At 63.4% G+C, this 49,068-nt stretch carries 41 protein-coding genes; 16 read left to right on the forward strand and 25 right to left on the reverse strand.

The genetic code is table 11. The annotated features are described in order from the left end of the window. Positions 1–191: 191 nt before the first annotated feature. The 3 genes from ACX80Q_RS13895 to ACX80Q_RS13905 all read right to left on the reverse strand — a co-directional run bounded on the left by ACX80Q_RS13895 (position 192) and on the right by ACX80Q_RS13905 (position 2,654). Positions 192–575, reverse strand: coding sequence for an META domain-containing protein (locus ACX80Q_RS13895; protein ID WP_459331123.1), 384 nt, complete (start codon positions 573–575; stop codon positions 192–194). A gap of 90 nt (positions 576–665) precedes the next feature. Next, positions 666–1,370, reverse strand: a complete 705-nt coding sequence (locus tag ACX80Q_RS13900) for an ABC transporter ATP-binding protein (protein WP_459331124.1) — start codon at positions 1,368–1,370, stop codon at positions 666–668. Between the two features lie 153 nt (positions 1,371–1,523). Then, a complete protein-coding gene (locus ACX80Q_RS13905) occupies positions 1,524–2,654 on the reverse strand; it encodes an ABC transporter permease (RefSeq protein WP_459331125.1) in 1,131 nt (376 codons plus the stop codon). Between the two features lie 190 nt (positions 2,655–2,844). On the opposite strand from ACX80Q_RS13905, the gene ACX80Q_RS13910 reads away from it, so the two are divergent. From ACX80Q_RS13910 to ACX80Q_RS13925, 4 genes are all read left to right on the forward strand, one after another. After that, the gene (locus ACX80Q_RS13910) at positions 2,845–4,128 is read left to right on the forward strand and encodes a sensor histidine kinase (RefSeq protein WP_459331126.1); all 1,284 of its coding nucleotides are present in this window, start codon (positions 2,845–2,847) and stop codon (positions 4,126–4,128) included. Continuing rightward, positions 4,125–4,778, forward strand: coding sequence for a response regulator (locus tag ACX80Q_RS13915; protein ID WP_459331127.1), 654 nt, complete (start codon positions 4,125–4,127; stop codon positions 4,776–4,778). Before ACX80Q_RS13910 ends, ACX80Q_RS13915 begins: the two co-directional genes overlap by 4 nt. A gap of 228 nt (positions 4,779–5,006) precedes the next feature. After that, the gene (locus tag ACX80Q_RS13920; protein ID WP_459331128.1) at positions 5,007–6,203 is read left to right on the forward strand and encodes a C40 family peptidase; all 1,197 of its coding nucleotides are present in this window, start codon (positions 5,007–5,009) and stop codon (positions 6,201–6,203) included. A 240-nt stretch (positions 6,204–6,443) separates the two neighbouring features. Then, positions 6,444–11,387: an NPCBM/NEW2 domain-containing protein gene (locus ACX80Q_RS13925; protein ID WP_459331129.1), complete on the forward strand. Its 4,944-nt coding sequence runs from the start codon at positions 6,444–6,446 to the stop codon at positions 11,385–11,387. A gap of 90 nt (positions 11,388–11,477) precedes the next feature. Here the strand turns inward: ACX80Q_RS13925 and ACX80Q_RS13930 are convergent, their stop codons facing one another. Together ACX80Q_RS13930 and ACX80Q_RS13935 are read right to left on the reverse strand one after the other, a co-directional pair. After that, on the reverse strand, positions 11,478–12,134 hold the full coding sequence (locus tag ACX80Q_RS13930) for a response regulator transcription factor (RefSeq protein WP_459331130.1): 657 nt from the start codon (positions 12,132–12,134) through the stop codon (positions 11,478–11,480). Positions 12,135–12,163: 29 nt separating this feature from the next. Continuing rightward, positions 12,164–13,474, reverse strand: a complete 1,311-nt coding sequence (locus tag ACX80Q_RS13935; protein ID WP_459331131.1) for a sensor histidine kinase — start codon at positions 13,472–13,474, stop codon at positions 12,164–12,166. A 255-nt stretch (positions 13,475–13,729) separates the two neighbouring features. Between ACX80Q_RS13935 and ACX80Q_RS13940 the strand changes: the two genes are divergently transcribed. Further along, positions 13,730–15,412 carry an ABC-F family ATP-binding cassette domain-containing protein gene (locus ACX80Q_RS13940; RefSeq protein WP_459331132.1) on the forward strand — a complete coding sequence of 561 codons (1,683 nt, stop codon included), beginning with the start codon at positions 13,730–13,732 and terminating at the stop codon, positions 15,410–15,412. 95 nt (positions 15,413–15,507) lie between these two features. Here the strand turns inward: ACX80Q_RS13940 and ACX80Q_RS13945 are convergent, their stop codons facing one another. Next, complete coding sequence (locus ACX80Q_RS13945; RefSeq protein ID WP_459331133.1) at positions 15,508–16,695, reverse strand: TIGR03364 family FAD-dependent oxidoreductase; 1,188 nt, start codon at positions 16,693–16,695, stop codon at positions 15,508–15,510. Between the two features lie 165 nt (positions 16,696–16,860). Between ACX80Q_RS13945 and ACX80Q_RS13950 the strand changes: the two genes are divergently transcribed. The 3 genes from ACX80Q_RS13950 (at position 16,861) to ACX80Q_RS13960 (ending at position 19,604) form a co-directional block, all read left to right on the forward strand. Continuing rightward, positions 16,861–17,619 carry a GntR family transcriptional regulator gene (locus ACX80Q_RS13950; protein WP_459331134.1) on the forward strand — a complete coding sequence of 253 codons (759 nt, stop codon included), beginning with the start codon at positions 16,861–16,863 and terminating at the stop codon, positions 17,617–17,619. Then, entirely contained in the window at positions 17,616–18,317 is a 702-nt protein-coding gene (locus tag ACX80Q_RS13955) for a phosphonatase-like hydrolase (protein ID WP_459331135.1), read from the forward strand. The genes ACX80Q_RS13950 and ACX80Q_RS13955 overlap by 4 nt, the downstream gene beginning before the upstream one ends. A gap of 75 nt (positions 18,318–18,392) precedes the next feature. Continuing rightward, complete coding sequence (locus ACX80Q_RS13960; protein WP_459331136.1) at positions 18,393–19,604, forward strand: MFS transporter; 1,212 nt, start codon at positions 18,393–18,395, stop codon at positions 19,602–19,604. Here ACX80Q_RS13960 and ACX80Q_RS13965 read toward each other — a convergent pair. Next, on the reverse strand, positions 19,601–20,260 hold the full coding sequence (locus tag ACX80Q_RS13965; RefSeq protein WP_459331137.1) for a phosphatase PAP2 family protein: 660 nt from the start codon (positions 20,258–20,260) through the stop codon (positions 19,601–19,603). The two genes, ACX80Q_RS13960 and ACX80Q_RS13965, sit on opposite strands and share 4 nt — an antisense overlap. Positions 20,261–20,445: 185 nt before the next feature. Here ACX80Q_RS13965 and ACX80Q_RS13970 point away from each other — a divergent pair, with 185 nt between their 5' ends. The 5 genes from ACX80Q_RS13970 to ACX80Q_RS13990 are packed head-to-tail and all read left to right on the forward strand — an operon-like array spanning position 20,446 to position 25,634. Further along, positions 20,446–21,393, forward strand: a complete 948-nt coding sequence (locus ACX80Q_RS13970; protein ID WP_459331138.1) for an ABC transporter ATP-binding protein — start codon at positions 20,446–20,448, stop codon at positions 21,391–21,393. 2 nt (positions 21,394–21,395) lie between these two features. Continuing rightward, a complete protein-coding gene (locus ACX80Q_RS13975) occupies positions 21,396–22,298 on the forward strand; it encodes an ABC transporter permease (RefSeq protein ID WP_459331139.1) in 903 nt (300 codons plus the stop codon). A gap of 47 nt (positions 22,299–22,345) precedes the next feature. Continuing rightward, a complete protein-coding gene (locus ACX80Q_RS13980; RefSeq protein WP_459331140.1) occupies positions 22,346–23,629 on the forward strand; it encodes a sensor histidine kinase in 1,284 nt (427 codons plus the stop codon). Beyond that, positions 23,626–24,330: a response regulator gene (locus ACX80Q_RS13985; RefSeq protein WP_459331141.1), complete on the forward strand. Its 705-nt coding sequence runs from the start codon at positions 23,626–23,628 to the stop codon at positions 24,328–24,330. The genes ACX80Q_RS13980 and ACX80Q_RS13985 overlap by 4 nt, the downstream gene beginning before the upstream one ends. A gap of 23 nt (positions 24,331–24,353) precedes the next feature. Then, on the forward strand, positions 24,354–25,634 hold the full coding sequence (locus ACX80Q_RS13990) for a M18 family aminopeptidase (RefSeq protein ID WP_459331142.1): 1,281 nt from the start codon (positions 24,354–24,356) through the stop codon (positions 25,632–25,634). A 5-nt stretch (positions 25,635–25,639) separates the two neighbouring features. Here the strand turns inward: ACX80Q_RS13990 and ACX80Q_RS13995 are convergent, their stop codons facing one another. Beyond that, entirely contained in the window at positions 25,640–26,290 is a 651-nt protein-coding gene (locus tag ACX80Q_RS13995; RefSeq protein WP_459331143.1) for a DUF1345 domain-containing protein, read from the reverse strand. An 8-nt stretch (positions 26,291–26,298) separates the two neighbouring features. Further along, the gene (locus ACX80Q_RS14000; RefSeq protein ID WP_459331162.1) at positions 26,299–29,979 is read right to left on the reverse strand and encodes a TM0106 family RecB-like putative nuclease; all 3,681 of its coding nucleotides are present in this window, start codon (positions 29,977–29,979) and stop codon (positions 26,299–26,301) included. A 122-nt stretch (positions 29,980–30,101) separates the two neighbouring features. On the opposite strand from ACX80Q_RS14000, the gene ACX80Q_RS14005 reads away from it, so the two are divergent. Beyond that, positions 30,102–31,574, forward strand: a complete 1,473-nt coding sequence (locus tag ACX80Q_RS14005; protein WP_459331144.1) for a TIGR01777 family oxidoreductase — start codon at positions 30,102–30,104, stop codon at positions 31,572–31,574. An 82-nt stretch (positions 31,575–31,656) separates the two neighbouring features. On the opposite strand, the gene ACX80Q_RS14010 is transcribed toward ACX80Q_RS14005, so the two are convergent. Together ACX80Q_RS14010 and ACX80Q_RS14015 are read right to left on the reverse strand one after the other, a co-directional pair. Beyond that, positions 31,657–32,883 carry an MFS transporter gene (locus tag ACX80Q_RS14010; protein WP_459331145.1) on the reverse strand — a complete coding sequence of 409 codons (1,227 nt, stop codon included), beginning with the start codon at positions 32,881–32,883 and terminating at the stop codon, positions 31,657–31,659. Positions 32,884–32,978: 95 nt separating this feature from the next. Continuing rightward, a complete protein-coding gene (locus ACX80Q_RS14015) occupies positions 32,979–33,887 on the reverse strand; it encodes a LysR family transcriptional regulator ArgP (RefSeq protein ID WP_459331146.1) in 909 nt (302 codons plus the stop codon). A gap of 70 nt (positions 33,888–33,957) precedes the next feature. Here ACX80Q_RS14015 and ACX80Q_RS14020 point away from each other — a divergent pair, with 70 nt between their 5' ends. Continuing rightward, entirely contained in the window at positions 33,958–34,578 is a 621-nt protein-coding gene (locus ACX80Q_RS14020) for a LysE/ArgO family amino acid transporter (protein WP_459331147.1), read from the forward strand. Here the strand turns inward: ACX80Q_RS14020 and ACX80Q_RS14025 are convergent. From ACX80Q_RS14025 to ACX80Q_RS14090, 14 genes are all read right to left on the reverse strand, one after another. After that, a complete protein-coding gene (locus tag ACX80Q_RS14025; protein WP_459331148.1) occupies positions 34,575–34,982 on the reverse strand; it encodes a hypothetical protein in 408 nt (135 codons plus the stop codon). The genes ACX80Q_RS14020 and ACX80Q_RS14025 overlap by 4 nt on opposite strands. A gap of 83 nt (positions 34,983–35,065) precedes the next feature. Then, positions 35,066–36,154, reverse strand: coding sequence for a GmrSD restriction endonuclease domain-containing protein (locus ACX80Q_RS14030; protein WP_459331149.1), 1,089 nt, complete (start codon positions 36,152–36,154; stop codon positions 35,066–35,068). A gap of 204 nt (positions 36,155–36,358) precedes the next feature. Then, positions 36,359–37,174: an HAD family hydrolase gene (locus ACX80Q_RS14035; protein ID WP_459331150.1), complete on the reverse strand. Its 816-nt coding sequence runs from the start codon at positions 37,172–37,174 to the stop codon at positions 36,359–36,361. Next, positions 37,171–38,340 carry a cysteine protease StiP family protein gene (locus ACX80Q_RS14040; protein WP_459331151.1) on the reverse strand — a complete coding sequence of 390 codons (1,170 nt, stop codon included), beginning with the start codon at positions 38,338–38,340 and terminating at the stop codon, positions 37,171–37,173. The genes ACX80Q_RS14035 and ACX80Q_RS14040 overlap by 4 nt, the downstream gene beginning before the upstream one ends. After that, positions 38,337–39,830 (reverse strand): phosphoribosyltransferase domain-containing protein, encoded by a 1,494-nt coding sequence (locus tag ACX80Q_RS14045; protein ID WP_459331152.1) that lies wholly within the window; start codon positions 39,828–39,830, stop codon positions 38,337–38,339. The genes ACX80Q_RS14040 and ACX80Q_RS14045 overlap by 4 nt, the downstream gene beginning before the upstream one ends. Then, positions 39,827–41,020 (reverse strand): HpcH/HpaI aldolase/citrate lyase family protein, encoded by a 1,194-nt coding sequence (locus ACX80Q_RS14050; protein ID WP_459331153.1) that lies wholly within the window; start codon positions 41,018–41,020, stop codon positions 39,827–39,829. The genes ACX80Q_RS14045 and ACX80Q_RS14050 overlap by 4 nt, the downstream gene beginning before the upstream one ends. Before the next feature lie 48 nt (positions 41,021–41,068). Then, positions 41,069–41,947, reverse strand: a complete 879-nt coding sequence (locus ACX80Q_RS14055; protein ID WP_459331154.1) for a hypothetical protein — start codon at positions 41,945–41,947, stop codon at positions 41,069–41,071. Positions 41,948–41,956: 9 nt separating this feature from the next. Beyond that, positions 41,957–42,508, reverse strand: coding sequence for a TerD family protein (locus ACX80Q_RS14060; RefSeq protein WP_459331155.1), 552 nt, complete (start codon positions 42,506–42,508; stop codon positions 41,957–41,959). Then, positions 42,496–43,053 (reverse strand): hypothetical protein, encoded by a 558-nt coding sequence (locus ACX80Q_RS14065; RefSeq protein WP_459331156.1) that lies wholly within the window; start codon positions 43,051–43,053, stop codon positions 42,496–42,498. The genes ACX80Q_RS14060 and ACX80Q_RS14065 overlap by 13 nt, the downstream gene beginning before the upstream one ends. Positions 43,054–43,089: 36 nt before the next feature. Then, a complete protein-coding gene (locus tag ACX80Q_RS14070; protein ID WP_459331157.1) occupies positions 43,090–44,283 on the reverse strand; it encodes a toxic anion resistance protein in 1,194 nt (397 codons plus the stop codon). 240 nt (positions 44,284–44,523) lie between these two features. Beyond that, complete coding sequence (locus ACX80Q_RS14075; RefSeq protein WP_459331158.1) at positions 44,524–45,105, reverse strand: TerD family protein; 582 nt, start codon at positions 45,103–45,105, stop codon at positions 44,524–44,526. A 95-nt stretch (positions 45,106–45,200) separates the two neighbouring features. Continuing rightward, a complete protein-coding gene (locus ACX80Q_RS14080; protein WP_459331159.1) occupies positions 45,201–45,782 on the reverse strand; it encodes a TerD family protein in 582 nt (193 codons plus the stop codon). Between the two features lie 58 nt (positions 45,783–45,840). Then, positions 45,841–46,431 carry a TerD family protein gene (locus ACX80Q_RS14085; protein WP_459331160.1) on the reverse strand — a complete coding sequence of 197 codons (591 nt, stop codon included), beginning with the start codon at positions 46,429–46,431 and terminating at the stop codon, positions 45,841–45,843. Between the two features lie 47 nt (positions 46,432–46,478). After that, positions 46,479–47,576: a DUF475 domain-containing protein gene (locus ACX80Q_RS14090; protein ID WP_459331163.1), complete on the reverse strand. Its 1,098-nt coding sequence runs from the start codon at positions 47,574–47,576 to the stop codon at positions 46,479–46,481. A gap of 345 nt (positions 47,577–47,921) precedes the next feature. Here ACX80Q_RS14090 and ACX80Q_RS14095 point away from each other — a divergent pair, with 345 nt between their 5' ends. Further along, the gene (locus tag ACX80Q_RS14095) at positions 47,922–48,956 is read left to right on the forward strand and encodes an adenosine deaminase (RefSeq protein ID WP_459331161.1); all 1,035 of its coding nucleotides are present in this window, start codon (positions 47,922–47,924) and stop codon (positions 48,954–48,956) included. Positions 48,957–49,068: the final 112 nt, after the last annotated feature.

Genomic DNA, 49,068 nt, shown 5'->3' on the forward strand with positions numbered 1-49,068 from the left:
TTCGCCGCTGCATCAAACGCTACCTCGCCCGCACCGTCTACAAAATCCTCAACTCAAAAATCGAGACCCCGGCCTCGGCTTGACAAATATAGAAGGGTCCCGCAGAAAACGCCGAAAAAACAGGGAAAATCGTGTTTTTTCGGCGATTTCTGCGGGTCAGATGGTGGGCGGCGTTGCCGCGCCGGTGGGGACTAGTTGCGTCGCTTCAGCGTGCCCAAGGTTGCGCCGTTGGCATCAGTAACCGTCAGGACGTCGCCGGAGATGGTGCCCCCTGCAGCCTTGGACAGCCAGGTGTCCATGCCTTCGCACGCCATCTGGGTGCCGCCGATTTGCGGGAAGGTGAGTTCGCCGTCGAGCATGAGCCACTGCCCGGAGAGGCGGTTGCAACCGTCGCTGCCGGTCAGGAAGCCAGCCTTGTTTGCGTCCTGTTCTTGGCCCAAGGCCAGCTCCAAGTACGGCTTTTTGTCCGTGTTGTAGCCCTCGCCCCACGTGCCGACGGGGCCCGTTGCGGCGCCGCAGGAGGAGATGGTCAAAGCAAGGAGGAGGCTGCCGGTGAGGGCTGCAAGGCGTTTCATGATGAAGGTGGCTCCGATCGCGCTGGTCTAACAGAAGAGTTTCCTTCATGTTATTGCATTGGTGCGTATTAGTGGCTTTGCGCCGTGCCACTACAGGGCTGCCGCGGGCTCCACGGCGGGGACGGGCGCGGTCAGGGCGCCGTCGCGCATGGTGGCAACGGCATCCGTCATGGGAACAAACTCAGTGTCGTGGGTGACCATGACGGTTGCCACGTTGAACTCGTCGCACACCTCACGCAACAGCCCCACAATGGAGGCGCTGCGTTCATGGTCCAAGGCTGCCGTGGGCTCGTCCACCAACAAGACCTTTGGCTGTGCCATGAGGGCACGGGCAATGTTGACCCGCTGCCGCTGTCCGCCCGAGAGCTGGTGCGGGCGCTTCTTGGCGCAGTCGGCAAGGCCCACCATGTCCAGCAGCTCGTTGGCCCGCACTGCAGCCGTGCGCAAGGATTTGCCCCGCAGGTGGTCCGTTATGGTCAGCTGTTCCGCTGCCGTGAGCGAGGCCAGAAGATTGGGCTGCTGGAAGATGATGCCGACCTTGTCCCGGCGCACCGCCGCCAGTTCCTTCTCCCCCAGGGCCGTGGCATCGATGCCGTCGATCAAGACCAGGCCCGATGTGGGCTTGATCAAGGTGGCGGCAACGGCCAGCAGGCTTGACTTGCCGGAGCCCGAGGGGCCCACCAAGGAGATGAACTGGCCGGGATGGACCGTGAGGTTCACCGAATCCAGGGCCGTCATGATTCCCTCGCCATCGGGGTATTGCAGTGTCACGTTGATCAGATTCAGTGCAGTCATGGGAGTTTCCTTTAGCAAGTCAAGAGGAGAAGAAGGGAGATGGCGGGCTGGGGAGGGCCCACAATTCCGGATGGAGGGTGTGTCTGGGCCCACGCCTGCGAGGGGCCCCATTTGTGGGTCGCTTGCGACCCACAAATGGGGCGCAGGTGGGGCCTAGTTCCCGCCGAGGGCGATCATGGCGTCAACCCGGGTGACCTTGCGGACGGCCAATGCCGCACCAGCCAGGCCCAGCGCCACTATGCCAAGAACGGGCAGCAGCGTGGTTGCCGGGGTCAGCAGGAACGGCGCTGCCTGGGCGGCGAAGATGCCGCCCACCACACCCACCAGTCCGCCGATGCCCGCACCGGCCAGCAGTACCAGGGCGGCCTGGGTCAGCGCGTCGCGGAGAAGGTAGCTGCCGGAGGCACCCATCGCCTTCAGCACGGCGATGTCACGGGTGCGCTGGACCGTCCAAACTGTCAGGAATGCCACGATGACCAGGGCTGAAATGCCGTACAGGAACGCCTGCATCATCATCAGAGACCCGTTCTCGCTCTTGTACCCGCCCAGGCCGGCAAACGATCCGCTGCGCGTGGTGCTGATGGTGCCTGCTGCCGCGTTGGCGGCGTCCGTATCCACAGTGGCGCCCGGCTCAAAGGTCACGGCGAGCACTGTTGCCAGCTGGTCCGGGTCGCTGAGGTGTGCCACCTGCTTCCAGGTGGGCAGCGTGGTCCAGACAACCGAGCTGTGGGAGTACCACTGATCGGGCACGATCCCTGCGACAGTAAGGGAAGTTCCGGCAATGGTGACGGCGTCGCCGGTTGAAAGGGAGAGTTCCTTGGCCACGCTTTCGCCAATGACCACCGTTGTGTCGCTGATGTCCGACGGCGCGATCCCGGCTCCGGCGCCAGGCCCGCCTAGTGCTGGCTCACCAACACCAAACACGGCAACGTTGGCAATGCCCTTGCTGTCACCCGCGCCCTGGAATCGGCTTTGGCTGATGCCCAAAGGAACAACCGAGTTGACGCCCGGGGCCGCAGCCCACTCGTTGAGCTGATCTGCCGTGACCTGGCTTTCGGTGAAGGAAACCTTGGGATCATTCTTGGCCGGGGCGCCGAATACCAGCTGGCTGACGGGGGTGGCGGACCCTTCACCGAGTTGCGCGACGGCGGAGGTGGACTGGTTGCCCAGGCCTGCCGTGAGGCCGGAGAGCAAAACCAGCAGCAGGCTGATCAACGCCACCACGGAGCCCATGAGAGCAAACCGTCCTTTGGCAAAACGGATATCTCTGATGGCGAGGAACATGTGCGACTTCTTTCATATGCCCACACGATGCGGGCTCTTGTGAAGGAGAATTTGCTGGTACCTCCACTGTCCTGCGGATGGGGGGCAAATCCATCGCGGTGTTGGTTGATCCTGCCGCTGCCAAGGGGATGAACCCGGACTCAACCATTTGGTTGACCTGGTGGCGGTTTCCAGCGCCTAAGCTGGTGACATGTCTGCCGTGGAAGTCCCGCCCGTGACAAGTGGAACCATTCTGCGTTTCCTGCGCGTCACCTTGCATGTTGGCTTTGCCGTGCTGCTGGGAGTTGCCGTCATCCGGCTGCTGACCATGGAGTCCGGGCACCACTTGCGGTATTTGTTCCTGGCCCTGGCCCTGCTGCTGGCAGTCGTCTACCTGCTGGGTACGGTGGCCGAGAAGAGATTTTCCGCCGGTGCCACGGCCCGCAATCCAGGACGTTTTGCCGTCCTGTGGCTGGCGGTGATCACTGCCCTGTGGGCCGTGCTCATGATTGGTTCGGTGGAATTTTCCTGGCTGGTTTTCCCCCTGTTCTTTCTGCACCTGCACCTGTTGCCCCGCTGGGCCGGTATCTGCGCAGTTGTGGTCATGACGGCCGGAGTCATCGTGGCCCAGTGGATTTCCACGGGATCCAGCACGCCGCCCCTGCCGGTCATTCTGGGGCCGGTTTTCGGGGCCACCTTTGCCGTGGTGACCTCCAAGGCTTACCGGCTCCTCTATCAGGAGGGTGAAAACCAGCGCCTGGCCGCCGAGGAATTGCGCCGCACCAGGGCCGAGCTATCCGCCACTCAGCACGAGGCCGGCGTCCTGGCCGAGCGGGCCAGGCTTGCCCGGGAGATCCACGACACCTTGGCTCAGGGTTTTTCCTCCATTATTTTGGTGTCCCGTGCGGCGTTGCGCAGTTTGGAATCAGGGGACACTGAATCCACCAAGGAAAGTTTGGCCATGGTGGAGGCAACCGCGGCGGAAAATCTGGCGGAGGCCCGGAACTTTGTGCGCGGACTGTCTTCGCCCGCCCTTGCCGAATCCTCCCTGGTGGAGAGCCTGTCCAGGCTGTGCGAAAAGACCCAGCGCGAGGCGGCCGTGCGTGGGGGGTCGTTGCAGTGCAGCTTCCGCCTGGACGGCGAACCCGTGGACCTGCCGCAACCCTTCAAGGTGACCTTGCTGCGCGCAGCCCAGGCGAGCCTGGCGAATGTCTGGCTGCACGCCCACGCCACGTCCGCCGTCGTCAGTTTGGCATTCTTGGGCACCGAGGTGACTCTTGACGTGTTCGACGACGGCCGCGGCTTTGAGCCCGCGAAGCTTGCGGACACTGTGGGAGCCCGGGCGGACGGGAGCGGCTTTGGTTTGAGATCGTTGCGTGAGCGGGTGGAGGCGCAACGCGGAACCCTGACGGTCGAGTCGGCGCCGGGTGAAGGAACTGTGGTGGCCATCCGGCTGCCACTGGAAGTCAGCGGCACGGAGGGGGAGAGCGCATGAGCGAGATCCGTATTTTATTGGTGGATGACCATCCCGTGGTTCGAGCCGGATTGCGCGCCATGCTCACAGAATTCGAGGGTTTCACGGTGGTGGCGGAGGCGCCGGAGGGAGCCGCCGCCGTCAAGGAAGTGGAACGCCTGCACACTTTGGGTGAGCCCGTGGACGTGGTGCTCATGGACCTGCAGATGGGCAGTGGCATGGATGGGGTCAGTGCCACCAAGGCCATCAAGGCGTTGCCGGATGCGCCTCCTGTCCTGATTTTGACCACTTACGACACGGACTCCGACATTCTGGCTGCCGTGGAGGCCGGGGCCAGCGGGTACATGCTAAAGGATGCCCCGCCGGAACAAATTCGTGGAGCCGTGCAGTCGGCGGCCGCGGGACAAACGGCATTGGCACCCGAGGTTGCCGCAAGGCTCATGGGAAGAATTCGCAACCCGGCCCCCGCCCTGTCCGCCAGGGAAGTGGAACTGGTGGAGCTGCTGGCCACAGGAATGAGCAACAAGGCCATTGCCAAGGCCCTCTTCATCTCCGAGGCAACCGTGAAAACTCATCTGGTGCACATCTACGACAAATTGGGTGTGGACAACCGCACGGCTGCCATCGCCGTTGCCGTGGCGCGGCGGATTATCCGCAGCGCCGGATCCTAGCCTGAGATTGACGGGCGAGGCTTTCGTCTTAAAAGTCCCATTTCGGCTTCATGGATGCAGCGAAGCCAAAGATGACTTACAGTGTGATATGCATAACATTTGTGCGGAATAGTTAGAAGTAACGTTCGGTTATGAAATCTTGTGTTTTTTTGTAAAAACGCTGTTTGCTTTTGAGGATGCGGCGTATGCTCATCACTATCTTGTGCAAGGAAGCAGGGGGACTCCCGAGTGAAATTTTCACCAGGCAAATCACGGCCCTATCAGTTGAGCATGGCGGTTGTCTGCACTCTCTTGGCATCGGGCGGATTTGTAGGGGCGGGCTATGTTGGCACGTCCACGGCTGACGCCGAGGCTGCCCTGAGCGGCCAAAATCTGGTCCGGACGGCCAAGACCTTCGAAGAGACCACGCCCGTCGGGTTTGATTCCTTTGCGGCCCAGGGACTCGGGGTGAAAATCTCCTTCGCCAACACCTTGATTCTGGCCAAGAAGCCTGCCGCCAAAAAGGTTTTTGACTTGACGGACCCCAATGGCAATACGCCGCACCTGGGGCGAACCGTCAATGCCATGCGAGGGGACATTCCGGAAGTCTCCGCTGAGCTGATGTCCAAGGTTCGCAAGGATATCCTTGCTGCGGCTTACCAGGGCCTGGGCCACAGCTATGTCTGGGGCGGCACCAGCTTTGAAAATGGCTGGGACTGTTCCGGTTTTGTGCAGTGGGCCTATGGCCAGGCTGGCGTGGGATTGCCACGGACTGAGCAGTGGCTGCCCATGGTGGAAACCAACAATCCCCAACCAGGTGACATAGTGGTCCAAAATCCCGATGGCCCCAATCACTGGTCGCACATTGGGATTTACATTGGTGGCGGCAAGATGATCAGTGCGCTGAATCCCTCGGTGGGAACCATTTTGCACACGCCTGCATCCACCAGCAGTTCCTCGACGTACTTCACCATGGCCGTGTTTGCCGCTGCCGATGAAAAGGCCAAGGCCCAGGCCGCCAAGGACAAGGCCACCTCAACCTCTAGTGCCAGCGCGAGCCCCACTGCCAAACCCAGCTCCGCCAAGCCCACCGCTAAGCCCACCCCTAGCGCACCCGGCACCACCCCACCGGCGACGACAGCCCCGGGAACCACGCCGGCAACAACCCCGCCAACCACGCCCCCGGCGACGACAGCCCCGGGAACCGCGCCGGCAACAACCCCGCCGGCGACCATACCGGCGACAACGGATCCGGCGACCGCGCCTCCTGTCACGCTTGATCCCACACCGGAAGCAACGAGTGCTGCGGCGGCACCCCCGCCCACCACGACTGGTGCGCCCGCCTCCGAGCCCGTGGCAGAGGTCCCCTCGCCGGCTGTGACTGAACACCTGAGCACCCCGGCGATCGAACCGCGGGCCACGGAAAGCTCCTTGCCCACCCCGTAGCGTTTCCGTCGGAGGTCTTGGGCGCGGCGCCTGCCACCAGCATTTGGCTGGGGCTGGCGCCGCACCCTTTTAATCGCAACAAGTGTGTTCTCAATGCGTCTTCGTTACGTCACAAAAACTTATGTTATGGATCACAATGGGCATTGCACTTGACCTACGTCACATTTCTAATGATTGTTAATGAGTGTTTGGCTAATTAATTAGTCATAAATCATCGCTCAGCGCCGAAAGAGAGTTCATATGACATTGCTCCATGAGTCGAGTCCCGCGCCATCGCCGGTGAAACCGCCCGGGCGTAAGGGCATGGGCCGCCGGGCCGCGGCCGTTGCGCTGGCCGGGCTTCTAGCTGCAGGAACACTTCCCGCCCTGGCCCTGTCCCCAGCGGCCGTCGCTGCCCCCGGGACTCCCATTGCGGCGTCGAATATCAAGGCCGAAGTTGCTGTGGACAGCAGCGGAACCACCCTGGGTGCCATCGCCTCCTTTGCCCAGGCCAACAACGTTGTCACGCTGACCCCCGCCAAGGGCGCCATCCGAGTGACGTTCCTTGACGATGGCAACTTCCGCCTGGAAGCCACCCCCACAGGAACATTCTCCGATCCGGCTAACACGCCTGAATCCCCGGCCGATCCCACGCGCACAGCGGACATTGTGATTGGTGCAGACCAGTTCACCAAGGGCGCCGTGACGGTCACCGATGCGGCGGGCGTGATCACCATGGCCACGGCCAAGGTCAAGCTGGAGGCCAACAAGGCAACGGGCGCCTTCACGCTCAAGCGCGCCGACGGCACCATCGTGTGGCAGGAATCCTCGGCACTCTCCTTTGGTGCGGACACCACCACGCAGTCGCTGACACCCCGTACTGGGGAGCAGTTCCTCGGTGGCGGCATGCAGAACGGCCGTGTAGTCCACACCGGATCCACCATCAACATCTCCAACAACTTCAACTGGGCAGACGGCGGCCACCCCAACGCTGTTCCGTACTACATGACAAGTGCCGGCTACGGCGTCCTGCGGAACACCTTCGCCCCGGGTTCTTACACCTTCACCGCGAAGGAAACCACAACCCACAGGGAAAAGCGCTTTGACGCGTACTACTTTGTTGGTGACTACAAGCAGAGCCTTGATGGTTACACCAAGCTGACCGGCCGCCCCAACCTGCCGCCCGTCTACGGTCTGGAGTACGGCGACGCCGACTGCTACAACCGTTCGAGCCCCACATACAGCTCCTCCGGTTACAACAGCGGCCCCACACCCAAGCAGGTCACCTTTGACGCGCTGGTGACGGCCAAGGAATTCAAGACCAAGGACATGCCTGCCGGCTGGATGATTGTCAACGACGGCTACGGCTGTGAATACACGCCCGACCCCGCTGGCTATGACAAGAACGCCCCCTACAACCCGGTCAACCCGGACAAGGGCCTGGGTGGCACAGTGAAGGCCATCAAGGCCGAGGCCGACTTGAAGACGGGCCTGTGGACGCAGCGCTCACTGACCGCCCAGCCCGCCGAGGTTGGCAACGACGGCATCGCCATGCGCAAGCTGGATGTTGCCTGGGTGGGTGCAGGCTACCGCCTGGCCCTGACCGGCTGTGAGTCGGCAAAGTCCGGCATCGAGACGTACTCCGCAGGGCGCGCCAACACCCTCATGGTTGAGGGCTGGGCCGGTTCCCAACGCTGCGGCGTGCAGTGGACGGGTGACCACTCGGGAAACCTTGACCAAGGCCGCTGGGGCGTTTCGGCGCTGGCTGGCGCCACCAACTCCGGCCAGGCATTCACCACCTCGGACGTTGACGGCATCTTCGGCGGCAGCGCCGAAAGCTACGTCCGCGACCTGCAGTGGAAGGCCTTTGCTCCCGAGCTGTACTCCATGAGCGGTTGGGCGCCCACCGACAAGCGCCCGTGGCTCTATGGCGACACCGCCACCGAGATCAACCGCAAGTACCTGCAGATGCGCCAGGAACTCATGCCGTACATCTACTCGCTGGCAGTGGATTCCAGCAATGACGGTGTGGGCATGATGCGCACCATGCCGCTGGAATTCCCCAACGATCCGCTCTCCTACACCAAGGAAGCCGAGACCCAGTTCTTCCTGGGCCGCGACTACCTGATCGCCCCCATTTCCACCAGCACCCCTGTCCGCAACGGCATTGTCCTGCCCAGCGGTTCACAGTGGGTTGACTACTGGTCCGGCACCATCTACGAAGGCGGCCAGGTCCTCAACGGCTACAACGCCCCCCTCGAGAAGCTGCCCATGTTCGTCCGCGCCGGCGCCGTGGTGCCGCAGGGCGAAATTGCCCGCAACGCATCGCTGGTCCCGGAAAACTCGGCCATCACGGTTGACGTCTACCCCTCGGGCAGCTCCTCGTTCACCATGAATGAGGATGACAAGGTCACCCGCGAATACAAGAACGGCAAGTCCAGCAAACAGGAATTCAAAGTCACCGCACCCGCCAAGAATGGCGGCGACGTTGTTGTCACCATTGGCAAGCGCGACGGCGACTACGCCGGCAAGGCTGCCACCCGCCCCTACAAGCTGGATGTCCACAGCGGTTCACAGCCCTCGGCCGTGACCGTTGGGGCCACCACTCTCACCAAGCTTGCAGACGCTGCCGCCTTCAAGAGCGCCACCACCGGCTGGTACTTTAACGCTGCCGAGGCTGGCGGAACGGTGCACGTCAAGGCTGGCGACGTTGCAGCAACCGCAACCGCCACGGTGACCCTGAAGGCCACCTCGGCCGTGGGCGGCACTGATTCGGATGCAAAGGCTGCCCAGGTGGTTGTGAACTTGGACGAGAAGGTCTTCCAGGGTCAGAAAACAACTGCTTCCATGGTCTTCACCAACACTGGCAGCAACGCCAAGACTAATGTTGTCATCTCGCCGGTACTGCCCGCGGGCTGGACCATGAGCAACGCCCAGGGCGCAACCGCGGCCTCTGTTGCACCGGGCGCCAGCGTCCAGGCGACCTTTGACCTGGTGCCGGGGGCTGCCTCGGCAGCCGGGCAGCAGAGCATCGGTGCCAAGGCCAGCTACAAGGACTCCAAGACAGTGGCCCAGGAAGTCACCGGCGCCAACCAAATGTACATTGCCTACGGTTCACTGGCAGGTGCCTTCAACAACATCTCCGTCACCACGGCCAACGGTGCATTCGCCAATAAGTTGGGCAACTTCGACGGCGGCGGAGCATCCTTTAGCTCCGATCAGCTCAAGACAGCAGCGGTCCCCGTTGGCGGAGTCACCCCCGGATCCACTGTCACAGTTGACGGGGGCCTGGCCACAGAGATCAACTACACCTGGCCGGCCGCAGGAGCCGACAAGAACAACGCTGTTGCCTTGAACGGACAGACAGTTGCCTTGACCGGCAAGGGCACCGACCTGGCCATTCTTGGCTCGGCCGCCGCCGGATCGGGTGTCAGCCCCGAGCTGACCATCAGCTACAAGGATGGCACCGTACAAAAGCAGAGCCCGTACTTCCCCAACTGGCTCCCGCAGGGTGACACCAAGGGTGCCAAGGTGGCCATCAAGGCCATGGGCCGCAACAGCCAGACCCAGGCAACCAACCCGGAGTACACCAACACCGGCTACCAGATCTACTCAGCCACAGTGCGCCTGCTCCCCAACAAGGAACTGGCCTCAGTGCAGCTCCCGGTTGCGGAGAACGTCAAGTTCTTCGACTGGAAGGTTGCGAACTTCCCGCTGCCCACAGCGCCGAACAAGGACACCTTTGCCTCCGATCTGACGGCCGTCAGCAGCACCAACGGTTACGGCGTCATTGGCAAGGATGTTGTCAACAAGGACGCGGCCAACTCGCCGGATGTTCCCCTGACAATCATTGACAAGACAGACGCTGCCAACCCGAAGACCAGCACCTACGCGAAGGGCCTGGGCGTCCACGCGGCGTCGAACCTGAACTACTACGTAGGTGGCCAGTGCAGCCGCTTCACCAGCTTTGTGGGCCTGGAGGGCAACTTCCAGGGCAAGATCATCTTCACAGTTATTGGCGACGGCAAGCAGCTCTACCAGAGCCGCACATTTACCAGCGGTTTCGCCCCCGAGAAACTTGACCTTGACCTGACGGGCGTCTCCTACGTGGAACTGAAGGTTGATCCGACCTCCGCAGGTGCCATCAACGGCGCCCACGGTGTGTGGGGCGATGCCAAGTTCACCTGTGCGGAGCCCGCACCGGCTGACACGGTTGCCCCCGCAACCACTGCCACGGCCACCCCGGCCACCCCGGCTGCCACCGGCTGGTACACGACGGCGCCGAAGGTCACCCTGGGTGCAACTGACAACGTCGGTGTTGCCAAGACCGAATACCAGATCGGTTCAGGTCCCTGGACCACGTACACGGCGGCAGTGACCCTCCCCGAAGGTGTCAGCAGCTTCAAGTACCGTTCCAGCGATGCGGCGGGCAACGTTGAAACAGTCAAGGCCACAGCCGATTTCAAGGTGGACACCCAGGTGCCCGTGGTGTCGGCAGCTGTGGACGCCAAGGTCCGCACCGTCACCCTGACGGCCACTGATTCCGGTTCGGGTATTGCCGCCGTGGAATACTCCACTGACGGTGGCACCACGTGGAAGGCCTACACGGCCGCCATCAAGGCAGCCGACAGCGGAGTATCCGTTGGCTACCGTGCCACTGACAAGGCGGGCCTGCGTGCCTCCTCAACAGTTGATGCTGTTGTGGCACCCGTGGAGACGCCGGAACCGGCCGCTCCGAGCCTGTCGGCACCCGCCAAGGCAGTTGCCGGAGGGTCCATCAGTGTCAGCGCCAAGAACCTTGCGGCTGGCGAATCCTACGAACTGTGGATTCACTCCGAGCCGATCAAACTGGCAACGGGCAAGGCTGGTGCCAACGGCACGCTTACGCTGACTGCAACCATCCCGGCAGCCCTGGCTGCCGGAGCACATGAGCTGACCCTGGAGCAGGGCGGCACCGTCCTGGCCCGCACAGCCGTTGTGGTCACCGCTGCAGCTATTGGTCCCAAGCCCACCGCTCCGGCAACGTCCAAGCCCACTACACCGGCAACGACAGCCCCGGCCGGCAACGGCAGCAACACCGGAAGCAACAACTCCGGAGACTTGGCCAACACCGGCGCCAAGGTCCTGCTTCCGGCAGCCCTGGCCCTGCTCCTGGTGCTGGGAGGTGCCGGCGCGCTGGTGGTCACCCGCCGCCGTCGGACATAAACCGCCCTGCATGACTAGGTGGAAGTAAGGATGGGCCCGTTCGCATGGCGCGGACGGGCCCATCCCTTGTCTATGCACGCAGTCTGTTGCCTAGTTGCCGCGTTGCAGAAAGCTGAGTACGGCCAGCACGCGGCGGTGATCGTCGGTGCTTTGGTGCAGGCCCAGCTTGGCGAAGATGGCGCTGATGTGTTTTTCCACGGCGCCGGCGCTGACCACCAGGGACTTGGCGATCCCGGCATTCGTAAGGCCCTGGGCCATCAGCTCCAGCACCTGGGACTCCCGGGGGCTGAGGGAGTTAATCGGATCGGCCACGCCGCGATTGGCCAGCAGCGCGCTGATGACCTCGGGGTCAATCACCGTTGCCCCCGCCGCCACCCGCCCAATGGCGTCCGTGAAGTCAGCAAAACGGGCCACCCGGTCCTTGAGCAGGTAGCCCAGGCCGGCGCCGTCGGGGGCTCCCGCCAGCAGCTCGCGGGCATAGCTTAGCTCCACGTACTGGGAGAGGACCAGGACGGCAACCGAGGGAAAGCTCCGGCGCACCTCGATGGCCGCCCGGAGCCCCTCGTCCCGGTGCGAGGGAGGCATCCGCACATCCGTAATCAGCAGATCGGGAACGTGCTCGGCAACGGCGCGCAGCAGCGCCTCGCCGTCGCCCACTGCTGCGCACACCTGCGCGCCGGTCTCTTCGAGCAAACGGACAAGGCCCTCACGGAGCAGTACGGAATCTTCAGCTAGGACAACACGCATGGTTTTAGGGTAGCTGGTGGCAGCAGGGTTCAATCGCCCAGCGGGATGCTGGCCCGCAGCGTGGTGGGGCCGCCCTCGGGACTGACGATCTCCAGGGAACCGTCCACGCCGGACAGCCTGTCCACCAGGCCGGCCAAGCCGTGTCCCTTGCCCACGTGTGCGCCGCCTATTCCGTTGTCCTGGACCTCGATCAGCAATTCTGCCGGGTCCGCTGTGACCGAGACTGTGGCCGTGGTGGCCCCAGAATGCTTGGACACGTTGGCCAATGCTTCGGAGACCACAAAGTACGCGGCATTCTCGGCACTTTCAGCCAACCGGGTGCCATGCTCAAGGTTGCCCCGGACGGCCACGGGGACGGCTGACTTGGCGGCCAGCGACTCCATGGCAGCCCGCAAGCCCCTGTCCGCCAGCAGTGGCGGGGCAATGCCACGGGACAACGACCGGAGTTCGGCCAGTGCTTCCCGGCTTTGTTCGAGGGCGCCGTCCATGAGATCGCGGGCAGCGGCAGGATCCGTATCCATGCGCCGCTGGGCGGCCTCAACATCCATCTGCAACCGGATGAGGCGCTGCTGGGGACCGTCGTGCAGGTCCCGCTCTATCTTGCGCAAAGTGTTGGCTTCTTCCGAAACTACTTGCGCGCGGCTGGCAGCCAATTCCTCGCTGCGGGCGCGCAATGCGGCATTCTCATTGGTGAGCAGCCCGCGGGCCAAGGCGGCATCGGTCGCGGCCAGCAGGTGGGTCACGAATGGCAGGGTCACAAGAAAAGTGACACCGTAGGCCAAACCCAGCCAGTCCTCGGCTGCTGCGGGGCTGATCCCCAGCAGGTGGTCCAGCCCGATCAATTCCGCCAGTGGAATGTTATCTGCCGGCAGGAAGCGCCCCCAGAACCATTGGGTCAGTCCGCCAAGTGCTGCGGCGAGCCAGGTGATGGCAACGCTGAAGGCGGCGGTGCGGAAGCCAAACGACACTACTGTTCCGTGGATCGTATCTTTCCACAGCTGCGGATCCGCCAGGCTCCTAAACATGCCGCCAATGGTACGTTTTGTTTGCTCTTTGTAGTGCACTGGTGGCACATCGCCAGCCCAGCGTGCCAGCATGGCTCGGTTGATGATGGCGAACCAGCGGGCAACGGCCAGGCACAGCAGCAGGATGGGCAAGCCAATCCAGATGATGAGCGTGGAGACCCCCAAAGAAAACAAGGTCACCAGAACTATGAAGGAGACCAAGGAAACGAAGAAGCCGGGCAGGATGTAGAGAAGGTCATTTACGATCTGGCGCCAGGTGGCAGGGCGCAGGATCAGCCACGATTTACGGGCAAGGGGGCTAGCTGAGTTGTTCATCATTCCATCCTTGCCGCGGTGTTGTCCGGAAACCATCATGCCACCGGGCCAATGCAGGGTGGGGATATCCCCACCTGCCCCCAGCATCGTGCCGCATGCGCCTCATGCGCCTAATGCGCCTAATGCGCCTGCCGAACGGGCAGTTGATGTTGATGTTTGTGCCCAACATCAACATCAACTGCCCGTTCGCGGGGCAAGGGAGGGCGCCGCCGTCGACCGTTCGGCGGAGAGCAGCGGGGATGGGAGAATTGCTGGGTGGGACATATAGACGTTGCAAACATTGACTACTTCCTCTCCGACGGCCGGCAGCTGCTCAACGGGGTGAACTTTCGCGTCGCCGACGGCACCAAGACGGCCCTGATTGGCCCCAACGGCACCGGCAAGACCACCCTGCTGCGCATCATCTGTCAGGACATCAAACCGGATGAGGGGGCTGTTTCACGCTCGGGCACCATGGGTGTCATGCGCCAGTTTGTGGGGCAGGTGCGCGACGACAGCACCGTGCGGGACCTGCTGCTCTCCGTGGCCTCGGCCAACATTGCCGCCGCTGGCAAGGCTGTTGACGATGCCGAACTGGCCATGATGGAGCGCGACGACGAACCAAGCCAGATGGCGTACGCCCAGGCGATCGCCGACTGGGGCGACGTTGGCGGCTACGAAATGGAAACCACTTGGGACGAAGTGACCATGGCCGCCATGGGTGTGGACTTTTACACGGCCCAGTACCGCAAGGCCTCCTCGCTCAGCGGCGGTGAGCAGAAGCGCCTAGTGCTGGAAGCGTTGTTCTCCGGACCCGACGAGGTCCTGCTGCTGGATGAGCCGGACAACTACCTGGACGTGCCCGGCAAGCGCTGGCTGGAAGCGAAAATGGCTGCCTCCGACAAATCGGTGCTGTTTGTCAGCCACGACCGTGAGCTGCTGGCCAACGCCGCGGACAGGATTGTCACGCTGGAACCGGGCATCAATGGCGCCTCAAGCTGGACCCACGGCGGCGGCTTTGAGTCCTATGTGAAGGCCCGCGAGGACCGCAACGCCCGCTTTGAGGAGCTGCGCAAGCGCTGGGACGAGGAGCACATCAAGCTCAAGGAACTCGTCAACATGTACAAGACCAAGGCCGCGTTCCGCTCCGACATGGCCAACAGGTACCAGGCCGCGCAGAGCCGTCTGGCGCAGTTCCTGGATAAGGGCCCGCCGGAGGCCCTGCCCATTGAGCAGAACGTGAAGATGCGGCTCAAGGGCGGGCGCACAGCCAAGCGCGCCATTGTGGCCACCAAGCTTGAACTCACGGGGCTGATGAAGCCGTTCACCACCGAGATCTGGTTCGGTGACAGGGTGGGTGTCCTGGGCTCCAACGGTTCAGGAAAATCACACTTCCTGCGGCTTCTGGCGGCCGGCGGCTCGGATCCGGACAAGGAACACGAGCCCGTGTCCGACGTCGACATTGCCCACGTGCCGCACGAGGGCAAGGTGAAGCTGGGTGCCCGTATCCGGCCCGGCTTCTTTGCCCAGACACATGCCCGGCCGGACCTGTTGGGCAGGACCCTGCTGGATATTTTGCACCGCGGGGACGAGCACCGCTCGGGGCTAGGCCGCGAAGCCGCCGCTGGTGCACTGGACCGCTACGGCCTGGCGTCCAGTTCCGAGCAGAAGTACGATTCTCTCTCCGGTGGACAGCAGGCGCGGTTCCAGATCCTGCTGCTGGAGCTCTCCGGCGCCACGCTTCTGCTGCTTGATGAGCCCACCGACAACCTCGACCTGCACTCGGCCGAGGCGTTGGAGAAGGCGATCGACTCCTTCGAGGGAACGGTGCTGGCCGTGACCCACGACCGCTGGTTTGCGCGGTCCTTTGACAGGTTCCTCGTGTTCGGTTCAGACGGCAAGGTGTACGAATCCGAAGAGCCCGTGTGGGATGAAAAGCGGGTTGAGCGAGCCCGCTAACCTTCTTTGGCAACTGACCCGCAGAAAACGGCGAAAATCACGGTAAAACCGTGAGTTTTCGCCGTTTTCTGCGGGTCAGTTGAGGTTTTGTGGCGTTAGAACTGGGCGAACGTCTTTTTGGCCAGGCCGAAGGAGATGGTCATGCCAATTCCGCTGGTGACGGAGACGGCGGTGACATTGGGGGCGACGTCCCTGATCAGGAAGCTTTGCTGCGGGCTTGAGGCGTAGATGCCCTGCCAGCGTTGCAGGACCGTGTAATTGCCCATGCCCAGAAGCTTGCTGGCGGCGTTCAGCAGGGTGTCCTGGGTTGGTTCACTCAGGAAGGGATCCTGGGTGGTTTCGGTGTGGTGGCTGTCTCCCATCAGCAAGGTGCCGTCGGGGCGCTGGGTCAGCATCACATTGGCGTCAATGGCCAAAAGCTCCGGGCTGCTGGCGGCCAATTCCTTCTTGAGCTCCGCGGCGGCGGCCGTTTCAGCGAACGCCGGGTAGCGCAGCATGGAGGTGCCCGTCAGGACGGCGCGCCTGATGGTCAGCGGCGCCGCCGGGCGCACCAGTGCCATCTGCAAGGAGCAGCGGTTCACCTCAAAAGGTTCGGCCACCTCCGGGTGCACGTAGTCGAGGTCATGCCCAACGCACACAATGACCCGCGAGGCCGTGCGTGTGCCGCGGGAGGTGCGCACCGTGACGTTGGTCCGGTGGGAGGTCCCGGCGTCGAACACGGCACCTGAAGCGGACCCGTCACCATCGGTGCCGAAGTACGAGGTGCGCCACGAGAAGGTGACATTGGGCTGCTTGGCCAGCCAGGCGGCCAGCTTGGCGACCGCCTCACGCGGATCCACCCGGATGTCATCTTGGATCAGGGCGCCGGCCAAAATTGCCGGATCCCCGTGGCCGGAGAGCTCTTGGCGGACCTGGGCCGCCTTGATCAGCTGCACCTGCTCGGAGCCGCGCGTGGCAGAAAGCTCCTCGAGGACGGCAAGCTCCGCACTGCTGCGGGCCACGGCCAGGCCGCCTGACTCCACGGAGAAGAACCCCGCCAGCTCACTGTGACGCAGCCAGCCTTCACGGGCCACCGCGGCAAGCTCACGCAGTTCACCTGATTGGGCGCCCACGCAGCAGTGCCCGAAGTTGCGGATGGAGGCGCCCACGGCCCGGGTGTCCCGGTCAATGATGTGCACACTCAGGCCGCGGGCAACGGCCTCGGCGGCGTGCGCCAGCCCGGTGATGCCGGCTCCCACAATCAAGACATCTGTGGGCTGAAAGTTGGTTCTGGATTGGTTCATGGGAACGACTGTGCCGTGGCGGGCGGAAGCAAATCAAGTGAAATGCGCACTTGTATTGACAAGTTCTTTGACGGTTCATTTTGGCACCCAAACGTTTACCGTTTGTTCAACGAGAGAGCCGGAATTTAGCGGATTCTGGCCATTTTCCACTTGTACACTCAAGGTATGAAAATGGCCATGCACCAACAACTTCGGGATGAATTCAGGCACCGGATTGACTCCGGGAGCTGGCCCGAGGGCCAGCCTGTGCCGTCCGAGGCCGTGCTGTGTCAGGAGTTTGGGGCGTCCCGTGGGCCCGTCCGCCAGGCACTAGCCGCCCTCCGCCTGGACGGCGCCATTTCGGGCGGCCGGGGCAAGCCTCCGGTGGTGCGCCCCGCAGTGATTTCCCAGTCGGTGGAGACGTTCCTGTCTTTCACCCAATGGGCCGAATCCATGGGCAGGGTGCCGGGGCAGCAGACACAGGAAATCACCCGCAGGCCAGCCGGCGCCCTGGTTGCCGAACAGCTGGGGCTGCGGGCTGGCGACCCTGTGGTGACCCTGCTGCGTCTGCGCCTGCTCGACGGCGAACCGGCCATGGTGGAGCGCTCACATTTTGTGCCCGCAGCTGGCCGGGCGCTCTTCGACTTTGACACCGACTCCGGCTCAACGTTCAGTTACCTTCTAAGCGCCGGTGTGGACCTGCACAGTGCCAGGCACACCATTGATGCCGTGGCCGCTGACCCGGTCGACGCCGGACTGTTGGGTATTGCCGTGGGCGCACCCTTGCTGCGGGAACGGCGCGTGACATTTTCCAGCACCGGCGACCGGTTGGAGTATGCCGATGACAGGTACCGGCCGGAACTTGCCAACTTCATGATCAACAACACCCTGCACAGCCGGACCCCCGTGGCCCGCGTCCAAGCACCACCACTTTCTACGGAATGAGCACCATGATTGAACTCGCCGTCTTTGACATGGCCGGAACCACCGTTGACGACCACGGGATTGTCTACGTTGCTCTGCAGGACGCCGTTGAGGAAACCGGGGCAGCGGTGGCTGCCGCCGATCTGCAGGAATGGATGGGTGCGGACAAGGTCAGCGCCATCACAGCGTTGATGGCGCTGGGCGGCCAGGAAGCAACGGAGCCGCGCGTGGCCGCAGCGTTTGTGCGCTTCCGTGAAATCCTGGCCGAACGGTACGCAGCAACACCTCCCGTGGCCCTGCCTGGCGTTGCCGCAGCCATAGCTACGCTGCGGGCGCGCGGCATCAAGGTTGCCCTGACCACGGGATTTGACGACGACGTTGCCTACCCCCTGCTGGAATCGCTGGGCTGGGCAGTGGGCGCCGGTGCCGGCTCCACCGTTGACGCGGTGGTCACCACCTCAGACGTCTCGGCCGGCCGCCCAGCCCCCTACATGATTCACCGCGCCATGGAAAAGACCGGCGTGATCAATGTGCGCACGGTGCTGGCAGCCGGTGACACCGTGGTTGATGTGCAGGCCGGACGCAACGCCGGCGCCATCTCGGTGGGTGTCCTGACCGGCAAATTGAGCCGGACCGAACTGTCCGCCCATTCACACGACTACATCCTTACGGGAGTGGTTGAAGTACCCGAACTGGCCGAAACCCAGCTGCCCGCCTAGGCATCCGGCCGGGAAGGCCGCACTAGAGTGGTCATAAGGAATTTTGCCGACCATCGTTAGAAAAGTGCCGCCATCATGAATCAGCAGGCTGTCCGCTCCGCGGCCATTGCCACCTTTGCCGTCTTTGCCATCAACGGCTTTGTGTTTGCCAGCTGGGCTGCGCGCATCCCTGCCGTAACCAGGATCCTTGACTTGAGCGCTGGCGAGATGGGTATGTTGCTGCTGACCATTGCCGCCGGTTCCGTGGTGGCGTTACCCCTTGCCGGTTCCGTGGTGGCGAGGATTGGCACGGCGAGCACGGTGCGGACCGGCGGGTTTACGGCTGCCACCGGCGGGCTGATTGTTGCGTTCGCCCTGTCCCAGGGCTCCGTGGCGATGACGGCTGCGGGGCTCATCTTCTTTGGTGTGGGCATTGGCCTGTGGGATGTGGCCCAAAACATTGAGGGCGCGGACGTGGAACGGCATTTGGGCCGGACCATCATGCCGCAATTCCACGCCGGCTTCAGCGGCGGGGCACTTCTGGGTGCACTGGTGGGGGCCGGGTTGTCCGCCATCAATGTCAGCATGTCCTGGCATCTGGTCGCCATTGTGGGTCTGGTCAGCATTGCGATGCTGCTGGCCCCCCGCCACTTCCTGCCAGAACACCCGGGGGACGCAAGCCAAGTCTCCACAGGTGGAGAGCCCGTGCCGGCAGTTGCCAAGGGCCGCAGCGCCTGGACTGAGAAGCGCACACTGCTGGTGGGCCTGGTGGTGTTGGGTGCCGCCCTCACCGAAGGCGCCGCGAACGACTGGATCGCCAAGGCCTCGGTGGACGGGCTCGGCACCACGGAAGCCGGCGGGGCCATCATGTTTGCCGTTTTTGTTGCCTCCATGACCCTGTTCAGGTTCTTCGGCGGCCGGTTCATCGACAGCTACGGCCGGGTCCCTGTGCTGTACTTCAGCCTTGGCGCAGCCCTTGCCGGTCTGATCACCTTTGTGCTGGCCCCCAACATGCTGGTGGCAGGCGTGGGCGCCGTGTTCTGGGGGGCCGGGGCAGCCATGGGCTTCCCCATGGGCATGTCTGCGGCGGCCGACGATCCGGCCCGGGCAGCGGCAAGGGTCTCCGTGGTATCGACCATTGGCTACGTCGCCTTCCTAGCCGGCCCGCCCCTGCTGGGTTTCCTTGGCGACCATGTCACCATTCGCTGGGCATTGCTGGCCATCGGTGTTGCCATCGTGGCCTCCATCCTCACAGCACCAGCCGCCAAACCGCTGGCTGAGTCGGAGTTCGAACCGGCCACGCGCTAGGGACCAGAAATATTCCCGTCGGGGTATTTATTCCGCATGGTTGACCAGAGCAGGAGGGTGAGTCCAACCCCCAGCAGTGCCCCGGCAATGGTGTCCGAGGCCCAATGGGCGCCAAGGTAGGTTCGGCTGTACATCATGGCGACGCTCAAAATGGCGCCGCTGATCCATATCCACAGCTTGCCCAGCACGACGGCGGTGGTCACCGCAGCGGCCACCGTGCCGCTCACATGCCCTGAAGGGTATGAGCCGGAGTCCACATGCACCAGGCGGTCCGCCGGCCTGGGCCGGGCCACCAAAAATTTGATCAAATGGGTGAGCCCCAGGGCGGCAAGATTGGCCACGGCAACAAAGAGCGCCAGCCGCCGGTGGCGCCGGATCAACACCAGAACCAGCACTGCGCAGTAAATGACCATCCCGGTGTTGCCCACGAAGTTCAGGACCACGTTCACCGAGGTGAGCCACGGTGTCCGCGAGTCCAGCATGAGGTGGTTCCAGCCGGCGTCGAGCCCTTGAAAAGGCGGGTTGTTGCCTGAGGCCAAGACCACCACGGCCCCGACAAGCAGGATGGCCAACGCTGGTATCGAAACCTGCAACAAGCGGGTACGTGGCCAATCCAGCGGGCGCAGGGTGGAAGGTGGCAGAGTTTGAGTGGGCATCACGCCATTCTATGGTGCCGTCTTGGGAACAATTGTCAGCTTCGGCATCATCCAAAGGGACGACCCGCACTGGACCCTGATTCATCCCTGAGGTAGACGAAAAAGCCGAAGCCGGTGCGTACTGTGGTTATAGATTCGCAATCCGGTCTGCAATGGCCCGGAGATCATCCAAAGGGGATGTCCACATGATTGAGGCAGTAAACCTGGCCAAGCACTACGGTGCCAAGACAGCCGTTGGCGGTGTCACCTTCACGGTCAAACCAGGGCTGGTCACAGGCTTCCTGGGCCCGAACGGTGCCGGCAAGTCCACCACCATGCGCATGATCGTGGGCCTGGACAAGCCCTCGGCCGGCACGGTGACCGTCAACGGCAAGCGGTACGCCGAGCACCGCGACCCCCTGCACCAGGTGGGTGCACTGCTCGACGCCAAGGCAGTGCACACCTCCCGCAGCGCCTACAACCACTTGCTGGCCATGGCGGCAACTCACAACATCCCCACCAGCCGCGTCAATGAGGTCATCGACATGACCGGGCTGGCCCCCGTCGCCAAGAAGAAAGCCGGCGGATTCTCCCTCGGCATGGGACAGCGTCTGGGTATTGCCTCGGCCCTGCTGGGCGATCCGCAGACCTTGATCCTGGATGAGCCCGTGAACGGCCTGGACCCCGAAGGCGTGCTGTGGGTGCGCAATTTGGCCAGGCACCTGGCTGCGCAGGGCAAGACTGTGTTCCTGTCCTCCCACCTCATGAGTGAAATGGCGCAGACGGCGGACCACCTGATTGTGATTGGCCGCGGCCAGATCATTGCCGACGCCCCCATCGCCGAGATCCTGGCGGGCACGCACCAGGCCAAGGTGCGGGTCCGCACCGCCGAGGTCACCCGCCTGAGCCAATTGCTGGGCGGCAGCGGCGTCAAGGTTGAATGCCACGAGAACGAGACCCTTGAGGTGTCCGGTCTGGATGCCCGTCAAGTGGCCACGATTGCCATGGACAACAGGGTGCTGGTCTATGAACTGACACCGCTGACAAACTCGCTGGAAGAGGCGTACTTCAACCTCACCAAGGACGCGGTGGAGTACCACTCACAAGATTTTACTGACAACGCGCCCGTTCCGGCCGCTGTGAAGGGACGCTAACAATGAGTACTGCGACGATTTCCGCACCCCAGCGTGCGGGCCGCGGGTCCGTGACGTTTACTGGGGTGCTGCGCAGCGAATGGATCAAGTTCCGGTCCCTGCGCTCAACCCAGCTTTTGCTGGTCTTCACCTTCGTGGCCGTGGTTGGCGTGGGCGCCCTGGCTGCCTGGCTGCGAGGCATCTTCGTTGACGCCATCATGGGTGGCGGCGGCCCGGCGGGTCCCGGCTCCGGCACGGCTGAACCGCAGATGACGCTCCAGCAGGCCATGGAACTTGCCAACGCGCAAGGCTTCAGCATTTACGGCACCCCTATTGCAGGGCTGCAGCTGGGTGTTCTTGTGATCGGTGCGCTGGCCGTACTGCTGATCTCCTCGGAGTTTGGCACCGGCATGATCCGCTCCACGCTGACGGCGGTGCCCAAACGCCTGCCCGCATTCTTCGCGAAGGCGGTTGTGCTGGTTGTGGTTTCATACGTGCTGACCCTGGTGGCGGCCTTCGCCACCTTCTTGGTCTCCATCCCCATCCTGTCCTCCTTCGGCATTGACATCTCACTGGGCATGGACGGGGTGCTGTACAGCATTCTCATGGGTGGGCTCTATGTGGCCGGCGTGGCCGTGGCCGGACTTTCCCTGGGCACGCTGCTGCGCAGCTCCGCGGGCGGCATCATCGTCCTGGTGGCACTGTTCTTCCTGCTGGAAATCGCCACGCAGCTGCTTGGCCTGGTCCCGGGCGATTTCTGGAAGTACGTGGGCCAGTACACGCCCAGCGTGGCTGGTGGCCGCATGCTTGAGATTGGCGACAAGGACGCCTTCATCACACCACTGTCCGGAGGGCTGATTTTCCTGGCCTGGATACTGGCCCTGGCAGTGCCGGCAGCCATTTCCCTCAAGACCCGTGACGTCTAAGAAACGCTGGCGGGCCGGGGCAACTCCCAGGCCCTAGGCTCACTCTTATGCGTACAAAAAGCCAGGCGGGGGCCGCGGAACGAACGGCCCTGGCCCCCGCCGAATTACCTTCCGCGCAACGGCGGGCCGATGAATTTTCGGCCCGCCGCCGCGGCAAGCTGCGAACCTATCTGTACAACCACCCCCGCATCATGGATGTGGTGGTGGTTTTTGCGTACCTTTTGGCAGGCTCCGGCATCTTCCTGAGCTCCCGTGCCGATTTGAACATGACCGCCCACTTTGTCATTGTGGGGGCCTCGGCCACGGTGCTCATGTTCCGCCGCGACAAACCCCTTGCCGTGCTGGCCATCCTCTCCGTTTTTGAGCTCCTCAACATTGCCGTGGTGCCCAATTCCGGCAACATCGGCATCAGTATCTGGTTTGCCCTGTATGCCGTGGCAGTCGCATACCGGCCCCTGCTCAGTTTCACCTTGGCGGTGGCGGCGGCCGTTCCCTTGAGCCTGTACACCCTCTTTATCTACCAATTCCCCAGCGAGTACCTTGTGGCTGACGGCCCCTCGGCAACTGAAACCTCCATCATTTCCGCCATCATGATGCCGCTGGCCAACATCATTGCCGCGGGAATTGGCGCCTCCGTGCGTAGCGGTCGCAAACACGAGGCTGAACTACGCCAGTGGGCCGTCCGCAACGCCCAACTTGCCTCAGTTGCCGAACGGAACAGGATTGCCCGGGAAATGCATGACGTTGTGGCGCACTCGCTCACGGTCATGGTGGCCTTGTCCGACGGCGCAGCCGTGGTGGTCAAGCGCGATCCCGCCAAGGCGGGCGAGGTCCTGGACCAGCTTTCCCAGACGGGGCGCACAGCCCTGAGCGACATGCGCCGCGTTCTGGGTGTCTTGCGTGAGGATGGCGGCACCAACCGGTCCCCACAGCCTGACCACACCAATATGGGCGCCCTGATTGAGGGTTTCAGGCAGGCGGGACTGCCACTGGCGCTGACACAATCAGGTCCGCCGCTGCCATCCGATCCGTCCCTGGAGCTGACCGTCTACAGGATTGTGCAGGAATCATTGACCAACGTGCTGCGCTATGGGACGGCCGTTTCACGGGTTCAGGTGATCGTGGAGAACAACGTGGACCAGGGGGAACTGACAGTGCGGATCAGCGACGACGGGCACGGAACCATGAATGCCTCCATGGGTACCGGCAGCGGCATTGTGGGCATGCGTGAGCGTGCGGGCATCTATGGTGGAACTGTCAGCGCCGGGCCGTTGCCGCGGGGCGGCTGGCTGGTCGAGGTAGTTTTGCACCCAAGTGAAGGTGCGTCATGACAGAAATATTGGGGGAGAACACTGTGGATGCAATCAAGGTGCTGCTGGTGGACGACCAGCCGTTGTTGCGGATGGGCTTCCGGCTGATTCTTGAAGGGGAAACGGACCTGCACGTTGTTGGCGAGGCCTCCAACGGCGTTGAAGCGCTGGCCGCCGTGGAGCGCCTGGCACCGGATGTGGTGCTCATGGACGTTCGCATGCCCCTCATGGACGGCATTGAGGCCACCGGGAAGATCAGTGCATCGCCGTCGGAGGCCAGGGTCATTATTTTGACCACCTTTGATTTGGATGAGTACGCCTTTGCGGGCCTGCAGGCCGGCGCCAGCGCGTTCCTGCTCAAAGACGTGGCCCCGCAGGAGCTGGTGCAAGCCGTGCGACTGGTGGCCAGTGGCGACGCCGTGGTGGCACCACGGGTCACCCAGCGGTTGTTGGAGAACTTTGTGCGCAGCCGTCCGCCTCGCCCGGCCCACCAACCCGACCCGCTCTTGGAGGATCTCACCCCGAGGGAGCTGGAGGTGGCCCAGTGCATTGCCCAGGGGCTTTCCAACGCTGAGATTGCGCACAAATTGTTCCTCTCCGAAGCCACCGTGAAGACCCATGTGCGCCGAATCCTGACGAAATTGCATCTGCGGGACCGGGTGCAGGTGGTGGTGTACGCCTATGAAACTGGCATGGTCATCCCCAGTAATCCTGATTACTGACAGCCTCGTGATTGAATCGAAGCATGACTTCTGTTGAGCACATCCTGGACCTTCGCGACTTCATTGAGGCGTCGCCGTCGAGCTTTCACGCAGCGCACGAGGCAGGCCGCCGGCTGGAGGCTGCGGGGTTCAGCCAGCTGATGGAGTCGGCGCACTGGCCCACGCACGGAAAATTCTTTGTGATCCGCGACGGCGCCATCATCGCCTGGGTGGTGCCGGAAAACGCCACCGCCACCACGGGGTTCAACATTCTGGGTGCGCACACGGATTCGCCGTCGTTCAAACTCAAACCCAAACCCACTACTGGGCGCTACGGGTGGCTGCAGGCCGGCGTTGAAGTGTATGGCGGACCCTTGCTCAACTCCTGGCTGGATCGGGAATTGCAATTTGCCGGGCGCCTGGTGGACCTCGACGGCACCGAAACGCTGGTGGCCACCGGGCCTCTGCTGCGCTTCCCGCAGCTGGCCATCCACCTGGACCGCAGCAGCAACGACGGACTCAAGCTGGATAAGCAAGTGCACATGAACCCCATTTGGGGCCAGGGCAACCCTGCCAACGACGACCTCCTGGGCCTATTGGCAAGCCGGGCAGGGGTGGAGGCAAGAACCATTGGTGGCTATGACATTGTGGTGGCAGATACGCAGCCCGGTGCGATCTTCGGTGCCAATAATGAGTTCTTTGCCGCCGGGCGGATGGACAATCTGACCTCGGTGCATGCAGGCGTTGTGGCTCTCATTGCCGCCGGTGCTGCGCAGGCTGATGGTGCGCCGGTTATCCCAGTCCTGGCAGCCTTTGACCATGAGGAAATCGGTTCGGCGTCCCGCTCCGGAGCGTGCGGACCCATCCTGGAGGACATCCTGACCCGGGTCTCTGATGGTTTGGGCGCCAGCGTCAGTGACCGGCGCCGCGCCTTTGCTGATTCCCTGTGCATCTCGGCCGACGCCGGCCACGCCGTCCACCCCAACTATGGTGAGCGGCATGATCCGGCGAACCTTCCCGTGCTCAATGGCGGCCCGCTGCTGAAAATCAATGCTAACCAGCGCTATGCCACGGATGCTGTGGGTGCTGCCATTTGGGCAAACCTGTGCGCCACCGCCGGTGCGCCGTACCAGGAGTTTGTCTCCAACAACGGTGTTCCCTGTGGCTCAACGATTGGCCCGTTGACGGCCACCCGCCTTGGAATTCGTACCCTTGATGTGGGGACGCCGCTGCTGTCCATGCATTCGGCCCGGGAATTGTGCGGCGTTGCCGATCCCTTCCACCTGGCGCGGATCGCGGAGACCTTCTTCGGGGCGGCCGTCTAAAAAAGTTAACTGGCCAGGCTGACCACCAGGTTGATGGTGGTGGCCAAAATGCCCGTGCCGAACACAAAGGCGAGCAGGCTGTGCCGGAGCGCCGCCGAGCGCATGGGCCGGGTGGTGATGTTGGTGTCCGACACCTGGTAGGTCATGCCCACGCTGAAAGCCATGTACGCAATGTCCGTGTACTGGGGCGGCTCGTCCTGGTTGAAGTCGATGCCGCCGGGCTCGCCGCTGTAGTAAATCTCGGCGTACCGTAGCGTAAACAGGGTGTGGACCAGGAGCCAGGACATGGCCGTGGCGCTCATGGCCAACAGGGCCAGCAGGAACCGGCCAGCCCCTTCCGCATCCTTGCTGCCCTCGATAACAAGAACGACGGCGGCCAGCGAGCCTATCGCCGCCAGCAGGATCAGCAGATCCGAGGTGCGCAGCCCCGGGTCCTCCGCCACAGCGTGCGCGGCCGTGCGCCGGGCATCCATCGTGGCAATCGTGAGCCACACGGAGGCGTTGTAGATGAGCGCTGCAACAGTCCAGCCCACAGCCGGTGCGTAGACCCACGCCCCCAGCAGGCCCGTCAAAACAGTGGCCACTGCGCCGCATAGGACCATGCTGAGGATGCGAAGTTGCCGGTGCCGTCTGCGGCTGGAAGTCAAGTGGTCCATGTACGTGATCATGCCATGGCGTCCCCGTCGGGCGCTGCTGCCGCGCGAGCGGCTGTGGCTGCGTTGGCTGCGTTGCACAAGCCGATGAAGGCGCCCAACTCAGCCATGCCTTCCGGGCGGCCCGGCATGAAGTTGCTCAGTTCAGGGGAGCGGATGATGACCGCCCGCCACTGGCCGCGGGAAACCGCCACGTTGATGCGGTTCCGGTTCAGCAGGAACTCCATCCCGCGGGGAGCGCCGGTGGGATCGGCACACGCCATGGTCACCAACACCACAGGCGCCTCCTGCCCCTGGAACTTGTCCACGGTGCCAACCTTGACGCCCGTGAGCCCTGCCGCATCCAGCGCGCCACGGACCAGGTGGACTTGCGCGTTGTAGGCGGCCACCACCAGGAGGTCCTCCTGCCCCAGCGGGCGCGGGTCCCCGCCTTCGCCGGGCGTCCAGCGCAGCCCAAGATGGGCCCTTACCTGCGCCACCACCTCGGCAGCCTCCTCGGGGGAGGACTGCTTGTTTTCCCTGCCACTGTCCGGGGCCTGGGCGACGAAAACTGTCTCCACCCCGGGCGCGCGGCCCGCCAAATGACGCTGGGATGCTGCAGGTGCCGAGGCCAGCTTGCCGTCGTAGCTCAGCCGGGACACAGCGGCACACAAATCGGGGTGCATGCGCCAGGAATCGGCCAGGAAGTAGCCCAGTTCCTCGGGCAGCGTGGCGTGGCCTGCCGACAGCCAGCCCAGTGCCGATTCGTCCACGGGTGCCGGATGCGAACCCTGGGTGACCTGGGGGAGCTGCTGTGGATCGCCCAACAGCAATAGTCGTTTGGCGGACTGTGCCACGGCCAGGGTGTTGGCCAGCGAGTACTGCCCGGCCTCGTCAATCACCAGCAGATCCAGCGACCCGGACGGCACGTTGGCACCCGTCATGGTCCAGGCAGTGCCGCCGATCAGCGCGCCATCGGAACTGTTGAGGAGCGTGGCAAACTGCAAGTCGTCGGTAATTTTCCACGGTACTTCGTGCGGCGCTGACAGTTTCTTGCCCACCCGCTCAGGGTCCACGCCCGCGACTTCGATGGTTTTGCGGAGCAAATTCTCCACCACGGCGTGCGACTGCCCCACCACGCCAACCTTCCAGCCCTCGTTGATCAGATTCGCGATCACCTGGGAGCCAACATGGGTCTTGCCGGTGCCGGGCGGGCCCTGAACAGCCAGGTACGAACTGTCCAGATCCCGCACAGCAGAGGTGATGGCGGCGATGTAGTCGTGTTCCCGGGCGGTGTGCCCGTCACTGTGGACGACGGCGGATGGCAGGGCGCCGCCGTCGGCCAGCCGGGGCGTGGCCTTGCGCAAGATCTCCAGGCCGGGGTGGTTCGGCAGATGCGGAAGGTTGCTGCCCACGGTGTTGGCCAGCTCGGCTAGGGCCGCCCGGATACTGGCGGTGGGAACAGGCTTGTTGGGTGTCAAGGCGATGGGAAGTTGTCCGTAGGGCTGCGCCTTGGTGGTGGACTTTTCACTCACCAGCAAGGTGGTGAGCTCCGGTGTTGCGGGATCTGAAATATCTTCCAACACCGTGATGTTGAAGAGCCCGCCCCGCTTCATCGCGTCCGCAGGGTTGTCCGACTCCTCGGCCATGCCGTCCGGCAGTGGGGCATTGTGCAGGCCAAACCAGGATGTGCCGGGGCGGAAGTCCGATCCCTCGGTGGCGGTGCCTGTGATCTTTAGGGTGCGGCTCTCCGTCCGTGCTCTGGGCTTGTCTGCCGGCTTGGCCCAGTCTTCCGCCACTTCCACGTGCTCGATCCGGAGCATGTTGCGTTCCTCGACCCAGGCCTCGGGGCCCTTCTCCAGCCTGTCAAAGTGGCCCCACCAAAACTGTTTGTCTTCCCGGCGGTGGTAGCTGGCGGCGGCCGCAACCAGCTCAATGGCGGTTTCGTCGGAGCTGAACGTGTGGTGCTTTTCCTGCCGCAGTGTTGCAACGAACTCGTTGAGCTTTGCTTCACCAGGCTCGGGTTCGTAGCGGTCCCGTTTCTCTTTGGGCAGCTCAAGTTTCCCGCTGCCCTCGGCCCAAGCGCCAATCTGGACGGCGGCGCCAATCTCAAACAGCCAATCGCGCAGGCGCAGGGTGGAGAGGCAGTCGTACTCGTTGTAGTCGCTGATGGACGCCAGTATCCGGGCGGCTTCGGCGCCCTGGGCGGCGTCCCCGGCCAGTCCGGCGTCGCGCGCTGTGCAGTAGTTGGCATAGGCAACAACGGAGGCTCCGGCGTCCGTGACGTCACCGTCCCGCCCGGACGGCATGTAGAACGGTTCAAGCTTCTTGATGGAGTAGGAGGACTCGGAGATCCGCACTGACTGGCGCACCGTGTCCAGCAGGTCGACCAGCAGACCCGTGCGCAACCAGTTGTCCACAATGTCCTCACCCACACCGTGCAGTACCGAGAGGTTCCGCAGCGCCGACTTCTCGTACGGCGCATAGTGGTAAACATGCATGTCCGGCCATATTTCGCGCCGGGCTTCCACGTAGGCGAGGAAGGCCACAAAAGCTTCACGTTCCCCGGTGCGGGAATGTGCCCAGAACGGCATGAATTCCGGAGGGTTCACGGAACCGGCTGGCGGCGCCTCGATGGAGCCGAACAAGTACTCGATGCCCCATTTTCCATCCGTGGGATCCTGCCACAGCGGGTCACCTTCAAAGTCAAAGAAGATATCCCCTTCGCTGGGCTGGGGTAGCTTGCTGATGCTGCCCCGCAACACCTTGTAACTGATTGGATGTGCGGCGGCGTCCTTGCCGGCAATAGCGGTCCCGTCTGCCACCTCCAGCCCCAACTGCATCCGGGCCTGGTCGCGCAGGCGCACCAGCGGGCCGGCCTCGGGCGCGGGCAGCTCCGCCAGCTTGTGGATGGTGGTGATCCCGGCGGCCCTGAGCTTGCGTCGCTGGGAACTGCTCATGCCGTTGACCAGCAGCAGGTCCTGATGCTTGGAAACCTGTTCAGCGCAGTAGTCACACCGCCCGCAATATCCAACACCCTCCTGAAGCCACGCAACGGGTTCCGGCTGGGCGCGGTGTGCGGCCGTAACCGTCAGGAAGTTGTCCCGGCGTTCACGGAATACCGGCAGCAGGTCAGGCATGGGGTGCTCGCTGGTGCTTCGATTGCCCAATACCAGCGTGGCCACGGGGTGCACCGGGATCCCGTATTGCTGCAGCTGGTCGCCGTAGGCGGCCAGCTGCAGCAGCGCACTGACCTTGGCGTGGCGGGCCAGCTTGGTGTCGTGGACGGCGTAAGTGCCGTCGGGTTGGCGGACCAGAAAATCGGCAAAACCCACCAGGGAGCCGTCAAAGAAGGTGGCCTGGAAGACCACGTCGGCCCCGGTCCGCAGCGCGTCAAGGGTCTCATCCCTTTTGGCTGCAAGACCCGCCCAGCTCAGCTTGCCGCGCTCAACGGACTTCACACCCTTGCCCGTTGCGGGGTCCCACAGACCGTGTTTAGCAATGAGTTCGTCAAGGATTGCGTGTTCAAAGGCATCGCCCAGCTCGGCGGCGCGCTCCAGCATGGCGTCCCTGGCAAAACCGGGCTTGGCTGTTCTGCCCAGCTTTTCATCCAGGATCCGTAAGGATTTGTACTGACATTCGCTGGCCGTCACCAGATCCGACGCCGAGAAGATGAGCGGGGTTCCGCCCTCGGGGGAGTCAAGCAGAAACATGTCAGTACCTTCCGTGCCGGGTGGGTGGCGCACCTTGAATCTAACAAGGGGCACGGACATTCCTTCGCAAGGACCACTGGGGCATGGGGCAAGATGGAGGTGTTACCCACTTTGGAGGCATCATGAACTCGTTCCGCTATGTAACATCCATCCCCCATCCGCGCGACGAAGTCTTCGCCTGGTTCACCCGGCCCGGCGCCTTGGTGCGGCTCACGCCGTCGTTCTTTGGGACCATCCTGGCCGAACCGAGTGACAGCATCAATCCGGGCTCGACGGCGGCCATGGGCGTGGGTGCCCCGGGCGGGGCGGGCATGTGGCTGGGGTCGGCCGCGGGCAGCCTGCGGGGCCTGCTGCCGGCTGCGCTGGCGGCGAAGAAGTGGACGCGGCCGGAGATCCGCTGGGATGCGCTGCACACGGAATTGGTGCCCGGATCGAGTTTTACCGACGTCATGGACAAGGGTCCGTTGGCCGCCTGGACCCACCGCCACACGTTCACCGACGGGGCCCAGAACGGCACCACGCTGATGGTGGACGAGGTCAGCTACGAGCTGCCGGCCGTGGCCCGCGGGGAGTGGGCGTACAAACGGATGGATGCGGAACTGACGCGCATGTTTGCCTTCCGGGAACGTCAGCTGTTGGGGGACCTGGCATTCCATGGCGCACACACCGGAGAGCCGTTGACCCTTGCCATTTCAGGCGCCTCGGGCCTGGTGGGGCGCCAGCTGAGCGCCCTGCTGGCCGGCGGCGGGCACCGGGTGCTTAAGCTGGTGCGCCGGGCGCCGCGGCATGCTGATGAGATTTTTTGGGACCCGGAGGCCGGCGCCGTGGATTCGGCAGCCTTGGCCCAGTGCCAGGCGGTGGTTCATTTGGCCGGACACCCCATCGGTGGCCGGTTCACCGAGGCGAACAAGGAAGCCATTCACCAAAGCCGGATTCGCGGCACCGGGCTGCTGGCGCAGGCACTTGCCGATCTGGCAGCCGACGGCGTGGAGCGGGCCCTGGTGTCCGGCTCCGCCGTGGGGTACTACGGTGCCGATGCGCAGGCTGCGGACGGTTCCTCCCGAGCCCTGGTGGAAACGGACCCTGCAGGCAGCGATTTCCTGGCCACGGTCTGCCGCGACTGGGAGGCCGCCTGCGCGCCGGCTGCTGCGGCAGGAGTGCGGGTGGTCAACGTGCGCACGGGCCTAGTACTTTCGGCTGCTGGCGGCGTTTTGCAAAGGCTGCTACCGCTGTATCTGGCTGGCGCCGGCGGGCCGCTGGGGGACCGGCAATGGCAAAGCTGGGTTGGCATTGATGACATTGCCGGAATTTTTGCCCACGCAGCGCTGGACCCCACACTGCAGGGCCCCGTCAACGGTGTGGCGCCGCAGCCCGTCACGGCCGCGGAGTTTGCCAGTACCTTGGGCAGGGTGCTAAACAGGCCCGCAGCCTTGAAAGTGCCAGAGCTGGGCCCCAAACTGCTTTTGGGGGCCCAAGGCGCAGCCGAGCTGGCGTTGGCCAGCCAACGGGTGTCGGCCGCCAAGATCCAGGCCGGCGGCTACCAGTTCAGGCATGCACGCCTGGAGGAGGGCCTTCGGCACATCTTGGGGGAGTAAGCGGACCGGGCGCGAGTGCTGACCGTGGCCGCGAGATGCATGGTTACTCGGGCATTTTTGCGGCTACTCTCAGCACTCGCGTTCACATGGGATCCGAAGCCGAACGCACAGCGCGCACACCCAGAGCGACCATGGGAATCAGTATGGCCAGCGCCATCATGTTGACCCAGAAGAAGCCGCCCAGGGCCAGGACGGGGCCGGCCAGGGCTGCCATGGCCGCTGCACCAAAGTTCATCATCATGTCATTGGCGCCCTGCAGCGGCACGCGCAACTCGGTGGGGGCCGACTGGTTCAGTAGCGATGAGCCGCCAATCAGGCACGCGGACCAGCCCAGTCCCAACATGGCCAGCGCCAGTGACATTAACAGTGGATCGCTGCTGTCGGCGACCACCGCGCCTAGGCTGATGGCTGCCAGGAAAATGCCGCAGCCAATGAACACCACAGGGACCGCCCCAAGCTTGTCCACCAGAATGCCAAACACCGGGCTTGCCGCGTACATGCCTAGGATGTGCAAGCTGATGACAATGCCAATGATCTCCAGGGTGTGACCATGGGCGCTCATGGCAACGGGTGTCATGACCATGACGCCCACCATGATCGAGTGCCCGCCGGTGACAGCTACCACGGCAAAAAGGGCCCGAGGATTATGGGTGGCCAGGCGCAACGCCCGCCACGCCCCATGGGTTTTGACGCGCTGGCGGGGCCCGGAGCCAGTTGACGCTGGTGGGGTCAGAAAGAAGACAGCAATGACCAGGGCCGCCGTCACGAAAGCAACGAGGGAGAAGATGAAGGGTCCGGACAGGGGCACAAGGCCAAGATTGACACCCATCAGACGCCCGGGTTCGGACAGGTTGGGTCCGGCCACCGACCCCACAGTGGTGGCCCAAATGACGATGGCCATGGCGCGCCCGGCCTTCTCCGGCGCGGCGCCGTCCACTGCCGCGTAGCGTGCCTGCAGTCCCGCAGCCGTGGCCGAACCAAAGAACATCATGCCAGCGGCCATGAGCCAGAACTGGCCAAGGGCCGCAGCCAGCAGCACCAGGGCAGCACCCACGGCGCCCAGGGCAAAGCCTGTGCTCAAGGCCCAACGGCGCCCGGCACGGACGGCCAGGTTGGCCAGCGGCACTGCGACCAGCCCGGCACCGAGGGCCGCGGCCGTTTGAACAAAGCCCGACGCCGCGGTGGTGCCCGCCAGCTGGGCCGCCAGGATGCCGCCCACGGCCACCCCTGAGGCAACGCCCACCCCTGACAGCAGCTGGCCAATGACCAGCACGCTTTGGTTGCGGCGCTGGAGGGAGATGGTGCTCATGGAGTGGATCCTTGCGTGGCAGCTGGGGTGGCACAATGTGCCCCCTGATGAAGGGGCAAGCTAAACCAGTGTGCCAGAGCTGGCGCCGGACACGGTCAGCGCAACGCTGCTCCGCCCGGCTGGAGTGCGGCAGCCGCCGTGGTGCACACAGCGTGGCTGAGCATGTCCAGGGCGGCTGAATCAACTTTCCAACGCTGCCAGAACAACTGAACGCTGGAGATATGGCCCGGCACCAGCTCAACAAGCGTTCCCGCATCCAGTCCGGCCCGGCAATGGGACTCCGGCATGAGCCCCCAGCCCAGCCCCGCGGCAACAGCCCGGGCGAACTGGAGGGTGTCGGGGATGAAGTGCTGGGCGCCCAGGAGCGGTGTGCCGGTGATGGTCGCAAAGAAGGAGCTCTGCAGGGTGTCAGTGCGGTCGAACTGGACGGCGGGGGCTGCGGCGAGCAGTTCGGCGCAGAACCCCTCCGGAAACCACCGGCGCATGAAGCTGGCCGAGGCAACTGCACGGTAGTTCAGGGAACCCAGCGGCACCACCGAACAGCCCTGCACGGGATCGGCGGAGGCGGTGACCGCCGCCATGACCTCGCCGGAGCGCAATAGGGCCACGGAGTGGTGCTCGTCCTCGCGCACCACCTCAAAGGTCATGCCCTCGGCGCGCGGCACGGCGGCCAGGGCGTCCATGAACCAGGTGGCCAGGGAATCGGCGTTGACCACCATGGCAACAGCGCTCTGATTGCCGGCCGTCAGCCCCAATTCCGCCGCCGCATCCGCTTCCAACTGCCTCAATTGGCGGGCCAGCTTGTGCACTACGGCGCCCGCTGCCGTGGCCGCAACGGGAGTGCTGCGCTGCAACAGGACCTGCCCGGCGGCCTGCTCCATGGCTTTAATTCGTTGGGAAACAGCAGACGCGGTGACGTGCAGCGCCCCGGCGGCGGCGTCAAAGGTGCCGTGGTCCAGCACTGCCAGAAAAGTACGCAACTGCTCCGTCTGAAAAGCCACCATTAGATTTCCTTATGTAGGATCAAAATAATTAGCTGTACTGTCCATGCCAAGCCTAGTAGCTTCATTACTTATGACGCCACTGGATCTTTTCACCACCGTAGCCACCGGCCTTGGGGCCGGACTGGCTCTCATCATCGCCATCGGCGCCCAGAATGCGTTTGTGCTCCGGCAGGGCATTCGGGGTGAGCATGTGGGGCTGGTGGTCCTGGTCTGCATGCTCAGCGACATCATCCTGATTGCGGCCGGGATCGTTGGAATTGGTGCCGTGATCACCGCCTTGCCTGCGGTTGTTGTGGTGATCAGACTGGCCGGGGCGGCATTTTTGATTGGCTACGCCGTTCTTGCCGCCAAACGTGCGGTGCATCCGGGGACGCTGCATGCCAGCGTCCTAACGGGCGCCGTGAGCACGAAGGCTGCGCTCATCACTGTCCTGACCCTGACGTGGCTGAATCCCCACGTCTATCTGGACACCGTTGTACTGCTGGGCACGCTTGCCAACCAGCATGGAGAGCTGCGTTGGTGGTTTGGTGCCGGGGCGGCCCTGGGCAGCGTGATCTGGTTCAGTGCGCTGGGCTTCGGCGCCAAACTGCTGCGACCGGTCTTTGCCAAGCCCGGTGCCTGGCGCGTGCTGGACGGGCTCATAGCCGCCGTCATGCTGTTCCTGGGCATCAAGATGGCGCTGGGTGCCTAGATGAAATCCATCTCCACCTGCAGGAACGACTCGGCAGAATTGATGGCCTGGGCGAAGGCCTCCTCCTCGGTGGGGGACTGTTTGGGGGTGCGCAAATACCACTCGTGGATGGTGGTGTGGACCCTCAGCACCCCACCGCCTGCCGGGGCATAGAACAAGCCAAAACGCTGGACCGGCCACTCCGCGGAGGTTTCGATCCCCACCAGTAGGGCGGCACCCAGGGCCGGGTTGAACCACTGGGCGATGGGCCGGCGCCTGTCTTCAAAAAACAATCCTGCGGCGTAGCGGCTCGCCACGGTGGGGCCCATTTCGGCGCACAGCCGCTCACGCCACAACGGCAAGATTTCCGTGTCGTGGCGTTGCCACACTGCTGGGACCAGCGGCTGGTCACTGTGCGAGCCCACACACCAATTTTAGCTACTACTGGAATAGTTGCTAGAGCAAATCTCACATACTGTGCAGAAGAGTGTCCCGCGGCCGCAAAACGCTATTCGCAGGCCACGCCGTCGCCGTCGCGGTCCAGTTTTTTGCTGTACCCCGGCTGGCCAGCACGAATGGGCGCAGCTCCTGCGGCGCGAACGGCCGCGCAGTTCTGGTAGAAAACACCCGGGGCCTGGACCAGGGGTGCAGGTGGCACAGCAGCGGGCGGGGCGGGAGCAGCCTCAACTGGCGCTACGGGAACCACCGGAGCCGGGGGCGGCAAAATGACCGGCTTCACCGACTTCTGCGCAGTGGGGTCGGCTTGATTGGTGGGCACCTCAACGGCCGCGCAGCCCGCCAGGACCTTCGCCATGGCGTCGTGCTCGGCTTGCGTTATCCAGAGGGAGTAGGTGGCCTTGACCGAAATCTGCCGCGCCACATAGTCGCAGCGGTAGCTCTTGTTCGGGGGTAGCCAGCTTGATGCGTCACTGGCGCCCTTTTGTTGGTTCGCGGGGCCGTCCGCGGCCAGAAGATTCAGCGGATCGTTGGCAAGTGCAGTGCGCTGGGCAACGCTGAGCTGCTGGGCGCCCTTTTGCCAGGCGTCGTTGAGCGCCACAACATGGTCAATCTGGACCGCGCTGCTGGTGGCCGAACCACGAACAAAATCGATGGTGGTGGCTGTGTAGGGATCCGCCAAAACGCCCGTCAGCACCACGCATTCGCCGCTTCCGGGCTTATACGTTTTGGCGCCCAGGTCACGCTTGAGGATGTCGTTGCGTGTGTCGCAACCGTTCCTGTCAACATCGGCCCACGCCTGGCCAAACTCTTCCCGGCTATAGCCCGTCTTGGGTGCCCGGCCCTTGATGGGAAGTGTGGCCAGAACAGCTACAGCCTTGGCCGCAAACGCAGGCTGGCTGTTGGCGGCCAGATCGGCGCCGCCGGCATCCGGGACCAACTCCGTATCGAGCGCTGCGTTGTCGGCTGGCGTCGCTGTAGGTTCGCTCGTGGCGCTCTGGGTTGGCAGGCTCGACGCCGGCGCGCCTGCGGGTGCCGGGGCGCTGCCGCACGCTGTGCCTAGGAATAATACGGAAGCCAGGAGCGAACCCATAATGAATTCGGTGGCCCCAACGGAACGGGTAGTGCGCAAAGCCGACAAGACAGAGTTCTCCCCAGATAACGGATGGCGGTGAACGTCCAGCCTACCGCCAACCACCGACACCGTCGGTCTCGAGCACTCCCCGGCTCTCCGGCCAACGATTCGCCCCGCGAGGAGTCTGTGACTGTGCAGATAACGCCCTCAAAAAGCTGTCGGAGGGCATTATCTGCATAGTCACGGCAGTTGAGTTGGGTGGCAAGCGGCTCAGCCGGCGGTGACCTCGGCCAGGATGCTGCGCAGGATTTCTTCGCCCGCCAGGATGCCGCGCACCGAGGTGAGGCGGAGATGGGCTGCCTGGTATCCCACATCGTGCAGTTCTCCGTGGAGGGGGCGGAAGGCGAGAGTGGCGTCGGCGAGCATGTCCAGGTCCAAGAGGGAGTCGCCGGCGGCAATGACTGTCGTGGCGCCTGTGCGGCGGGCAACTTCGGCCAGTGCGTCGGTCTTGTTGATGGGCACGGGGACGCAATAGAGTTTGCGGCCCTGCACGGACACTGTCCAGCCAGCGGCCGTGCACAGCCCTTCCAGCTCGGTCAGGAAATTGGCGGGCATTTCGGCACGGTCAATGATGGCGTAGGAAAAGAGATCCTCGGCACGGTGCAGGCGCAGGATCCAGCCGGCAAAATCGGGGTTGGCCAGGTGCGCCTCAATGGTTTCCAGCGGGGCGCAATCCGCTGCCATCTTGGCCGTGAGATGCGCGTGCCAGGCGGCGTCGGGCACTCCGTGGTGGAGCAGCACACCGCCGTTGGAGGTGATGGCGTAGTCGGGGATGGACCCGGGCAGTTGCACGCGCTCATATTGGGCCCGTGTGCGAGTGGTGACCGGCACAAAGGTGGCTGCTTCCTTAACTGCCAGCAGGTGTGCCTGGGCGGCCCGGGTCATGTAGGACAGGGGCGCGCCGTCGTACACTTCGGCAACCACCATGGCCGGGGCGTCCTTGTCGGCCCCCGTCAGCCAGAGTGCGTGTTTGGAGTAGATGAGCGTCCGGTCAAGATCGCAGGCTACAAGGATAGGGGTGTTCATGCGTTGTGCACTGCCTTACCGTCGGCGCCCACGGCGCTTTTGTCGAATTGGGGGTGAATCAGGCCCACACAGCTGTAGGGCAGGTCGGTGACCTGCTCCACGGGGACCCCGCGTTGTTCGGCCAGCAGCAGCACATGGGCCACGTCTTCCATGGCGTCCGGGTTGACCAGCACACGCCACGGGATTCGGCGCAGCAGCACGCGGGTGGTTTCGCCCACGCCCGGCTTGACGAGGTTGACGTTGTTGATCCCGTAGTCGGTGCTGATCCGCTCCACGGCCTGCCAGCCCACCCAGGTGGGGACGGCGGCATCGGCTGTGTGCTGCGCCAGTTGCCGGTCGACGGCGTGCTGGACGCCGGCAAAGTGCGCACAGATGGCGTCCAGGAAGCCGTTGGAAACATCGGCCGGGGCCAGTTCGGCATAGAACTTGGCGCCGTGGAAATCGTGGGGGCCAATGTGGTCGGTGTTGAAAACTGTGCGGGACACCAGCCCGGACACTGTGGAGTTCAGGCAGGCCGAGGGGATCAGGTAGTCCTCCCTTGTGCCGAACATGGAAACGCAATGCCCCGGATCGGCCAACACTGCCAAATCAGCCGGGAAACGGATGCCGTCGGTGGCGGCGAAAGCATCCAGCGCAGCGCCCAGCTCCCGTGAAATGGCGCCCTTGCCGGTCCAGCCGTCAACGAAAAGTATCCGGGCCGGGTCAAAATTGGCGGCGAGGTACCGCAAAGCTGTTTGGTCTAGGCCCACCCCGCGCACAATGCTCATGGTGAAGTGTGGCAGGTCCAGGCCGTGGACCTGCTGGGCCCAGCGGCGCATCAAGATACCGATGGGTGTGCCGGCCCGGGCCAGCGACACCAGCACGGGCTCGTTGTGGCGGGCGGCCAGGGCCAGTTCGGTCACCACTCCCACCGCAGTGGCGACCCGCTCCCCAGCGCGCACCACGGCCTCCTGGTACAGGCCCTGGTATTCGGGGCTTGGCAGGTATTCGACGGGAAGTGATTCGGCGTAATTGGCGGCCCCGGACTGGATCGCGTGTTCGCGATCGGCCGTTGGTGCCTCCAAGACAAGGTGGCTTAGGTCCTTCAGCAACCAGGTGACCTCGCCTGCCGCGTAGGAGCCAAAGCCTGGCCCGTTCAGGGGTGTGGGAAGCGGGAACGTGGTCATGGCTGATCCTCCGTGGCGTTGGCGGTTGGGGCATCAGCGGGAAGGAGAACCACCACGAGGTCGTCGGCCGCCGTCCGCAGTGCCCCCGCCAGCGGCGGAACGCCGGAGGCGGGATCGCCCTGCAGAACCGCCCTGCGGTTGGTTCCCGGCTCCGGGAACACCACAATGGTGCCGGGGCGCTGGCCCGGACCGTTGAGGTTGTAGGCAAAGCGCACGCCGGGGCCGTCGGTGGTCAGGTCGTGGCTGGCGAAGGTGAGCGCCCCGGCTATGGCGTAGTCATCCCGTTCGAGCGGGACAATGGGGGACCGTGTGGTGGTGGAAAAACGCACCGCAATCTCCGGCAGCATGGCGGCCAAAACGTCGGCCACCGCCAACGGCAGGAACATGTTCTCCTCGGTGCCCACCACAACCACAGGTCCGCGCAACTCCAGACTGCTCAGATGTTCCGCAACCTGGCCTGCCACCAGCGCAATGGTGGCGGCAGGCGGCGGGGAAGCGTTGCCAAATCTGTCGCTGCGCACAGGCGCCACGTCCTGCGCGGCAAGTTCCAGCATGGACAGCCGGCCGGGCTCAACGGTTGCAGTAACAGGCTGGGTCAGACTGGCCAGGAGCTCCGCTGCCTGGTCCAAGATGTCGTCGGCCAACTCAACCCGTCCGGTGCCCAACGCCGCCACGGCAATGCGGCAGCCCAGCTCCTGTGCCAGAGCATCGAAACGCTCCCTGTCCGTGTCGCTGCGCAGGTCGATCAGGGCAGCCACAACATAGACGGGGTGGGGGATGAGGGCGTGCAGCTCACGGATGGTGTTGATGACGGTTGAGCCCGTGCTGAGCTCGTCGTCCACCAAAATGACGGGGCCCGCCCCATCAAACCAGTGTGGATCCGTGGGTGCCAGGCTGTGCGAGGTGGCGTGCGAATGCCCCTCCTCAAAGCCAGCCGCGGAGGGTATCCCCGGGGTGGCATGGCGGGTTGAGTGGATGTAATAGGCGCCCAGGGCGTTGGCCACCAGGCGCCCCAGGCCGGTGGCGGTTTCGGCATAGCCAAGGACCACCGTGCCCGGAAGCCGGGTGCGCATACCCGCCACCTGGGAGGCAAGGGCGGCAATGGCCTCCCGGCGGTGCCCGGCCGGGCTCTGCAAAACCGTTGTCAACGCAGCGGCCGCGTCCGCCAAGTCTTGGTCAGGCACGGCGTCGATGGGCATGGCCAGTCGGTCACCGGCGTCGTAGGTGAGCAGGGAAAGCTGCCGGGCGACAAAAGCCCCCAACAACTCCCCGGCAGCAATGACCAGGGCAGGCTCGGTGGGGACGTGTTTGGCCAACACGTTGGAGACCAAAAGGTGCGCACGCTTGGGGTTGCGACGCAGCGCCAGCCCCACCAAATCCTGCACTGCCACGGCACTGGCAGGATCCGAGTGAATGCGCACCTTGAGCTGCTCGGCAACGAAGCCGCCACTCCAGGCAGGGTTGGGCTGGGCGGGGGTGGAAGTGCTCATCTCATGCTCGCTTCCAGCAGGTCCACGAACGTGACGTCGGCTGCGGCAACACCAAAGGCCTCGGCGCGCAACAAGGTCCGTTGGGCCCAGGCTTGATGGGGTTTCATCTCATTCATTTTGTTCCCGTAAGGGGATGCGGCCGCTCCGCCGCCAACGTTTCCGGCGATGGCCAGCGCATCGAGGTATTCCTCGTGACTGACAACGCTCATGGCATGAACCAAGGCCACATGGGTGGGGTGGATAACTGTCTTTCCCAGCAGGCCGTTGGCCAGATCCAGCTCTATCTCCCGAATCAGGGTGTCCAGGTTGGCCGTCATGATCCGCTGGCGTAGTTTTTGTTCGCCCTGGCCCGCAAAGGGAGTGACTCGCAATTGGGGGCGCAGCACACGTTCGGTGTTTGAATAGTGTTCCCAGACAGGACCTGAGATGACAAAGCCGCCCTCCGGCCGCCCCAGCACGTTCACAATGTCGCCAATGACCCCCGCCACCACGTTGACATCGTAGATGGTCAAATCGCGGGAGCGGCGCAAGCCAAAGGCGCTGGACATGTCGGTGGCGCCTATCCGCACGGACAGAATGTCCTCGCGGTTGGCGGCCAGCAGCGCGTAAATGTTGGTCAGCGCAGCCGCACGGGTTTCCACGTGAATCACTGCGGGCGATTCCAAGATGGGCATGATGCGCAGCCGCCGCCCCGGCGCGCCGTCGGCGTCCCGCGCGCCGTCGAGCCCCAACTCGGCCTGGACCACGCGCAGCGCCGCCAGGAATGCGGCCCCCGTGCCCGACTCGTTGTCGAACTTGGGGATCACAAAACCCGTCAGCAGTGACGCGGCGGCGGCTGCCCGGCGGGCCACCGACAGCATCTGTTCAGGGGTGCGGACGCGCACAAAGAGCAAGGGGAGGTCATGCTGGTGTCCGGCCAATGACCGCAGGGTGGAAATGACGTTTTCCTCGGCCTGTGGCACTTCGGCATCCGAGATGGAGTCCTCCAGGCACAGCACCATGGACACGCAGCCCAAATCACGCTGCCGCAGCACATCCTTGACAAGGTCCAGCCGATTGGCCGGGGTGTATAAGGTGCCGCCCAATGCCACCGCGAGAAATGCTGGCGTGCTGGCGGTGGTGACCTCCTGCGGAAGGCGGTGGAAGAGCTGGGCGGACTGGGAATCGGTCAGAGAGCGGAAATGTCGCATTGGCCCTTTCAAGCTTGGACAGGGGTTGTGGCCGTGAAGTCGCGGAAACTAGCGCCCGTTGCCGGAAGCCGGTGCCCGGTGGGTCATGGAAAAATCAAACTCCGCCCAGATTTGGATGTCGGGCCAGTCATGCGGAACGGGTTCCGCCCGAAGCTCCAGAACATTGCCTATCCGGTGGACCAGCAGCACTATTTGTGTGCCGTCGGTGGCCGGCGGCACGGCAATGGATTCGCCGGAGAACAACCGGACACCCATGGCGGCGCTGCTGCGGTTGATGAAAATGGCGCGGCGCAACTCACGCACATGGCGCAGGGAGATCAGCGCATCCTTGCCGTGATAGCCCACCAGGTCCCGGTTCCCGGCCGTTATGACGGGAGTTCCGGCCGTATGGCCGTCAACAGTGGCCCCACCTGTCACGCGGCGCACGTTTTCCCAGGCGACGGCCGAGCAGCCGGTGACAACCATGGTCCCAACAGCCGACTCTAGCGCGGACAGCCGCAGCACCCGTGCGGCCAGGTTCAGCTCATACAGATCTGCGATGCCCGGGGCGGGGAAGAGCAGCCGGACCTCATGGTCCTCGTTTTGGGCCTTCTCACGCTGGGCTGCCAGCTTTTGTGCCCGCCCATTCGTGGCTGGCACCGGGGCGGCACCGCCCAGCACCAATCCAGCAGGGCGCTGTGTGGCGGTTGAGGCAGCTTGGGTGGGACGTTGCGGTGCCGTTGCTGCCTGTGCCGTTGCTGCCCGTGCCGTGGCGGGCCGGAGTGTGAGCGATGGACTGGCGGCGGAAGAACTGCTGGGAACTGTTGCCGGTGCAGCAATCGGGGCGGGTACAGCAGCAGCGGTGCGCGGGACTTCCTGGGCGCGCCCCGGTTTTATCCGCCGTCGCAGGTAGGGCAGGTCGGTGCGCTGGGTTGAGGGAACATTCACCAGGGGGCCCTACAGACTGATTCCATAGTCCTTGGCCACTCCGGCCAAGCCTGTGCTGTAGCCCTGGCCCAGCGCCCGGAATTTCCAGTCCGTGCGGTGCCTGTACAGTTCGCCGAAGATCATGGCCGTGACGGATGCCAGCTGAACCGCGGCAATGTCAAAGCGCACCAGCTCGCGGTTCTGCGCGTTTGCAACCCGGATATGTGAGCTGCGCACCGAGGCAAAAGTGCCTTGGCCGCGAACCTCGGGATCCACATAGGCGAGGAAAACAATTTTGACAACATCCTGGGGAACCTGGTTGAGCAGAACATCAATTTGTTCCTGGTCCGCGTCGCCAATGAACGTCATGGACGCATCGGCACTGACCAGCTGGTTGAAAAAGACCAGGTGGTCGTTCGAGATTGCCTTCCCGTCTGTGTCGCACATCAACGCGAAAGGCACCAGCTCCACCTGCGGGCCATTGCTGGGGATGGTGTCCCAGCCCATGCCCACCACCACGTGGTCCAGATCTGGATTTTCAGCTGTCAGGGCGGCATTTGCCCCCGCCACTAGTGCTGCCAATTTTGGCCCTCCAGACGCAATGGGTCCCTCTCTTGAACTGGTTGTTGAAGTTGCAGGGCAACATCCTGGGCGGAGAACTTGTCCGCCAAGAAGCGCCCATGGGTGGAGAGTTCCTCCACGGCGCCGATGCGAATCTGGTTCAGCAGGTCCGCCAGAGTTTCCTCAAGGGTGGCCAGTTGCTCCGCAAACATGAACGTTGCCTTCGATTCCTCGTCATGGTGCGCCGAAGGCAGGGCCAGGTACGCCTGCAAGGGCGTTGGCACGTAGCTGGTGATCATGGCGTTGAGTAGCACCCGTTGCTCCGTTGAGCAGCCACGGACACTGATGTCGGCCACAGCCTCCTGCATAAGGTCGCCCAGGTGGCGCAACTGGGATGTGAGCAGGGGAGGCAGCTTGCTCCCGGCCCGGCGCACGGCAGAGCGCAGGCTGTCCACGGCTGTGCCCATCTGGGCAATCTCCTGTGCCACGGGATCTACTGCGGGGAGGTTTGGCAACTGCGGTGCTGACCCGCCACCAAACCTGCCCGCCACAAAACGGCCAATCATCGCACTACCCTTGCTTCGTCGTCGGTACGTTCTAGGCTACTCCCGATCGGTCTGGCGTGACCGCTCAAGGTACGGCTTGGCCTTCGCCAAGCCGTCTTCGAGGGCGTGCACCGTGCCTTCCATGTTCTTGGCGGCGGACGCCCGGAACGTGTCAATGGCGTCCATGGTTTCAAAGACGTTGTCGAAGGCTTTTTGCAGCGTCTCAACGCTGACACCGGAGGTGGCAGCCTGCTGGTGGATGCGCACGGTTTGATCCTTGAGCATCTCACTGGTTTTCAAAATCATGTTGTTCGTGGTGGTGTTGATCGCGTCGATCTGATCCAGCACCATCTTCTGATTGGCCAAGGCCTGGGCCACGATCACGGCTGTGCGCAGTGCCGAAATGGTGGTGGTGCGGGCCCTGTCAACGCCCTTGATCAGTTCAAGGTTGTTCTTGCGGATCAAGTCCATGGCCAGGTAGCCCTGGACGGACACGGCCAGCTGGGTCAGGATGTCCTGGTGGCGCTGGCGGATGGGGTACAGCACATCAGCCTCAAGCTTCTGGGCCTGCTCAATCGCACCTGCGGCGCGGGTGGCGTCGATCTTCTCAACGCAGGCAGCATCCAAGGCCTTGGCGAACACGGCGTATTCGCTCAGGCTCTGCATGGTCTCCCACAGCTTGACCTTTTCCCCTGCCAGGGAAGCGTTGTCCTTGAGCAGTTCGTCCTGGCCGGCCATGAGGGACTTGATGATGGCATCCAACTGGGTCTGGGCGGACTCATACTTCTGGAAGTACTTGGCCAGCTTGTTCCCGCCGGGGATGAAGCCCAGAATCTTGCGCCCCGTGCCGAGATCGGCGTTGTTGGGGGTGAGGCTTTCAACAGTGGAACGGAGGTCGTTCAGGGTGCCTGCCACCTGAGCCTGGGCGCCGTTGCCACTCTTCTTGGCACCTGCCACGGAGGTGCTTGAGCGTTCCAGCATCCGGCTGGAGGCGTCCGAGGAGCTTGTCATTTCCGAGCCGGCCAGCTTGGAAATACCGTCCACCTTGGACGTGAATTCGGGGCTGCGGGCATCGAAGTCCGCAATTTCGGCGATGAAGTCCTTCGCCTGGCGGCTGATCTCCGCCTGACGGTCTGCCGGGACGGGCACCATGCCGGGGGCTTCCTCGGCCACAACAATTCCAGGGGCGTCGGGGGCTTTCAGGACAAGGGCGGTTTCGGCCTCGGAGGGAGGCGTCAAGGGTGAAGTCATAGTCAGATCCAATTTCCAGGGGTGAAGTGGTTGAGCGGGCAGGAGTCTGGGCCCACGCCGGCGAGGGCCCTTGATACAGACGCGCCAGCGGCTGTATCAAGGGGAGGAGCCGGATGGGCCCACGCCGGCGAGGGCCCCGCTGCGAGCTTGCGAGCAGAAGACCAGAAGTCTGGGCCCACAGCTCCGAGGGGCCCCAAATTCAGACGCGCCAGCGGCTGTATCAAGGGGAGGAGATGGGGACTAGCCCATGGGGACGCCGAAGTCGGACACAATTCCGGCTAGGCCGGATGCGTAGCCCTGGCCCACTGCCTTGAACTTCCATTCGGCGCCATTGCGGTAGATCTCCGCAAACAGCATGGACGTTTCCGGTGCGGCGTCTTCGCTGAGGTCAAAGCGGACGATCTCTTTGTCGTTGCTCTGGTTGATGACACGGCAGTAGGCGCCGCGCACTTGGCCAAAGTTCTGCCCGCGGGTGTCCGCCTGGTCGATCGAGACAACAATGACAATGCGCTCAACGTCCGCGGCAACCTTTGTCAGGTCGATCAGGATCTGCTCGTCGTCGCCCGCGCCTTCACCCGAACGGTTGTCACCGAGGTGGGTGACGGAGCCGTCCTTGGCCGTGGGCTGGTTGTAGAAGATGAAGTCATCGGCGGAACGAACCTTGCCGTTGGCGGCGACCATGAGTGCCGAGGCGTCCAGATCAAACGCCTCGCCGGTGGTGGTGCGGGGGTCCCAGCCCAAACCAACCACGGCCTGTTGCAGGCCCGGATCGGTTTTGGTCAGAGAAAGGTTGTTGCCCTTTGCAAGCGTCAATCCAGCCATGAAATCTTGTCCTTACGTTGTTGATATTCGGGGATGGCTTTTCCGTGGAAGAAGAGCCGGTGCGCTGTACCCGTGGTTGGGCCAGGCGTTGGGAGCTAGTCCAGAACAATTCCGTAGTCGGTGGCAATGCCGTGCAGTCCGCTGGCGTAGCCCTGGCCGACGGCGCGGAACTTCCACTCTGCCCCGTTGCGGTAGATCTCGGAAAACACCATGGTGGTTTCCGAGGCGGCATCCTCGGAGAGGTCGTAGCGAACAATCTCGGTGTCGTTGTCCTGGTTAACCACGCGGCAGTAGGCGTCACGGACCTGGCCAAAGTTCTGCCGGCGGGCATCAGCCTGGTCAATGGAGACAACGATGATGACGCGTTCAATGTCCGCGGAGACGGCATTGAGATCGATCAGGATCTGCTCGTCGTCGCCGTCGCCCAGGCCCGTGCGGTTGTCGCCCAAGTGCTTGACGGAGCCGTCCTTGGCCTCGAGCTGGTTGTAGAAGATGAAGTCGTCGTTGTTGCGGACCTTGCCGTTGCTGCCAACCAGCAGGGCTGACGCGTCCAGGTCGAAGGCTTCACCGCTGGTGGTGCGGGGATCCCAGCCCAAACCAACTACTGCCTTGCTCAAACCGGGGTCTGCCTTGGTCAAGGATAGGTTGTTGCCCTTGGAAAGCGTTAGAGATGCCATGAAAACTAAAACTCCTTAGATTCGAAGCTGTTGGAACGAATGAGCTGTTGGCGAAACCCTACAGGGCGCTGGCGGCTGGCTGGATCAAGTCCATGACGGTGCGGCCGTTGGCGCGGTCGCCAATGGCTGTGAACGTCCAGCCCGCAGCGTCACGGGAAACCTTGGCCATGACCATCGCGGTGTGGGTGCCGGCATCCGTCAGCTGGAAGCGGGCAACCTCGGGGGAACCGGGGGTGGAGTCGTCCACCAGGCGGCAGAAGGCGTTCGCCACGGTGTCAAAGGTCTGGCGGCTGTAGCTGCTGATGACAAACACAATTGCTGTGACAGCCGGTGAAACCTTTGCAAGATCAACCAGGATGACCTCGTCGTCGCCGTCGCCCTCGCCCGTGAGGTTGTCGCCTGTGTGCTGGGTGGAGCCGTCCTTGCTCAAGAGCTGGTTGAAGAAGACGGTGTCCACGGCGTTGCCGGTGGCGTCGAAGAGGATTGCCGAGGCATCCAAGTCAACCTCGCCGCCCTTCTTCATGCCGAACAGGCCGCGCTTGGCCGGGGCGGCCGAATCCCAGCCCAAACCCATGCGCACACGGGTGAGTGAGCCGCCGTCGTTCTTCTTCAGTGAGAGTGACTGGCCCTTTTGTAAGCTGAGTCCCATAACGTTTTGCTCCTTTGAAAATGGTGAGAATTGAGTAAAGTGAGGCGTTAGCGCGCAAGCTGGTTCGCTGCGGGCAAACCCGCAGCAGCAACGCGTTTGTTGCGAACAATAGATGAAATAAACGCCGAGCCGATAAACAGCACGCCGATAAGGCCTGTAATGATTTCGTTGATTTCCACGCTGATGGTCAGCAGCAGAATCAGGGCCAGGGCGCCGATGGCCCAATGCGCGCCGTGGTCCAGGTATTCGTAGTCGTCCAAGGTGCCCTCGCGGACTAGGTATACGGTCAGCGAGCGGACAAAGATGGCGCCGATCAGGCCAAGGCCCAGGGCGATGATGATGGGGTCCGAGGTGATGGCGAAGGCGCCAATGACGCCGTCGAACGAGAACGACGCATCAATGACTTCGAGGTAGAGGAACAGCATGAATGCGGCCTTGCCAACAGCCTTGCCCACGCCCCTGGTGTCCTTGCCCTTCGCCGCGGGGAGGGTCAGACCGCCGTCGTCCTCGGTTTCAACATGGAACATGTCGCCCAAGCCACGGACCAGGAAGTACGTGACAAGGCCCAGGATGCCGGAGACGAGGACGTCTATTTCCTTGCCGGGGCGCACCATGGCGGCTGAGGCAACCAGGACCAGCAGACCGATGACCAGGGATGCCCCATTGAGCCGGCCCACGAACGCCAATGGCCGTTCCAGCAGGCCCAACCAACGCAGCTCGCGCTCCTCAAACATGAAGTCAAGGAACAGCATGAGCAGGAAAATTCCGCCAAAAGCGGCGATTTGCGGGTGGGCTTCATGGAGGAGATACGCGTAGGTGCCGGGCTCATGAATGCTGCCCTTTTCCAACGCCAATTGGATGGCCTGGACGGGGTTGAGGTTGGCGGTCACGCCCACAATGAGCAGCGGAAACGCAATGCGCATGCCCACAACCGCTATCAAAATGCCCACGGTGAGGAACATTTTCTGCCAAAAAGCGCTCATCTTTTCAAGGATGCGGGCGTTGACCACCGCGTTGTCGAAGCTCAGGCTTACTTCAAGAACACCCAGGATTGCGCAGAGAATAAGTGCTTCAAGGCCGCCATAAATGAACGCGACAATGAGAGCCACTGCGGAGATCGCGAACGACCACCCAAACGTTTTCATGAACACGCGCTGACAAGCTCCTCAGAAGTTCCCCAAACAATACTGACTCAAGGAATCATGGTCGATGCTCTAACGGACCCCTCCGCCCCGCTGGAGCAGATGGGAAATCGTTCAAACTCAATTATCTCTACTCGCGCTACATATTCCTAATGGAATGGCGGCAATAAAGCTGGGAAAACGCTGGGTATTGGCCGCAAATCGTCGGGGCGCCCGCCTCAGGAGGAATTGGCGAGGTGGGTGCCCGGGCCGGACCGAGATTGTGGACCCGAAACTCTTTGCGAAACGATTCAAGCCATAGCCGGGGACCTGACGGGCGCGGCGGTGCAGCGCCCGTAGACTGGCGCCATGACCACAGCTACCGCAAAAAAGATTGACTCCGCCGCCTTGGTGGCCCTGCCCAAGGCGGAGCTGCACCTGCACATCGAGGGCACCCTGGAGCCGGAGTTGATCCTGGCCCTTGCTGTCCGCAATGGCATCACCTTGCCGTTTTCCACGCTGGAAACGTTGCGCGAGCAGTACCAGTTCAGTGACCTTCAGTCGTTCTTGAACTTGTACTACGCCAACACGGCAGTTTTGATCACCGAGGCGGATTTTTCCGACATGACCCGGGCCTACCTGGCCCGCGCCAAGGAATCCGGGGTGCAGCACGCCGAGATCATGTTTGACCCGCAGGCGCATGTGGCCCGGGGTGTGGAACTTGCGACGGCGGTCAACGGCATCGCGGCCGCGCTGGCTACCAGCGAGGCTGAGTTTGGCATCACCACGGGGTTGATAGCTGCTTTCCTGCGCGATGAGTCGCAGGAGTCGGCGGTTGCTGTTTTGGAGGCCTTGCTGGAAATGCGGGCACCCATCATGGGCATCGGCCTGGATTCCGCGGAGGTGGGGAATCCGCCGTCGAAATTTGTGCGCCTCTATCAGCGGGCCAAGGAAGCTGGCCTGCATCTGGTGGCCCACGCGGGGGAGGAAGGGCCGCCCAGTTACGTGGAGGATGCCCTGGATTTGCTGGGTGTGGAGCGCATTGACCACGGCATCAGGGCTGTGGAAGACAAATTCTTGATCAAGCGGTTGGTGACTGAGCGGGTTCCGCTGACTGTGTGCCCGCTGTCCAATGTGCGCCTGCGGGCCGTGGATACCCTGGCCGCCCATCCCCTGCCGCAGATGATCGCCGCGGGGTTGAATGTGTGCGTGAATTCGGATGATCCAGCGTATTTTGGCGGTTATGTGGGCGCCAATTTCGAGGCACTTGTGGCCGAATTTGAATGGGACGGCGCCACTGTGGCGACATTGGCGCGGAACTCCATCCGCTCCTCCTTTGCCACGACGGAGCGCAAAAACGAGCTGTTGGCGTGCCTTGATGAGTGGAGTGTCGCCCACGGCTGATTCAGGGAGCCGATGCGGGCTCGGGAATCCACGCCTGCGCTTTTGGGGGGGGGGGGGGGGGGGGGGGGGGAGGGGGGGGAGAGCAAAAAAAAAAAAAAAAAAAAAAAAAAAA

The sequence above is a fragment of the Arthrobacter sp. HLT1-20 genome, assembly GCF_054510895.1.

Coding starts and splice junctions, on each gene's coding strand:
- ACX80Q_RS13895 (WP_459331123.1), bottom strand. CDS start 575: ATGAAACGCCTTGCAGCCCTCACCGGCAGCCTCCTCCTTGCTTTGACC.
- ACX80Q_RS13900 (WP_459331124.1), bottom strand. CDS start 1,370: ATGACTGCACTGAATCTGATCAACGTGACACTGCAATACCCCGATGGC.
- ACX80Q_RS13905 (WP_459331125.1), bottom strand. CDS start 2,654: ATGTTCCTCGCCATCAGAGATATCCGTTTTGCCAAAGGACGGTTTGCT.
- ACX80Q_RS13910 (WP_459331126.1), top strand. CDS start 2,845: ATGTCTGCCGTGGAAGTCCCGCCCGTGACAAGTGGAACCATTCTGCGT.
- ACX80Q_RS13915 (WP_459331127.1), top strand. CDS start 4,125: ATGAGCGAGATCCGTATTTTATTGGTGGATGACCATCCCGTGGTTCGA.
- ACX80Q_RS13925 (WP_459331129.1), top strand. CDS start 6,444: ATGACATTGCTCCATGAGTCGAGTCCCGCGCCATCGCCGGTGAAACCG.
- ACX80Q_RS13930 (WP_459331130.1), bottom strand. CDS start 12,134: ATGCGTGTTGTCCTAGCTGAAGATTCCGTACTGCTCCGTGAGGGCCTT.
- ACX80Q_RS13935 (WP_459331131.1), bottom strand. CDS start 13,474: ATGAACAACTCAGCTAGCCCCCTTGCCCGTAAATCGTGGCTGATCCTG.
- ACX80Q_RS13945 (WP_459331133.1), bottom strand. CDS start 16,695: ATGAACCAATCCAGAACCAACTTTCAGCCCACAGATGTCTTGATTGTG.
- ACX80Q_RS13950 (WP_459331134.1), top strand. CDS start 16,861: ATGAAAATGGCCATGCACCAACAACTTCGGGATGAATTCAGGCACCGG.
- ACX80Q_RS13955 (WP_459331135.1), top strand. CDS start 17,616: ATGAGCACCATGATTGAACTCGCCGTCTTTGACATGGCCGGAACCACC.
- ACX80Q_RS13960 (WP_459331136.1), top strand. CDS start 18,393: ATGAATCAGCAGGCTGTCCGCTCCGCGGCCATTGCCACCTTTGCCGTC.
- ACX80Q_RS13965 (WP_459331137.1), bottom strand. CDS start 20,260: ATGCCCACTCAAACTCTGCCACCTTCCACCCTGCGCCCGCTGGATTGG.
- ACX80Q_RS13970 (WP_459331138.1), top strand. CDS start 20,446: ATGATTGAGGCAGTAAACCTGGCCAAGCACTACGGTGCCAAGACAGCC.
- ACX80Q_RS13975 (WP_459331139.1), top strand. CDS start 21,396: ATGAGTACTGCGACGATTTCCGCACCCCAGCGTGCGGGCCGCGGGTCC.
- ACX80Q_RS13980 (WP_459331140.1), top strand. CDS start 22,346: ATGCGTACAAAAAGCCAGGCGGGGGCCGCGGAACGAACGGCCCTGGCC.
- ACX80Q_RS13985 (WP_459331141.1), top strand. CDS start 23,626: ATGACAGAAATATTGGGGGAGAACACTGTGGATGCAATCAAGGTGCTG.
- ACX80Q_RS13990 (WP_459331142.1), top strand. CDS start 24,354: ATGACTTCTGTTGAGCACATCCTGGACCTTCGCGACTTCATTGAGGCG.
- ACX80Q_RS13995 (WP_459331143.1), bottom strand. CDS start 26,290: ATGGACCACTTGACTTCCAGCCGCAGACGGCACCGGCAACTTCGCATC.
- ACX80Q_RS14000 (WP_459331162.1), bottom strand. CDS start 29,979: ATGTTTCTGCTTGACTCCCCCGAGGGCGGAACCCCGCTCATCTTCTCG.
- ACX80Q_RS14005 (WP_459331144.1), top strand. CDS start 30,102: ATGAACTCGTTCCGCTATGTAACATCCATCCCCCATCCGCGCGACGAA.
- ACX80Q_RS14010 (WP_459331145.1), bottom strand. CDS start 32,883: ATGAGCACCATCTCCCTCCAGCGCCGCAACCAAAGCGTGCTGGTCATT.
- ACX80Q_RS14015 (WP_459331146.1), bottom strand. CDS start 33,887: ATGGTGGCTTTTCAGACGGAGCAGTTGCGTACTTTTCTGGCAGTGCTG.
- ACX80Q_RS14020 (WP_459331147.1), top strand. CDS start 33,958: ATGACGCCACTGGATCTTTTCACCACCGTAGCCACCGGCCTTGGGGCC.
- ACX80Q_RS14035 (WP_459331150.1), bottom strand. CDS start 37,174: ATGAACACCCCTATCCTTGTAGCCTGCGATCTTGACCGGACGCTCATC.
- ACX80Q_RS14040 (WP_459331151.1), bottom strand. CDS start 38,340: ATGACCACGTTCCCGCTTCCCACACCCCTGAACGGGCCAGGCTTTGGC.
- ACX80Q_RS14045 (WP_459331152.1), bottom strand. CDS start 39,830: ATGAGCACTTCCACCCCCGCCCAGCCCAACCCTGCCTGGAGTGGCGGC.
- ACX80Q_RS14050 (WP_459331153.1), bottom strand. CDS start 41,020: ATGCGACATTTCCGCTCTCTGACCGATTCCCAGTCCGCCCAGCTCTTC.
- ACX80Q_RS14065 (WP_459331156.1), bottom strand. CDS start 43,053: ATGATTGGCCGTTTTGTGGCGGGCAGGTTTGGTGGCGGGTCAGCACCG.
- ACX80Q_RS14070 (WP_459331157.1), bottom strand. CDS start 44,283: ATGACTTCACCCTTGACGCCTCCCTCCGAGGCCGAAACCGCCCTTGTC.
- ACX80Q_RS14075 (WP_459331158.1), bottom strand. CDS start 45,105: ATGGCTGGATTGACGCTTGCAAAGGGCAACAACCTTTCTCTGACCAAA.
- ACX80Q_RS14080 (WP_459331159.1), bottom strand. CDS start 45,782: ATGGCATCTCTAACGCTTTCCAAGGGCAACAACCTATCCTTGACCAAG.
- ACX80Q_RS14085 (WP_459331160.1), bottom strand. CDS start 46,431: ATGGGACTCAGCTTACAAAAGGGCCAGTCACTCTCACTGAAGAAGAAC.
- ACX80Q_RS14090 (WP_459331163.1), bottom strand. CDS start 47,576: ATGAAAACGTTTGGGTGGTCGTTCGCGATCTCCGCAGTGGCTCTCATT.
- ACX80Q_RS14095 (WP_459331161.1), top strand. CDS start 47,922: ATGACCACAGCTACCGCAAAAAAGATTGACTCCGCCGCCTTGGTGGCC.